The 57,671-nt window shown below is 40.7% G+C and carries 38 protein-coding genes and 1 pseudogene (2 of these 39 cut by a window edge); 17 read left to right on the top strand and 22 right to left on the bottom strand.

Going from position 1 to position 57,671, the window contains the following annotated elements; genetic code table 11:
• Positions 1 to 1,143, top strand: partial view of a PhoX family protein gene (locus tag AACV33_RS18855; RefSeq protein WP_065609864.1) — the 3' portion only. Its footprint begins 720 nt before the window's first position; only the last 1,143 of its 1,863 coding nucleotides appear in the window; its start codon lies beyond the left edge, outside the window; its stop codon occupies positions 1,141 to 1,143.
• 79 nt (positions 1,144 to 1,222) lie between these two features.
• Here the strand turns inward: AACV33_RS18855 and AACV33_RS18850 are convergent, their stop codons facing one another.
• On the bottom strand, positions 1,223 to 2,089 hold the full coding sequence (locus AACV33_RS18850) for a LysR family transcriptional regulator (protein ID WP_182699531.1): 867 nt from the start codon (positions 2,087 to 2,089) through the stop codon (positions 1,223 to 1,225).
• A 115-nt stretch (positions 2,090 to 2,204) separates the two neighbouring features.
• On the opposite strand from AACV33_RS18850, the gene AACV33_RS18845 reads away from it, so the two are divergent.
• From AACV33_RS18845 to AACV33_RS18830, 4 genes are all read left to right on the top strand, one after another.
• Positions 2,205 to 2,579 carry a YybH family protein gene (locus tag AACV33_RS18845; RefSeq protein WP_182699530.1) on the top strand — a complete coding sequence of 125 codons (375 nt, stop codon included), beginning with the start codon at positions 2,205 to 2,207 and terminating at the stop codon, positions 2,577 to 2,579.
• 81 nt (positions 2,580 to 2,660) lie between these two features.
• Positions 2,661 to 3,536, top strand: coding sequence for a DMT family transporter (locus AACV33_RS18840; protein ID WP_065609860.1), 876 nt, complete (start codon positions 2,661 to 2,663; stop codon positions 3,534 to 3,536).
• 533 nt (positions 3,537 to 4,069) lie between these two features.
• Positions 4,070 to 5,557, top strand: coding sequence for a SulP family inorganic anion transporter (locus tag AACV33_RS18835; RefSeq protein ID WP_182699529.1), 1,488 nt, complete (start codon positions 4,070 to 4,072; stop codon positions 5,555 to 5,557).
• 11 nt (positions 5,558 to 5,568) lie between these two features.
• Positions 5,569 to 6,414 carry a universal stress protein gene (locus tag AACV33_RS18830; protein WP_182699528.1) on the top strand — a complete coding sequence of 282 codons (846 nt, stop codon included), beginning with the start codon at positions 5,569 to 5,571 and terminating at the stop codon, positions 6,412 to 6,414.
• Between the two features lie 121 nt (positions 6,415 to 6,535).
• Here AACV33_RS18830 and AACV33_RS18825 read toward each other — a convergent pair whose 3' ends face one another.
• The 3 genes from AACV33_RS18825 to AACV33_RS18815 all read right to left on the bottom strand — a co-directional run bounded on the left by AACV33_RS18825 (position 6,536) and on the right by AACV33_RS18815 (position 9,262).
• Positions 6,536 to 7,312, bottom strand: a complete 777-nt coding sequence (locus AACV33_RS18825) for a glycine betaine ABC transporter substrate-binding protein (protein WP_182699527.1) — start codon at positions 7,310 to 7,312, stop codon at positions 6,536 to 6,538.
• 120 nt (positions 7,313 to 7,432) lie between these two features.
• A complete protein-coding gene (locus AACV33_RS18820) occupies positions 7,433 to 7,606 on the bottom strand; it encodes a hypothetical protein (protein ID WP_182699526.1) in 174 nt (57 codons plus the stop codon).
• Between the two features lie 309 nt (positions 7,607 to 7,915).
• The gene (locus tag AACV33_RS18815; RefSeq protein WP_065609853.1) at positions 7,916 to 9,262 is read right to left on the bottom strand and encodes a magnesium transporter; all 1,347 of its coding nucleotides are present in this window, start codon (positions 9,260 to 9,262) and stop codon (positions 7,916 to 7,918) included.
• Between the two features lie 292 nt (positions 9,263 to 9,554).
• On the opposite strand from AACV33_RS18815, the gene rsgA reads away from it, so the two are divergent.
• Entirely contained in the window at positions 9,555 to 10,598 is a 1,044-nt protein-coding gene (gene rsgA / locus AACV33_RS18810; RefSeq protein WP_182699525.1) for a ribosome small subunit-dependent GTPase A, read from the top strand.
• Between the two features lie 70 nt (positions 10,599 to 10,668).
• Here the strand turns inward: rsgA and hdfR are convergent, their stop codons facing one another.
• Positions 10,669 to 11,532, bottom strand: a complete 864-nt coding sequence (gene hdfR, locus AACV33_RS18805; RefSeq protein ID WP_023602828.1) for an HTH-type transcriptional regulator HdfR — start codon at positions 11,530 to 11,532, stop codon at positions 10,669 to 10,671.
• A gap of 132 nt (positions 11,533 to 11,664) precedes the next feature.
• Between hdfR and AACV33_RS18800 the strand changes: the two genes are divergently transcribed.
• Together AACV33_RS18800 and AACV33_RS18795 are read left to right on the top strand one after the other, a co-directional pair.
• On the top strand, positions 11,665 to 11,988 hold the full coding sequence (locus tag AACV33_RS18800; protein WP_017021615.1) for a DUF413 domain-containing protein: 324 nt from the start codon (positions 11,665 to 11,667) through the stop codon (positions 11,986 to 11,988).
• Between the two features lie 222 nt (positions 11,989 to 12,210).
• A complete protein-coding gene (locus AACV33_RS18795; RefSeq protein WP_370527107.1) occupies positions 12,211 to 14,229 on the top strand; it encodes a flavohemoglobin expression-modulating QEGLA motif protein in 2,019 nt (672 codons plus the stop codon).
• Between the two features lie 106 nt (positions 14,230 to 14,335).
• On the opposite strand, the gene AACV33_RS18790 is transcribed toward AACV33_RS18795, so the two are convergent.
• The 10 genes from AACV33_RS18790 to AACV33_RS18745 form a co-directional block, all read right to left on the bottom strand.
• Positions 14,336 to 15,163: an ABC transporter ATP-binding protein gene (locus AACV33_RS18790; protein WP_182699524.1), complete on the bottom strand. Its 828-nt coding sequence runs from the start codon at positions 15,161 to 15,163 to the stop codon at positions 14,336 to 14,338.
• A gap of 10 nt (positions 15,164 to 15,173) precedes the next feature.
• Positions 15,174 to 16,199, bottom strand: coding sequence for a FecCD family ABC transporter permease (locus AACV33_RS18785; RefSeq protein WP_182699523.1), 1,026 nt, complete (start codon positions 16,197 to 16,199; stop codon positions 15,174 to 15,176).
• Complete coding sequence (locus AACV33_RS18780) at positions 16,189 to 17,289, bottom strand: FecCD family ABC transporter permease (protein WP_182699522.1); 1,101 nt, start codon at positions 17,287 to 17,289, stop codon at positions 16,189 to 16,191. The genes AACV33_RS18785 and AACV33_RS18780 overlap by 11 nt, the downstream gene beginning before the upstream one ends.
• A complete protein-coding gene (locus AACV33_RS18775) occupies positions 17,286 to 18,275 on the bottom strand; it encodes an iron-siderophore ABC transporter substrate-binding protein (protein ID WP_182699521.1) in 990 nt (329 codons plus the stop codon). Before AACV33_RS18775 ends, AACV33_RS18780 begins: the two co-directional genes overlap by 4 nt.
• Positions 18,276 to 18,354: 79 nt before the next feature.
• Positions 18,355 to 20,520, bottom strand: a complete 2,166-nt coding sequence (bitA, locus tag AACV33_RS18770; protein WP_182699520.1) for a TonB-dependent siderophore bisucaberin receptor BitA — start codon at positions 20,518 to 20,520, stop codon at positions 18,355 to 18,357.
• A 23-nt stretch (positions 20,521 to 20,543) separates the two neighbouring features.
• Entirely contained in the window at positions 20,544 to 23,003 is a 2,460-nt protein-coding gene (locus AACV33_RS18765) for a GNAT family N-acetyltransferase (protein WP_012549027.1), read from the bottom strand.
• Positions 23,004 to 23,016: 13 nt separating this feature from the next.
• Positions 23,017 to 24,342, bottom strand: a complete 1,326-nt coding sequence (locus AACV33_RS18760) for a SidA/IucD/PvdA family monooxygenase (protein WP_182699519.1) — start codon at positions 24,340 to 24,342, stop codon at positions 23,017 to 23,019.
• Positions 24,343 to 24,358: 16 nt separating this feature from the next.
• Positions 24,359 to 25,906: a pyridoxal phosphate-dependent decarboxylase family protein gene (locus AACV33_RS18755; RefSeq protein ID WP_182699518.1), complete on the bottom strand. Its 1,548-nt coding sequence runs from the start codon at positions 25,904 to 25,906 to the stop codon at positions 24,359 to 24,361.
• Positions 25,907 to 26,487: 581 nt separating this feature from the next.
• Positions 26,488 to 27,078, bottom strand: a complete 591-nt coding sequence (locus AACV33_RS18750; protein WP_182699517.1) for a chromosome partitioning protein ParA — start codon at positions 27,076 to 27,078, stop codon at positions 26,488 to 26,490.
• Positions 27,079 to 27,428: 350 nt separating this feature from the next.
• On the bottom strand, positions 27,429 to 27,899 hold the full coding sequence (locus tag AACV33_RS18745; protein ID WP_255458480.1) for a DUF3087 family protein: 471 nt from the start codon (positions 27,897 to 27,899) through the stop codon (positions 27,429 to 27,431).
• 365 nt (positions 27,900 to 28,264) lie between these two features.
• Between AACV33_RS18745 and AACV33_RS18740 the strand changes: the two genes are divergently transcribed.
• A complete protein-coding gene (locus tag AACV33_RS18740) occupies positions 28,265 to 30,286 on the top strand; it encodes an FUSC family protein (RefSeq protein WP_182699516.1) in 2,022 nt (673 codons plus the stop codon).
• Positions 30,287 to 30,441: 155 nt separating this feature from the next.
• Here AACV33_RS18740 and AACV33_RS18735 read toward each other — a convergent pair.
• The 3 genes and pseudogenes from AACV33_RS18735 to AACV33_RS18725 all read right to left on the bottom strand — a co-directional run.
• Positions 30,442 to 32,538, bottom strand: a pseudogene (locus AACV33_RS18735) (type I secretion system permease/ATPase); the annotation flags it as partial.
• Between the two features lie 47 nt (positions 32,539 to 32,585).
• On the bottom strand, positions 32,586 to 33,947 hold the full coding sequence (locus AACV33_RS18730) for an HlyD family type I secretion periplasmic adaptor subunit (RefSeq protein WP_023602842.1): 1,362 nt from the start codon (positions 33,945 to 33,947) through the stop codon (positions 32,586 to 32,588).
• Positions 33,944 to 36,049, bottom strand: coding sequence for a peptidase domain-containing ABC transporter (locus tag AACV33_RS18725; protein ID WP_065609813.1), 2,106 nt, complete (start codon positions 36,047 to 36,049; stop codon positions 33,944 to 33,946). The genes AACV33_RS18730 and AACV33_RS18725 overlap by 4 nt, the downstream gene beginning before the upstream one ends.
• A 597-nt stretch (positions 36,050 to 36,646) precedes the next feature.
• Here AACV33_RS18725 and rtxH point away from each other — a divergent pair.
• Genes rtxH through rtxA form a run of 3 tightly spaced genes read left to right on the top strand, consistent with a single transcriptional unit; the run spans position 36,647 to position 50,667 of the window.
• Positions 36,647 to 36,994, top strand: a complete 348-nt coding sequence (gene rtxH / locus AACV33_RS18720; RefSeq protein ID WP_182699515.1) for a protein RtxH — start codon at positions 36,647 to 36,649, stop codon at positions 36,992 to 36,994.
• Positions 36,995 to 37,018: 24 nt separating this feature from the next.
• A complete protein-coding gene (gene rtxC / locus AACV33_RS18715) occupies positions 37,019 to 37,480 on the top strand; it encodes an RTX toxin-activating lysine-acyltransferase RtxC (RefSeq protein WP_023602845.1) in 462 nt (153 codons plus the stop codon).
• A gap of 20 nt (positions 37,481 to 37,500) precedes the next feature.
• Positions 37,501 to 50,667, top strand: a complete 13,167-nt coding sequence (rtxA, locus tag AACV33_RS18710) for an MARTX multifunctional-autoprocessing repeats-in-toxin holotoxin RtxA (RefSeq protein ID WP_182699514.1) — start codon at positions 37,501 to 37,503, stop codon at positions 50,665 to 50,667.
• Positions 50,668 to 50,877: 210 nt separating this feature from the next.
• On the opposite strand, the gene AACV33_RS18705 is transcribed toward rtxA, so the two are convergent.
• Complete coding sequence (locus AACV33_RS18705) at positions 50,878 to 51,798, bottom strand: permease (protein ID WP_182699513.1); 921 nt, start codon at positions 51,796 to 51,798, stop codon at positions 50,878 to 50,880.
• Between the two features lie 107 nt (positions 51,799 to 51,905).
• On the opposite strand from AACV33_RS18705, the gene AACV33_RS18700 reads away from it, so the two are divergent.
• The 3 genes from AACV33_RS18700 (at position 51,906) to AACV33_RS18690 (ending at position 53,818) form a co-directional block, all read left to right on the top strand.
• Positions 51,906 to 52,214, top strand: coding sequence for an ArsR/SmtB family transcription factor (locus AACV33_RS18700; protein WP_017021630.1), 309 nt, complete (start codon positions 51,906 to 51,908; stop codon positions 52,212 to 52,214).
• Position 52,215: 1 nt separating this feature from the next.
• Positions 52,216 to 52,689, top strand: coding sequence for a methylated-DNA--[protein]-cysteine S-methyltransferase (locus tag AACV33_RS18695; protein WP_017021631.1), 474 nt, complete (start codon positions 52,216 to 52,218; stop codon positions 52,687 to 52,689).
• A gap of 85 nt (positions 52,690 to 52,774) precedes the next feature.
• Positions 52,775 to 53,818, top strand: a complete 1,044-nt coding sequence (locus AACV33_RS18690) for an ion channel (RefSeq protein ID WP_182699512.1) — start codon at positions 52,775 to 52,777, stop codon at positions 53,816 to 53,818.
• A 3-nt stretch (positions 53,819 to 53,821) separates the two neighbouring features.
• Here AACV33_RS18690 and AACV33_RS18685 read toward each other — a convergent pair whose 3' ends face one another.
• The 3 genes from AACV33_RS18685 to AACV33_RS18675 all read right to left on the bottom strand — a co-directional run bounded on the left by AACV33_RS18685 (position 53,822) and on the right by AACV33_RS18675 (position 56,321).
• Complete coding sequence (locus AACV33_RS18685) at positions 53,822 to 55,162, bottom strand: heavy metal sensor histidine kinase (protein WP_182699511.1); 1,341 nt, start codon at positions 55,160 to 55,162, stop codon at positions 53,822 to 53,824.
• Between the two features lie 4 nt (positions 55,163 to 55,166).
• Positions 55,167 to 55,850: a heavy metal response regulator transcription factor gene (locus tag AACV33_RS18680; protein WP_012551588.1), complete on the bottom strand. Its 684-nt coding sequence runs from the start codon at positions 55,848 to 55,850 to the stop codon at positions 55,167 to 55,169.
• 111 nt (positions 55,851 to 55,961) lie between these two features.
• Positions 55,962 to 56,321, bottom strand: coding sequence for a DUF3316 domain-containing protein (locus tag AACV33_RS18675; protein ID WP_182699510.1), 360 nt, complete (start codon positions 56,319 to 56,321; stop codon positions 55,962 to 55,964).
• Between the two features lie 236 nt (positions 56,322 to 56,557).
• Here AACV33_RS18675 and AACV33_RS18670 point away from each other — a divergent pair, with 236 nt between their 5' ends.
• Positions 56,558 to 57,223: a response regulator gene (locus AACV33_RS18670; RefSeq protein WP_182699509.1), complete on the top strand. Its 666-nt coding sequence runs from the start codon at positions 56,558 to 56,560 to the stop codon at positions 57,221 to 57,223.
• Positions 57,224 to 57,232: 9 nt separating this feature from the next.
• On the top strand, positions 57,233 to 57,671 hold the start of the coding sequence (locus tag AACV33_RS18665; RefSeq protein ID WP_182699508.1) for a histidine kinase sensor domain-containing protein. The gene runs 947 nt beyond the window's last position; only the first 439 of its 1,386 coding nucleotides appear in the window; it begins with the start codon at positions 57,233 to 57,235; its stop codon lies beyond the right edge, outside the window.

Here is a 57,671-nt window from a genome sequence, read left to right as displayed (position 1 = left end):
TTTTTTGGTTCAGAAACGAAAGCCGCATTAACCGCTGATGATAAGCGCTATGGCATTGAAGCTGAGCAAAGTAAATATCAATGGCATAACTTTGATGATCGTTTTGATGTCGCTAAAAATCCGAATGAACCAAATCGTTTTGGCTGGGTGGTTGAAATTGATCCCAATGATCCAACATCAACGCCATTAAAACGCACCGCACTGGGTCGATTTAAACACGAAAATGCCGCCTTAGTTGTGAACGATGATGGTCATGTGGTTGTGTATCTTGGTGATGATGAGCGTGGTGAGCATCTTTATAAGTTTGTATCAAAAAACAAATATCAAGAAGGCAATAAATCAGCTAACCGAGACTTGCTAGAAGAAGGGACACTTTACGTTGCTAAGTTTGTAATGAAAGATGACAAGCTAGAAGGTGATGGTCAATGGCTAGAGCTGACTTATGGCAAAAATGGATTAACCAAAGAGAATGGATTTAATAGCCAAGCGGAAGTGATGATTTTTGCTCGACGTGCCGCCACACAAGTGGGTGCGACAACGATGGACAGGCCTGAATGGGTTGCAGTGCATCCTGATAAAAAACACGTATTTTGCACATTAACGAACAATAAAAACCGTGGCGTAAAAGAAGGCCAAGAGGTTGATGGTGTTAATCCACGAGCTGAAAACCATTACGGACAAATTGTGCGTTGGGCACCCACCAATGCCAACCATGTTAGCGATACATTCCAGTGGGATTTATATGTAATCGCAGGTAATCCAACGGTTCATAAAGGCAACTTGTACGCAGGCAGTGACAATATAAATAAAGACAATATGTTTAATAGCCCTGATGGTATTGGCTTTGATAAGGCGGGTCGTTTATGGATCCAAACCGATGGTAATTATTCAAACAAAGGCGATTTTGCAGGGCAAGGTAATAATCAAATGTTGTGTGGTGATCCTAAAACGGGTGAAATTCGCCGCTTCTTAACGGGTCCAATTGGATGTGAAATTACGGGATTAACGTTCTCTGATGATCAAAAAACCATGTTTGTTGGCGTGCAACATCCGTCTGGGCATTTCCCTCAAGGTGGGGACAATAAACCACGTTCAACCATTGTAATGATCACTAAAGATAACGGCGGTGTGATAGGAAGCTAACTTTTCTATTATAAAATCGTTTATCCTCAAGATAACTAATAAAACGTCAATTCGCCCCGATGAATTGGCGTTTTTCTTTTTAATTTAATGCACTTTCAATCGCTTCGATTGCCATTGTTACACTTATCGGTGTTTGACCATGGAATGGATGTAATGCATACACATTAGAAGGCGCGATCTCGTTATTGGGCAGTGCTTTCCTTACTGTTGTTTGATGTTGTAAATAAATAAGCTCAGGCAGCAAACCAACCCCTAATCCATTCTCAATTAATGCTAAGCTATTTTGAACCGTGTTCACTTGGTGCGTGGCGGTAAAATTTAAGCGGTGTGCGATTTTTGTTTTTGTATTAATTAAGGAATGTGAGATCTGTTTTGATTGCCAATGGTTTGCAATATAAGGAACGGATTCTATATTTTCTAAGTTGCTAGGAGAGTAATCTCTCGCAACACACAATACATCTTGTACCGTTGCAATGCGTTTTTGTTTTAAATTACTGAGTTTGGATTCTCCAACTCGGATCGCTAAATCAATTTCTTCTTGCATTAAATCGAGCTGCCCGTCATGCGCAATTAAATTTAACGCCACGCCTTTGTGTGTTTTAAAAGTGGAGCTTAATGCCGGAATAACAATACTATTCATTAATGCGTGTGGTGCTGTGACCGTCAGTTTCCCTTGAGGGAATTGTTGCTGGTGTAAGATATCACTCCATGCTTTTTCGGCTAACTGATGCATCTTGCAACATTGCAGATAAAAGCGCTCACCAGAAGTCGTTAATACTTGTTTACGAGTAGTACGTTTTAATAATGGAACGGAGAGATCATTCTCTAGTTGTTTTAAGTGCTGGCTAATGACGGATTTTGATAGTTCAAGTTTATCTGCCGCTTTAGTAATGGAACCGGTTTCAACGATGGTCATAAAGAGTGTCATTTGTTTTAGTTTGTTCATACTCTTACCAACCCTATTGTTTGAATTTATTAAACAGTGATTTCTAATTAGTTTGTTTTTCAGTGTTAATAATGCACGTATAGTCCATCTCATACAAACATTAGGAGAAACAACCATGACTCAAGAACAAATTTTAGCAGCATGTAAAGCAGGCATTTCAGCGTGGCAGCAAGCGTTTAACTCTCAAGATGCCGCCGGTTGTGCAGCGCAATACGCGGAAGGTACCGTTATGGAGGCTCGTCCATTTGGAACGTTTACTGGCCGTGAAGAGATCCAAGCGTTTTGGAAAAACATCATGGATCAAGGCTTTGCTGATGTTGATTATACAGAGGTTAAATGGGAACCTATCGGTGAAGATGGTTATCTATTAACGGCTAATTGGACGATGAACAAAGCATTTGGTGTTGTACACAGCGAGCATTGGACAGTTCAAGAAGATGGTAAAGCTCGCTTAATTTCTGATGATTTTGAAGTACAAGGTGAGCGCTAAAAAGCACTTTTTAAATAATGTGGTTGAGTAATTTATCATTATCAACCACACTCGAAAAACACCTCATTATCGGAGTTATGGATGATTAATATATTAAGCCTATTTACCTTGGCAGCTCTATGGGGTGGTTCGTTTTTATTTGTCAGAATTGCAGCCAACCCTCTTGGTCCTGCTGTCTTGATTGAAACTCGTGTTGCTTTTGCGGCATTAACCTTATTAGTCGTTTCATTCTTTCTTAAAAAATCACTGCAGTTCACTTCTAATTTAAAGCATTTTTTTATTTTAGGGTTATTTAATTCAGCCTTACCTTTTTTATTGTTTGCGTATTCCGCTCAGGTGTTAAATGTCTCAACATTAGCGATATTAAACTCTAGTGCCCCAATCTGGGGAGCCATTATTGGCGCAGTTTGGACTCGAACTTGGCTAACCAAAGAAGTCGTATTTGGTTTGGTTCTAGGTATGATTGGAGTGAGTGTTCTTGTTGGTTGGGAAGCGATTAATGTCGGTGATGAAGCGATTATTCCAATGATTGCGGCTTTGGTGGGGGCGTTTAGTTACGGTATTGCAACTAATTACGCAAAGAATGCCCCAAGTGTTGAACCCTTTAATAATGCGCACGGCAGTATGTGGGCTTCTGTAATCTTGGTGCTACCGTTGGTTCCTTTTATTCCAGTAAGAGAAACAATTAGCTCAGATATTATGTTGTCAGTATTTGCGCTTGGTGCGGTCTGCACCGGCCTTGCGTATTTATTGTATTTCCGATTAATTAATGAGTTAGGTGCCTCTTCTGCGCTTTCAGTGACTTTCCTTATTCCTGCGTTTGGTATTTTGTGGGGCTATTTATTCTTAGGAGAAACCGTCGGAATAAATGCCATTATAGGTACTATTTTAGTTGTGACTGGAACCATGTTTGTAACGGGTTTTTATAGGAAGTTGCTGCCTAGAAAATTGATGTAATAATGGCTTCCATTAATATCGTACTTTTCATAGATATATTAATGGAACCTAAAGAACCGATAATGGAACCTAAAGAACCGATAATGGAAATTGAATTGATACCTTCGTAAATATAGACTGGTGACCTGTTTGATTTAGAGGATATTGATCACTGTGTTAATTACGCCGCCTTAAACGCTCCATCCCCCCTATAGCTCTCATTGCTAACCTAAGCACTGTACTCACCTGAGTATTCGGCTTAACTCTTTGCGCTTGTTAATTCTTTGCCGTACTTTCGGCCACTTTTCCGCGCTAAAACTCATACCATTGCCATTAATTAAATGGTCTATTTATTACGCAGGAAAAGCACTTAAGAGCAAGGCTGATATTCTGATAAGTAGTTATTCTACTTAAATAATTTTTAGCGACGCTATTATGTGATTTGACCAGTAATAAGGACTAGGAATTACTGGAATTGGTATTATCAAAGAAGCACTTATTTACACCCCAGATCTCTTTCTGGTGCGTATTGCCGTGCATAAATTGAGAATTCAATGTTAAAAAATTTCAAAATTGATTGGATGTCTAATGTCCGTGGTGACTTACTTGCGGGTATTGTTGTTGCTCTTGCTTTAATTCCTGAAGCTATCGCCTTTTCTATTATCGCAGGTGTCGACCCTAAAATTGGGTTGTACGCTTCTTTCAGCATTTCGGTTGTTATTGCTTTCACGGGAGGTCGTTCTGGGATGATCTCTGCAGCTACCGGTGCAATGGCACTGTTGATGGTAACACTGGTTAAAGAACACGGATTAGAATACCTACTTGCCGTTACTGTACTTACTGGAATATTGCAGATTTTAGCGGGTTATTTAAAGCTCGGTAGCTTGATGCGTTTTGTTTCTCGCTCAGTGGTTACAGGTTTTGTGAATGCGTTAGCCATATTGATTTTTATGGCGCAACTTCCTGAATTAACAAATGTAACTTGGCATGTTTACGCCATGACTGCCGCCGGTTTAGGGATTATCTACCTGTTCCCATACCTACCGGTGATCGGTAAATTAATTCCTTCTCCCTTGGTGTGTATCGTTGTATTAACCGCCATTTCGATGTCATTTAATATTGATATTCGTACCGTGGGAGACATGGGGAATCTACCAGATACCTTGCCAATTTTCTTATGGCCTGATGTGCCTTTAAACCTAGACACGCTATTGATTATCTTGCCGTATTCTATTGGTTTAGCTGTGGTGGGTTTATTAGAATCTATGATGACAGCAACGATTGTCGATGACTTAACCGATACCAACAGCGATAAAAACCGCGAGTGTAAAGGCCAAGGGCTTGCCAATATTTTTACGGGTTTTCTTGGTGGTATGGCGGGTTGTGCGATGATCGGACAATCAATGATTAACATAAAGTCGGGCGGCCGTGGACGTTTATCTACACTTTCAGCAGGTGTGTTTTTATTGATTATGGTGGTATTTCTTGGCCCGTGGTTGAAGCAAATACCAATGGCGGCCTTAGTTGCCGTGATGATAATGGTCGCTATCGGTACTTTCTCATGGAGTTCAATTACTGATTTAAGAAAGCACCCAATATCAACGAATATTGTTATGTTAGCCACGGTGATTATTGTGGTAATGACGCATAATTTAGCGCTTGGTGTTCTGGTTGGCGTGTTGCTTGCCTCATTATTCTTTGCCAATAAAATTAGCCGTATGATGGTGATAAAGAATAATACGGATAAGAATGAACCTCGTAAATATACCGTAATAGGGCAAGTGTTCTTTGCTTCATCAGATAAGTTTATAACGTCGTTTGATTTTAAAGAAGTGATAGAAAGCGTAACGATTGATTTATCGGCAGCGCATTTCTGGGATGTTACTTCTGTCTCCGCTTTAGATAAAGTGGTGGTCAAATTTCGTCGAGAAGGCACTCACGTTGATCTGATTGGGATGAATGAAGCGACCCTGACTATCGTGGATAAATTTGGTGTGCATGACAAACCAGAAGAAGTCGAAAAACTATTGGCCGGACATTAGGGATAAAACGAATGAAAAATATAATAGCGTGTATTGATGGTTCTACATTTACGTTTGCCACGTGTGAAGCGAGTGCGTGGGTGGCAAAAAAGGTCGATGCACCACTTGTTCTATTGCACGCACTTGATAAAACCATGAGACCTGTCGTGAGTGAGTTGTCAGGTCAAATAGGATTAGGAAGCCAAGAAGAGTTGCTTAGTGAACTGGCCGATCTTGATGAAGCACGCAGTAAAATAGCACTTAAACACGGTAATAAATTACTGGAAGAAGCAAAGACGTGGGCATCTAAAGAGGGCGTGAGTGATGTCCGTAAATTGCAACGACATGGAAACCTACTTGATAGCCTCATTGATTTAGAAAATGAAATTAGGGTGTTAGTGATAGGTAAATCAGGTGAAGAGAGCAGCATTAACAAAACAATAGGCTCACAACTTGAAAGTGTTATTCGATCTATTAGCGCGCATATTTTGGTTGTTAGTGAGCCGTTTGCTGTGCCTAATTCTTATCTGATTGCTTTTGATGGTAGCCCAACCAGTCATAAACTGATTGAAAAAGCGATGAAGACGCCGTTGTTAGTTGGTTTAGAATGTCACTTAGTGATGGTTGATGATTCTGGCAATAAGAGTGCGGAGTTTGAACAAGCAGCAACGCAGTTGCGAGACGCAGGCCTTAGCGTTAATGAAAGCATATTGGCGGGATCGGTTGATGAAGCGTTACTTACGTATCAACAACAACATCAGATCGGTTTGTTTGTTATGGGGGCGTATGGGCATTCTAAATTGAGACAGTTTTTTGTTGGTAGCAATACAACGGAAGTGTTGGCGAAAAGTAAGGTTCCGATCTTAGTCATTCGTTAGTCAATCAATGATACGTAAAGCCTAGGAATTTTTTCTTCCTATTAGAAAAACGCCTAAAGTAAATTTCTTTAGGCGTTTTTTATGGTTGAGAGATTAAGTAATCGCATTGGTTTTTGCGTCATTACTGATTATTAAGCCATTGCTTAGTTACTTCATCGATATCTTTTCCTTCTCGGGAAACTTGATAGTCGAGAGCCGCGATAATCTCATTGGAGAATGTAAGTGAATCTAATCTTCGAATTTGTTCTTGAGTGAAATAAGTTGCGCGATCTTGTCGGAGTAATAACACGGCGCGATCGACGATACCTAATAAACCTTTTGGCTCGGAAATTTCACGAATAGTGTATTTATGGTGTAAAAATTGTGGCTTCCATAATGGAACGATAACCCATTCTTTATTCTCAACGGCTTGTTCGAATGCGGCAAAGCAATCTTCTTCACTTCCTGTATGGAAGATGTAACCTGCATGGCTTAAGTCGTATGCATCCATCATTTTGATAGAAAATCGAGTAATACCAGCACCTGGGTTAATGCCTTGAATTTTTTTATTCATGCATGAAAGCACTTCAGGTTTTAATAAATCATTTATTTCAGATACGGATTCTTCAGGGATGTAATCTGGTACGCCCCAGAGTGCGTATGGCTTATAATGCAGCCCTAATTCAAGTAACTCTACCGTCTCTTCTACATCAGATTTATATATACCGTGACTAGAGGGAAGCCAAGCAGAAGCCAGCATATCAATGTCGCCTAATTTTAATTTCTCAAAGTTGTCTTGATGTGGGGAGTAAATTCGATCTACTTCGAATCCCATCTCTACTAAAACATGAGTAATTATTGATGCCGTGAGTTGGTGAAAAGAAAGGTTAGTGGCCCCGAGGGTTATCTTATGTTTCATAACAGATTATCCGATAGGTGATAAGAATGAACTTCGCTCATGATTTGTTTCTCTTTGTTATTTCGTAAGGTGTTTTTAAACGTATACCATTTATTCATACAGAAATGAGACGGTATTTATTTAAAATAAAATTTGGTAGAAAGCACAAGCAGAAATGATCAATGAACTTTCTAATATCAATAATGTTTTACAATCAAAAATCTCAATGTCGTTAGCTGAAAAATCAAAAGGTATATTATCAATAACACTTTGATTTAAAATTGGTTTTGTGTGTGTTTCATTTGATGTGTTCATGATTATATCCTTTGATATAAGTTCGGTTTTTAGTCTTCACTGTTGTCGTTATTGCCTAATGATAACTATTATATCTATTCGTTTAATTTTGATAATTGAGTAATATTCGAAATGATTATTCGTAAAATCTGAATAATAAAAGTGCAATGACAGATAATTGGTTAGAGATAAATACGGTGAGCGAGCGGGCTAAATTTTGAGGGAAGTGATTTGATACTGAGTATTTGAATAGAAGATGAGATTAGCGGTTGTGATGGTTAGGTGGAATGAAAAAACACTGGGCGCTTGTGCAACCCAGTGCTTGAGAAATTACATCATGACAAGGCTTGCGGTGCCTAAGAAAGCAAAGAAGCCTACAACATCAGTAACCGTGGTTAATATGACGGAACCGGCCAATGCAGGATCTAATTTAAACTTATCTAATGTGATAGGAATAAGGACGCCAAATAGCGCCGCTGTAATGATGTTGATAATGATGGCAAGGGAGATGGTGGCTCCCAAAGCGAACGATTGAAACCATGCGCCAGCCAGACCACCGATAATCAACGACCATAACAACCCGTTAATTGATCCAATTCCCAACTCATTTTTTAATAAGGTAAAGCGGTTACCGGGGGTGATTTGATTGAGCGCCATGGCACGAACCATCAAGGTTAATGTTTGACTACCAGCAATACCACCCATTGAAGCCACAATCGGCATCAATACCGCAAGTGCAACCACTTGAGTGATCACATCTTCAAATAATCCAATCGTAATTGAGGCGAGGATGGCGGTTAATAAATTAATACCTAGCCACAGCCCACGTTTTTTAGAACTTCGAAAGATAGGGGAGAATAGATCATCGCCTTCATCCATACCCGTACCGGCCATTAAGCGGGTTTCATAAATTTCACGTTGAGTGTTAATCGCAAACTGCCAATCGAGTTGGCCAATTAACGTATTCTCATCGTCAATGATCGCCACACTGGGGACGACAGAGTGTTCAATGGCTTCGATACTCTCACTTAATGGCTGATGCACATTAAGCGCTAGGCAATCTTCAATTTTAAGGGTATTTATTTTTATTGAATCGTCAGCAATTAAAATATCGGTGTATTGCACAATACCGTGAAACTTATGAGCACGGTTAATTAAGTACATGTATTGATGAGATTCAAATAAATTGGTTTTTAACAGCTTTTTAGCTCGCCCAACACTGACATTAAAAGGCAATGTCGCAATTTTTCTATCAGCCCAATGCCCAACTTCATCGTCTTCGTACTGTTTTGCGTCGTCATATAGATCCAACTCATCACGGTTGATAAGCTGCAAAGCAAGGCTGAAAATATCTTCAGGTAGAGACTCTGCCCATTCAATTAACGATAAGTTATCCAGTTTAGCGAGCGTGAAATTTAGCTCAGCTTCTGATAGTGCTTCAAGAATAGCAACACGCGCGTCAGCACGCATTTCGGTTAATACATCAATGTGCATTTCTAATGGCAGACGACGCCACAATTGCACACGTTGGTCAACGGGGAAGGCTTCTAAAATACGGGCAAAAGAACCGTTGTCTAAGCCATGTTCAACGTACTCACCGAGTAATTCGACTTGCTGCTGTGGGTCTGCATTAAATAGGGGATCAATCTGGGATGATAAGTCTTGGAATTCGTTCAATCTCTTACTCCATAAGAAAGCAGCGTCTTTAAACTATAGGGAAATAAAAATAATTATAATGGTTATATAGCTGATATAAAACAAGCGAATAACCTTGATCCTAGTATTTATTTACAAAGGCATAATAAATCGGTGAAAGGCAGTAAATTATCATCTTAAAGATGTAATTAAATTTCAAAATTGTCGGTTTTCTTCAATCTTTTTTATTGCAAAGTGATTATTATCTTTGCCGAGAGTTACGGACTTTCATATACCTTAAGATTATGGGCAAGATGCCCAAAGGAAGATCAACATGAATTTACTACCTTCATTGCCTCAACTTGGATGGCGTCCATTTTTCCAGCAGCAGCTAACGTTAGAGGAACTGACCGAACTGCGAATAGGTAGAGTGATAGAACAACATCGAAGTGGTGTGGTGGTATTGAGCGAACAAGGCCAATTTAATTTACTACAAACACCGAACAGTGATCGTGTGTGTGTTGGTGATTGGGTTTTGTTTGATGAGCAACTAAAGTTAGAAAGAGGGTTGGAACGCCAATCATTATTTCAACGTAAAGCACCGGGCTCTAAGGTGGATAATCAACTTATTGCCTCTAATGTTGATAGTTTATTTATTGTTTGTTCATTAAATAATGATTTCAATTTAAGCCGTATCGAGCGTTATTTAGCAATGGCTAAAGAAGCTGATGTAGAACCTGTGATTATACTGACTAAAGCAGATTTGTGTGATGACAGCGAGGAAAAACGCTACCAAGTACAAACGTTAAATCGATTCATGATGGTTCATGCGATTAATGCACTAGACAGTGAGCATATCAAAGAACTGACGGGATATTGTGCACAAGGAAAAACTATCGCGCTATTGGGCTCATCAGGTGTTGGGAAATCAACACTGGTTAATGCCTTAATGGGAGAAGACGCACAAGCAACTGGTGGTATTCGAGAAGATGATAGCAAAGGTCGACATACAACGACCTCACGCGCATTGAAGTGGATGCCACAAGGCGGGTTGCTAATGGATACTCCTGGAATGCGAGAGCTGCAATTAAGCGATTGTGAGAAAGGCGTGAGCGATACTTTCCATGAAATTACGTATTTCATTGACCAATGCCGTTTTGGGAACTGTACGCATAATAATGAGCCGGGTTGTGCAATCCAAAAAGCCTTGAATGAGGGGGAGCTAGAGTTTCGTCGTTTTGTCAGCTATCAAAAATTAATGCGTGAGCAAGCGTTGAACAGTGAAACGTTAGCGGAAAAACGCTTAAAAGACAGAGCGCTTGGTAGAATGATTCACTCTGTTCAAACAGAGTCTCGCCAACGTAAGAAAGGATACTAAAAGACCAATCAAATAGTATCAAACGAAAAGAAAGCAGTGCGATGTCACTGCTTTCATTTTATCTATTTTGTTATTGAACACTTTCCGCGACATTATTCGGCTTTATATTTAAGATTCGTTCGATCAATTCTGATTTCTCGCTTTTCTCTTTCCATACTAAGTACAGATGCTGCTCCATGATGGGGGCGTTATCAACGACGTAAAGATCGCCATCTTCAATGCTCTGGTTCACAACTGGCGCAGGCAAATAACCAACCCCAGAGTTTGCTATCAAATAATCTAACGCCATTCGAGAAGAGTGCGTATGCAAAATTGGCGTGCGTTGTAGCTCGGGTATCTTACTGTGCTGAATCGCAAACTTAGCGCCCCAATCGAGATACACCAAAGGAAGCGTTTGACTGCTTTTTAATTGACAATCTGGATCATGAGAAACGAGTTGTAATTGGTAATCACGGATCTTTAATACGCCTAAACCATCAATCTTCGGAGGTTCACTGGTAATAAATAGATCGACATTCTTATCAAGTAAAGATTTTGATAAATCTTGGCGACGAATCGATTCTAAGCGCAAAGCAAGGCCGGGAATAGACGCATAAATGCCATTGATCCAATCGGAAATACCATCAAATTCCCAAAACAGTGGGCTCGCTCCAATGGCGATTTGAGAATTGTAATCCTCAGTTAATGCGACATCTTGTTTTGCCCTGCCCCACGTTTGCAAAATGGCTTCAGCATAGGGTAATAATCGCTCTCCGGCTGCCGTTAACTGAACGTTATGGCGCTGACGAGTAAACAGAGGATTACCTAGCTGAGATTCTAATTGTCGAACCCTAAAACTGACCGCGGATTGAGTGAGAAATAAGTGCTCAGCAGCACGGCCAAAGTGACGCGTTTTTGTCACTTCTAAGAAGGTTTTAAGTAAATCAGTGTCCAAAGAATTCATCCCATAATTAAAGGTTAGCCTGACCATAAAAAAGTTTTATCGAAAGGACGAAATTTTTTCGTTTTACATAATCCATCAGCTGAACTAAATATACGCTTATCTCCTATAATTAAAGAATAAGCGATGAGAACAAGTTCAAAATTCTATGATGATGCCCGCTTTAAAAGAGGGTTCAGCCGCAGTGGTTTCACTATTAAAGAAGCGGCAATTCTTGAAAGTTACGGCCGTACGATGAAAGCCTTATCTGAAGGCTCTATGGTACCTATTAGTGATCGAGAGAGCATTTTTCTTCAAGAAGTAGCATCAGAACAGAAGTCTACCTCTGAATTTACTCTATGTTGGCTTAAATATCTAAAATTAAGTAACACAAAACCAAAATTGTACACATTATGTGGTACACAGCGTTCAGATAATACAGATGGTCACTCCGATGGTGATGACGATTAGTCTGTGATCTCTGATCGCAAACCAAACATAAACTCTAATGGCTTCTCCTCATCGAGAGGCCATTTTTATAAGGCGGCTTAAAGGTCGCTTTATAAATACGCAATCCTATGGCTAACTAAAAGCGGTAGGTAAATATATTGAATAAAGCAATACAGTCAGTTAATCGCTAAAATCGGATCAGACTGCAACGTAAATCATTAATTTGGGGAACATGTTGTGAGTATGAAAGAAGAAGTAAACAACAATAAAATGGATGTAGAAAAAGGATTAATGATGCAGATTCTTTCTGAGAGTGAAATAGTAAATAAAATTCAAAACCTAATTCCTTTTGAAGCGACATTATCGGATGGTGGCCTTACCCTTCGAATCAGCGAATATCAGCCTTACCTTGCGACTGCGGTGCATAACGGTCATGAAATGCGTGCGTCATTGAGTGAGCTATGTACGTTGTCAGACAGCGAGCGCTATGTGCAAGAATCGCCGTATTCTGGTGATTTTATTTCGTCATTACCAATCGTATTATTGGCACTAGATTCTCGCTATGAATACGATATAGATAAAACGGAAGCGACGTGCATTGATAACGTATGGACATCGCCATTAGCAGAAAAAGAAAGTGAACTGAGTAAGTCAAAACACGCGACGTATTACCGAATTTTACATTGCTTACTCACCACGTTAGAAAATGAGTTTGGCATTTGTTCTGTGTATGATCTTCGTTCGTACAATTATCAAAGCACAGATGAAGCGATCCCTACGTTTAATGTGGGAACAAAACAAATTAATGCGCGTCGCTGGCGTAAAAAAATTAACGATTTATTGGATCGTTTGAATCATGTTGAATTACCAAATATTGATGTTGATGCACAAGAAAATAGCGTATGCACCGGTCTTGGCTATCAAGCGACGTTTGTTAAAGAACACTTCTCAAAAACCGTTATCTTCCCATTAGGCGTGAAGAAAATCTATATGGATGAAAGCCGAGGAGAAAGTTTTCCTTTGGTGATTGAGAAACTGAAAGAAGAGCTAAAAACAGTGATCAGTGGTCACGTTGCCGCCATGCTTTCTCGTCGTTCAGGTGCAAAAAAGAAAGTAACGCCAGGGCAAATATTAGCGTCTACTTTATCAGCAGAAGCGTACAAGGTAGACCGCGCGTTATTTAAGATTGCCAAAGGCATCAATACGCTGAGTTACATTAACCCAAGTAATTTACGTCAAGAAAAACGCCGTTTCTTAACGAAGCCGTTTACGTATGAACCGAATTTTACATATAAACAATTAGACATCGATCCGTACTTGTTCAGAGAGCAATTGTATCGTCTACCCGTTGATGACATTCGTGATGCTGATTTGCAGAAATTGTACCGTAAAGTGATCGATCAGCTTGCGGTGAGAATCGATTTGTTGACCAGTATTGGTACGGACGATTTCTTGTATAATTCGCTTCGCTATTACGGTCAGCCAGATGATCAAGACATTGCTAACGCCAACTTTATTCTTCACGCAAAAGAGTATGACGAGCCAGAAGCGCAGACGGTAACACCGAAAGAGGCGATGGTAGCGTTTCATGAAGCGGCTGACGAGTATGGCTTTAAGTGTAAAGTGATCGGCTCAACACAATTAATTGCAAGAGCAATGGTGAGCGGAAAAACACTGAAAGTGAATACGGGAGTGATGTTTGGCAAGAAAGATTTGGATGCCTTAATTCATCACGAATTGGGTGTGCACATGGTGACGAGCATTAATGCCGAGCAACAACCATTGAAGATCTTAACATTAGGTCTACCAGGCAATACCCACACTCAAGAAGGGCTTGCTATTTTATGTGAGCACTTATCGGGTAGCTTCAATTTAGGACGCTTAAAAACGCTGGCATTGCGCGTTATTGCGGTTCATAAAATGGTGAAAGGGGATTCGTTCTCTGAAACATTCCATTGCTTGAAACACGATTATGACCAAAGTGATGACAGTGCGTTTACGATAACGGCTCGGGCTTATCGTGGTGGCGGTTTTACCAAAGATTACTTGTATCTAAAAGGTCTACGTGATGCATTGCACATGTACGAGAAAGAAGATTTAACGTCTTTATTCTTAGGCAAAACTGGGTTTGAATTTAAACCTATTTTGGATGAATTGATTGCTCGTAATATATTACCTGCTCCTAAGTTTATTCCTAAAGCGCTTTCAATTTCACGCGAAAAAGATCCCGTGTTGGACTGGTTGATGAAATCGATTCGATAGTGAAATAACGAACGATACAGCCTGCCTTTATTCTTTAATGAAAGGCAGGCTTTTTTTTGTCTATTTTTTCTTAAATGATGAATGCTAAATTCAACCAGCAGGCTTATTAAGAAAAGGAATAGAGTGGTTCGATAGAAGGATCTTTTTTGGGGATAATCATGGGGGTTTGAGATTCTGGGTCGGTGATAATGGTGGTGTTTACCCCATAGACCGTGTGAATAATGTCGGGGTTCGCGAGGTCTTCAGGTTTTCCTTCCGCCACTATTTTCCCCTCGTGCATCATGATGATATTGTCGGCGTATCTAAAGGCCTGATTAATATCATGCAGCACCATTACCAATGTTTTTCCTTGATCTCGTAGAGACAGACAAAAGTTCATCACCAAAAGTTGCGCACGTATATCAAGAAAAGAGGTCGGTTCATCAAGCATTAAGATATTACTCTTTTGAGCGAGTACCATTGCTAACCAAACTTGCTGTTGTTGTCCGCCAGATAAGCTGGCAACAGGACGGTGTATTAACTCGGTTAACCCTGTGGCGAACAACGCTTCTTGAACGGCGGTTTCATCATCTAGCGACCATTGCTGCCACATTTTTTGGTGTGGGTAACGCCCGCGGCTGACGAGTTCGATAACCTCTATCCCCTCAGGTAATTCGGGCTTTTGAACTAATAGAGCAAGTTCACGCGCGAGTGTCTTACTGTTCATTTTTAAAATGTTCTCTTTACCTAAAAGAATGCACCCTTCATCGGGGTGTTTTATGCGACTTAACATTTTGAGTAAGCTCGATTTCCCACAGCCGTTTGGACCAAGAATCACTGTCAGTTTTTTAGCTGGAATAGCCAGTTGCATACGGTTGATTATTTGCCCTTCACTGTAGCTTAATGAAACGTGATGAGCTGATAATGTTTTGGTTATTTCGTTATTGTTTTGCATTTATTCATCCTTATTTATTGGTGACTTGTCGGCTTAATAAAGCCACGAGATAGAGTCCACCAATCAATGCGGTGAGTACGCCTACTGGCATTCGAAATAAACCGGGTAGGGTGAGGGTTATTGTGTCAGAAACAAGAAGGAGTAGGCTGCCATAAATGGCGGATCTTAAGAGCGCTAATCGGCTGTGACCAAAACGTGCAAGATGCGGAGCGACTAAAGCAACAAAGGCAACAGGCCCAACAGTCAGTACGGCACCAAGCGCAAGTCCAGAAGCAAGAAGCAGCGCTTGCCATTGTGTTGTATCGACGCGGCTTCCTAGCGCGATTGCACTGTCATAACCTTGGGTAAGAAGAGACAGGCGACGAGCGAGCAGAAGAAGCAGTGGAACAAAAATAATAAGAGTCATGAAGATGACGGAAACGTCTTGCCAATTTCGGTTGGCTAAACTGCCACTAAGGTAACCAAAAAGCTGCTGAGCTTGTTCTCGTTGAACCAGAGTTAAAATGAGTTGAACGGTCGCGACAGCAAAGGCATTGATGGCGATCCCAAGCAGAACCAGTTGTCGTGATAATTGCCACGATTTCCCTAATGCGAGCAGCATGATCGTTAAAACAGAGACGGCACCGAGTAACGCACCAATAGCTATTGGTTGATTTGGCAAAAACCATAACCACAATACTGCGCCAGCACTTGCTCCGGCGTTTATACCAATAATGTCAGGGCTGCCTAATGGATTTTTAGTTAACGTTTGAAATACTGCCCCAGAAATACCGAGCGCGGCACCGGCTCCGATGGCACACAAAGCCCTTGGTAATCTGGATTGCCAAAACAGCCAATCTTGGTATGGGGTCGCTTCACTTTTAAATAGCGTTATAAAATCATCAGGTGTCATGCCATGCTTGCCTAACATTAAACTAAAAGTTAGGAATAGAGCGATTGATATCATCGCCATGATTGCGGCGTTGAGTGTCCTTTTGCTTGGGGCCAGTATTACGATTGACCCTAACTGCCATGTTGAGACTAAATTAGTTTTCATTTGAGTTTCTCTTCAGACGTCGTTTACAAGGTGTTATTGATGACGACTTTTTCATTTGGTCTCTTCTCACAGCGAGGTAGAGAAAAGGAGCGCCGAGCATAGCGACAACGATACCAGTAATAAGCTCTGTCGGAGGCATGAGTGTTCGAGCGATCACATCAGCAATGACAACAAGGTTACCGCCAATGAGTGCCGATATGGGCAGTTGCCAGCGAAAATCCAGTGGGGCAATAAATCGAGAAAGGTGGGCGGACGCTAAACCAACAAAAGTCAGTGACCCGACGGTGGCGGTTGAGGCTGCACACAAAATCGTAGCGCCAAGCCAACCTAGTTGCGGTTGCCATCGTAAATTCGCCCCCAAGGATATCGCAATGTTTCTATCGATAGAGAGTAAATTTAAAGCAGGAGCTAATAGAAGAAGAATGACAGTAGCGATAATAAAGTAAGGCCATATCGTATTAATATCAGACAGTTGGAGTCCTGATAATGACCCCGACATCCAATACTTTAGGTCACTAAAAAGCGATGGGTTTACGATGACTCTTGCTTGCACATAAGCACCTAATACGGCACTAATGGCGGCACCAGATAGGATAAGTCTTGTTGGGGATTGATTGTGGCCTCGTGACAATAAGTAGACCATCACGCTCGTGAGTAACGCACCAGGAATAGCTAACCAAAAAAGAGGCCAGTTGGCACTGAATGATAATAAGCTGAGTGTTATTATTGAGGCATTCGCTCCCGCATTTACACCGAGTAAACCCGGATCAGCTAAAGGGTTTCGAGTTAAGGCTTGCATGACGCAGCCTGCCATTGCTAATGACATTCCAGCCAATAAACCAATCAGAACTCGTGGGAGTCGAGCTTGTATAATAAGAGTATCGTGATTGAGATTATTTTCACTGAATAAGCGCAGTAGATAAAAGGGAGATAGGGTTGTTGTTCCTAAAAGAAGCCCAGAAATAATTGCAGAAAAACTTAATATAATTAGCAATATTAATGTGGTAGTGACCTTTTTATTTCTGCTGATTAAAGAAGGGAGAATAGCCAAGTCAGGTGTACTAGTTAATTGGTTATCTGCGTTATTCATTTACCCATAACCTCTTTGATTTTTGGAATAAACGCGGGCATTATCCATTCCAAACTGAGCAAACTGCCATAGGACGTCGCCATTACAATTGAGGGATCGGTTATCGCAAGATATCGTCCTTGCTTAACGGCGTTGATGTGTGAGAAAAGCGGGATTTTTTCAACGGCTTGTTTGCTTTTTTCAGACTCATACCAACTAATAATGAGATCGGCATCATTAAATATATCGGAGTGCTCTAAACCAATGTTGGCCGTGAAATGTCCACGAGTTGGTTTTATGTCTTTGACTTCAGGAAGTTGTATAAAGCCGAGAGCGAGTAGAGAGTCGATACGTGGATCGCCAGGTACATACAACGCAAGATTACCGAATCGACTTCCTGCATTAATATACGCCAGTTTTTTACCTTTAAATTGAGGGTTTTCATCGGCAAGTGAAGCAAGGTATTGGTGTAATTTAACAAGCAGGGCGTCTCCTTCTTCTGTTTTTCCTAAAGCCGTTGAAATGAGGGTAACTTGCTTATCGATAGGGGTAAGCCAAGGTTGATCTGGATAAGCAACAACAGGAACAAAATTGTTTAATTGGTTAAACGTTTCGAGTGTGATCCCAGATTGTGGCGCTAAAATTAGGTCAGGTTTTAATGATAAAATATGCTCGATATCGAGTTCAGGGTAGCTATTGAGTACTGAGGGTAAGGCTTTTTCTTGTTCTAGGACGGCTTGTTTAAACCAAGGTAGATAACCTTTGCTGTCACCACCCCAATAATGAGCTTCAATGGCGATAGGCACAATGCCTAAGAGTAAGCACCAATCTTCGGTTGTTGCACCTAGAGTGATGACGCGTTGCGGACGAGTAGGAATAACCGCGGTTCCATGCGCGGTTTTAATGGTGACAGGGAATGGGGAACTGCTTATTTGGTTTAAGGGGATGGCAGCACTGTGGCTACTCAGCAATATAAACAGCAGAGAGATTGCTTTTGGCCATTTCAATATAGTTATAAAATGTCGCCCTACCTTACGGTAGGGGCCTCCAAGTAAATTTGAGATAAATTAATGAACAGCGTTGGTCTTAAAATTGGTAGTCAACATTCACGCTTATATTACGAGGCTCACCTGCGTGATATTGGTTATAGATCCCCATCTGGCTGTAATATTCTTTATCAAAAAGGTTTTTCACATTCGCATTGACGTTAAGTTTTTTGTTTACCTCATATCGCACCATTACATCGTATATCGCGTAACTGTCTTGTTTTACTTTGGTATCTCCAACATTAGGTATACCGCTTACTTCTTTATAAATACTGCTGTACCAACGCGCTCCTCCACCAATTTGAAGACCTTCTAAAAGGTCATCTAATTCATAAGTGGTGAATAATTTGAGTTGTTTGTTAGGGATATCTGTTTTTAATCTATTTCCTTGCGGGTCTTCTATTTTGAAATGGGTGTAGCCAATCGTTAAGTTCCAATCATCAGTGATAGCGCCATTGGTTTCAAACTCGAACCCTTTGGTTTCTGTACCATCAACACCACGATAAATAGGCATTCCTGTGTTTGGATCGACGTCGTCAGTTTTTATTCCTAAATTATCCTGTAACGTGTTGAAGCCATTAAGAGAAAGGTTTAACTGATCATCCAAGAGGCTTGCTTTAATTCCTGTTTCATAGTTCTTTCCTTTAATAGGATCGAGATACGTATTATTTTTACCTTTTACGTTTTGCGGTGTGAAAATATCAGAATAACTGGCGTATACCGCAACAATGGGGGTTATTGCATAAGTCGTCCCAACGTATGAGGTAAATTCATTACTGATTTTATTTTTATGAAGGGTTCCAAAGTCATTCATATCGGTTTCCCAGTCACTCAATCGTCCACCAAGAACGAAAGACCACTGGTCAGTTACATTGATATGTGAGGCGACATAGATCCCTTGTTGTTTGGCTTCTCCTGTTGATTCCCAGCTTTTTTTTCTGCTCCATTCCGGTTCTGGATAAGACCAATTTGGGTCAGTAAAATCACCGACCTCTGATTGTGCGTTTAGCCCTTTATAGTAAGTATTCTCGAACGTCATTTTTTGATTGTTGAAACCGGCGATCATTTGATGATCTTGTCCAAACAGAGAAAAATGACCTTTGAGAGTTAGATTAAGATTATTAATTTTTCGATTTCCCTCAATATAATTAATGGTGCCAGGAACCATGCCTTCATTTGTCTTTGGGTCAGGAAAACCTGTCGGCCACAAGTAATTGAAATCTAAGCTGTTATCACCATAGGTATACGTTCCTTTTATTACCCAATCTGGGCTAAAGCTATGCTCTAGGCTGACAAATGAATTTAACGCTGTGGTTTCAGCGGATGCCCAGTCAGGCGCTGTGGTTGCTGATGTGCTGTAATTCGTTCTCGTACCATCGCTATGAAAGAGGGGAAGTCCTCCCGCCATGGTGCCTTTTGGCTCGTTATATTGATAATCGGTACCGACCGTTAGTAAAGTGTCAGTGGTTAAATCGGCTTCAATAACGCCATATAATGTACTTCTTTTCTGTTCGTATCTGTCTAAGTAGGACTCACGTTCTTGATGGACAGCAACAAGACGAGCTCTAATACTTTCATCAGTATTTACGCTGCCAGAGATATCAACGACCCCTCGTTTTAAATTCCAAGATCCCGTGCCTACGCTAACGTTGGCATTAAAGTCGTGAGTAGGACGTTTTCTAATAAGGTTGATAGAGGCTGAAGGCTCGCCTGCACCAATCATTAATCCGTTCGCACCGCGAACCACTTCAACGCGATCATAAATCGCCGTATCCATTAGGTTATCACCGTAATTGAAACGGGTGTCATAGGTGATAGGAACGCCATCATAAAGAATGGTGCTTACTTCCATACCACGAGCAGAGACGGTGTATCTGTCGTTGTCCATAGGTCGAGCGTAAACACTCGATACGCTGTTCATTACATCAACAACACTGTTTAGTTGCTGATCTTTCATGGCTTGTTCGTTCACGGCAGTTACAGATTGTGGTGTTTCTAAATAGGATAAATCCATCCCTGTTGAGGTTGAGGTTTCACCTGTTTTATAGCTGGCAATCTCTTGTTTATGCGCGGTAATGGTCATTACTTCCATTGCCTCGTTATCATTGTCCTCTGCCATTACTGGCAACGTTAAAACACAAGATAACCCATAGAAAAGTGAGTATGTCGGTATTTTTGGTGATGTCATGTTCGTATTCAATGTCATTGTTTGGCCTAAAAGTCAGTGAACTAAATAATGCGATGAGTCTTAGCAAATAGAGCGAGAGGGTTTGCAATATCCTCAGCAAAACGTAAGTTCTTTTCTCTATCTTCAAGGTCAATCATTTGCTGATTATTGTTTAGTTGAATTCGATTTAGGCAGGTACGGGCGAACGAGCTGCAATACAGATCGTAACGTTGATATTTCGCATCAAATTGTGGGTGTTCTTGTTGGTAGTCTTTGACTGAATCGGCAACTATCTCCCAAAAATCAGATTCGCTAACCTGAGTTTGTTGCTCAAGCAATGGAGCGATGAATCGGAAAATACAATCAAAAATATCGAGCAAAATGTAGTTAAGTTTCATTGGGTCTTCAAGATCAACTGCCAAGCAATTCATGTCATTTGGTAGAGTTTTTTCTCCATTTAAAATGGCCACTTCTTCCCCGATGTCTTTCATGATTATTTTGATTGGGCTGTTGTCTTCAAGTACTAAAATTAAGTTTTCACCGTGTGGCATAAAGACAAGATCATAAGCAAAAAAGCTGTGCAGAAGAGGTTGTAGATAAAGATCCATGTACTGCTTAAGCCAGTTATGATCAGACAACGGCGAATCGGCCATTAACGCTGATATCAGGCTTTTTCCTTGGTCATCAACATGCAGTAATGAAGCCATTGTCAGTAGTTTTTGCTGCTTGTTTACCAATACATTGCCATGTTGATCTGGTGCGTATGGGCTTTCACGCCATAAAGAAGAAAGCATTTTTTTATAAGGATTGTCAGTGCGAGTAGCTTGCTCATAGTAGCTGTGGTGATAGCCTATTGCCGCGACTTCTTTAAGAACAAAAAATTGCTTTTTAGCAAAGTAGGGATCGGTTTCAATGAGGTTTGCAATGAACGTATTGATAGCCGGTGTTCGGCTCATGTAATACGGAGATAACCCACGCATGAAGCCCATATTTAAAATCGATAAGGCGGTTTTCACATAGCACTTTTCTGGTGAAGAAAGGTTAAAAAAGGTTCGAATAGATTGCTGTGCTTGATACTTATCTTCCGTCGTGCCAAGAGGAACTACATACTGATTGGCGATATCAGCGGCGAAGATACGTGATATTTTTTCTCGCCATTGCCATGGGTGGATGGGCATTAAGTAATAATGTGATGGTTCAAGCCCTTGCATAGAGAGTTGTTGATTGAACTCATTCAGTTGTGATTGACCTAATTCATCAAAAATTAGGCGGTCGTAGCTTAATGATTCGATGACGGCAAAGCTTGTTTTTTCACGCAGCACTGCAATCCATTGTAAATTTAATGATTGTCCACTTTCTGGTGAAAATTCAACATGATCTAACATATCAAAGCCAATTCTGCCGTTATTCGCAATGAATACTGGATGACCTTCTGTCATGGCAGCTTCAATCTCTTGGTAGCTTGCATTCGCTAATTGAGCTGAGGTCTTATTTTGGTGCATGAGCTTATAGGCTTTGCTGTATAGCGTGCTAGTGATTTCCTCTAAATACGTAGGTAACAATGCATCACTGATCTCAAGAAGGTGACGACAAGAAAGAATAAAAGAGACGGCATCAAGAGGTTGGTTTTTATCATCTTTAGTGCAAGTGATTGATTGTGGTTCAACAAATAAATGATCGAGTTGATATTGGCGTGCACGAAAGAGGTATTCAGACGTTCCCGTATCCGAGTTGAAGGTGATACACCAAGAGGCGGCTTGTGCATTTGATGCATCATCTAATTTTATCGGTGTGATGATTTGCTCATGGCTCAACTCGGTGATCATTTTCGCGATTAAATGTTGATTCGCTTTATGCCAATACTCTGTCGTTAAATGAGAAGTGGCGAGTGATAATGATGGATTCTTACTGCTATTTTTCATTGAAGATACTTTCCCTTGTGACTGCAAAAATTGTGACTTAGTAGCAAACCCTAATTTTGCGGTTTTGCTGTTAAGCGGAACGATTTGACTGTACTCAATACCTATTAAGTGGTTTAAACGGTGTACTTTCTCATTTTGGATATCCGGTTCAACAACGAGCCTTGTAAAAGGCAGGTGTTCTAAAATTAATGACGAGATTGCGGTAATGACGTTTTGACTTAAACGATGCTCTGGAATATCAACGGGAGCGATAATCAAGTGCATGCCACAGTCACCTTCTTGAACTGGGTAATGCTCACCTATTTCGTCTTTCGCTGGATGATATAGCTCGGTATAAAACAGTATTTTTCCGCGTTTTAGTCCCACCAGTCCAAATTTATGGGCTGTGTTTTTTAGCTCAAGGTTGCGCTGATCTTCGGTAAGTTCATTCATTCCCCAATACGATGAATAACTCTGAGATAACCATTGATTAATAACGCTAAAATCGGTGTCTTCGTTGTAATTTCTGAACTCAAATTCAGAGATATTGATTAATTGGTCTTTTTTTGGCGCGTAACGATCCGTAAAGCTACATTGAGCTTTGGCTGTGAAATCTGTCATCGTTATCTCTTTATTAGAGTGAGTGTTCAGTGGTTGCGTTATATAAATGACTTTCGCAATTTGGAGGAGAGAATTGCTGAAAGGCGATGGATTTTTCTACTTTGTAGTGGGTTCTGCCAAGTACCTGATTCAAAATGGTCGCGTTTCTATAGCACACCATTCCAAGATCTGGGGAAGTCAGCCCATGAGTATGTAAGCCAACGTTTTGTACGAAGATTTTGTTGTTTCTATCAACGCTGTAGTTTCGCTGAACATCAAGTTCTCCATGTGAATCAAAGCGTAAATGCGCGCAAATGCCATCTAGAAATTGAGGTAATTGATATTCATAACCCGTTGCCATCACAATGTGTTGAGTCTGTAGTTCGAAATTATGTTGAGTTTCAGTGTGCAGACAATGAAGCGTTACCTGTGATTGTTCGCTTGATAAAGAGTGAACAGAAACGTTCGTCATCATTTCAACAGTAAAGTCATGTGATAACTGTTTAATGTATAAAAGATCATAAATATCATTAATCAAATCGGCGTTAATGCCTTTATATAGGTGCTTTTGTTTCTGGATTAATACTCGGCGTTGCTCTGGTTCAAGTTGATGGAAATAGTCGATGTATTCTGGTGACGTCATTTCCAATGTGAGTTTTGTATACTCCAATGGGAAGAATCGAGGAGAACGCGTTAGCCAACGAAGACGGTACTTTTCTACGTCGATGTCGGTTAATAAATCATAGAAAATCTCAGCCGCACTTTGACCACTACCAACAACAGTGATGCAGGTAGACGCTTTTAATTCTGCTTTATTCATTAGGTAGTGAGCAGAGTGGGTCACTTTCGGTTCCTGTTGACTACAAAAATCAGGCAGGTAAGGCTGTGTTCCAGTGCCGAGAACCAAATGATGGCAGTAATAAGTTTCTTCACGATCCAGTAACGTGTTTTGTGTTTTTACGCAATATATCGCCTCATTTTCATCATAATCAATATGGATGACGCAGCTGTTAAACTTTAGGTTTGATAGGCGGTTACAAGCCCATTGGCAATAATGGTTGTATTCTTCTCTGGCTAAAAAGAAGTTTTCTCTTATATAAAAAGGGTACAGACGATCATTTAATTTTGCGTAGTTAAGAAAACTGTATTCATTGGTTGGATCAGCCATTGTGACAAGGTCAGACATAAAAGGTGTCTGTAATCTTGTGCCCTCTAACATCATCCCTGGGTGCCAATCGAAGTGGCTACGAGCATCAAGAAAAATGCTTTTACAGTCAGGAACAGAGGAAGAAAGGGCGGCAAGGCTAAGATTAAATGGACCAATACCGACACCTAAAATATCGTATATATTTTTATTCACTGGATATCCTTTTTTATTAGGCGCTTTGTTTTACATTGGTAAGCAGTTGCTCGGTGATTGAATGACCACACGTATTAATGGCTTCAAATACGGCAACGATGCTGTCCACGGGGGTTTGAGGGTTTAACATCGTTATTTTGAGATATTGACGACCGTTAACCACGGTTGCTGCGATTAACGCTCTTCTTGATTTAGAAAGCGCCTCTCTAATTGCCCTGTTGCAGGTGTCCTGTTCTGTCGGGGTAAGGCGTTGGTCGACGAATCTAAATACCAATGTGGTCAGTTGTGGCTCTTGAACAAACTTAATATCGGTTAGGTGCTGACTGCGTTGATAGACTTCTTGAGTATTAAGGATTAAGTCATCAAATAACTTACCGATGGCTTCTGGCCCGCAAGCTCGTAAAGTAAGCCAAATCTTTAAAGCGTCGAATCGTCGTGATGTTTGAAGACTTTTGTTGGCAAGGTCAGGAATACCATTATCGGCTTGGTGTTTTGGGTTTAGGTAATCGGCATGATAGGTAAGATGAGAAAGAGATTGACCATTACTCACCATAAGGGCTGAGCAGCATAAAGGTTGGAAAAATGATTTATGAAAATCGATGCTAACAGAATCGGCTTGTTCAATACTTTTCAATAAGTGAGGAAATTTATTTGAAATCAGTAATACGCCACCGTATGCCGCGTCTACATGCAACCAACATTGATACTGCTGACAAAGAGAAGCTATCTCTTCGATAGGATCGATAGAGCCAAAATCGGTGGTGCCAGCGGTAGCAACCACGGCCATTGGAATTAATCCTTGCTCTACCAGTGATGCCAATGTTGATGAAAGCGCAGTCGGATCCATTTGTCGCTGAGCGTTAGCAGGAACACTAATTACCGCCTCTTGACCTAAGCCTAAAACGAATGCCGCTTTTTGAATACTATAATGGCTGTATTCAGAACAAAGAATACGGAATTTACTGGTATTGGTAGGTAATGATGCTTTCTTGGTGTTATCAAGTTTAGTGTTGCATTGCTCTCTGGCCAGTAACAGTGCCATTAGATTAGATTGTGTGCCTCCAGTGGTAAATACACCATCGGCAGACTTTAGATAACCTATACGGTATGCAAGCCAATCTATTACTTTCTGTTCAATGAATGTACCACCGGCACTTTGATCCCAGGTTTCAACCGCGGTATTAATCGCACAGCTAATTTGCTCAGCTAATAATGAGGTTAATAATACAGGGCAATTTAAATGCGCTAAGTAATCTTTATGATGGAAATAGACGGCATGTTTAAGGTAAAGCTCATCCAATTCATCTACAACATCATTAATATCAATTAAAGGAGAATCTAAATCTATATTTTTGAAGGCGTTCTTTAATTCTTCTGGTGAGATCCCAGAATTAGGGTGTGATGTTTCTTTTACTGTTTTAATAAGCGTGTTGAGTCCTAACTCTGTGATTTCTTTATAATGTTCTAAAGAGCTTGAATCAAAAAAATTCACATTACTTAAGAGACTACTTTGGTTAAAGAGAGTATCGTTATTGGCGTTTTTTTCAAAATATTTAGTATCCATATTTTTCTCTGTGCATTTATCAATGTTGAATGAAATCCCATGTAATTAACTGAGATGTATCATTTATCTTTATTTCTGAGAGTGTTTGGAATCTATCATGATAAAACTTAAATGAAAATGATTATCATTTCCATGGTTGTTTTGTGGTTTTTGTTAATTTTAACTTCTACCTAGTTAGAGTAAGGCTTGAGCGGGAATTGATGAGTGAAATTTAATTTGAAAATATTTTTTTGTATTAAAAAAATGAGGTGAATTTAAGAGTTAATACCTTTTTAAATTTACGATAATAATTACTAACCCTCTGTTAAAAGAGGGTGAATTACTTTTATTTTCAAATTAAACGGAAACAAATGGACTATTAATTTTATTTTTTAGTGACGATCAATATACTGTCCTTTATGTCAATAAGTTTAATATAAAAACATGTGATTATGATCTAGGTATAACGTAATTTTTAAAATAACAATGAATGTAATTAAATAAGAAGAAAAGTGAATAAATAGGAAAGTTAATTATTGTTGCATGAGTTGGCATTTACATTTAATGGAAGTAAGGCGCCTATCATGATCGATACGGTTAGTTTATTCACAGTATTGTGCCTCTGCCGAAAGGAGTGTACTTACTGAACCATTTTGCAAATGGTTATAAGCAAGGTAAGCCATGGTACGGGCTTTGGTATTGTAGGTGAGCGCTCTGATGGTTCTTCCTGTGTTGGTTGCGTCACGAACGGGAATACTAACAAAATCCTTACAAGCTATAACTTTGACGTATTTAGCCCCCATTGTCATTGCTTTATTGATGTTGGCGTCTGTTTTTTCGGTAAAGTCATAATAGAGGTTTTCTTGAGTATAACGGGCATTTTGTTTTAATGCGTTGCGGACAGGCTCTTCCACTTCTAATGCCTCTATAAACGCTTCTATATCATCTCTGATGCCATCATTATTAACATCAACCCCTGTCAATGAATCACTGCGATCTAACAAAGGCTCAAATTGTTCATAAAGCACACTAAATTGGTCATTAATGGTCTCTTGTGATTGCAGTAACCCAATGAGTTCTGGCGTTTTTTCTATTACAGACTGAACGTCATCATCCGTATTGTTATTCGCATTGATATCATCGTCATCACAACCTACAAGTAATAACGGAAGAATGAATAGGTACTTTTTCATGACTAGCTCTTATTTTATAAAAAAGGCATGCTCACATGGTATTTTTTGTTAATCAATGGCTTGTGATGCAAAATTTTAATTGTGAGATAACGATGACAAATTACGTGTAGAGTTGGTCACATTTATGGCAATTAAAATTTCACACACACGAATAGCATTGGATAGAGTTATCTAATTAAAAAGACTATTGTGGCTACAGGTCGTTTTAAATTAAGAAAGGGGCTTGAGCAATCATTCAATAATTTACAAATGATGTTACGGGAAAAGGGTGTAATGAACTGATGAGGCTATTGAATTGTAAAATAATAGCCTGCTTTTACTGTTATCGAGATAAAGACAGGCTTTTTTCTCTAAAATTTATCAATTAATGTGGTGGTAAAGTTGTCTGCATTAATCGTTAAGTTTATTGTTGAGGCTTGTTCATGCAGTTCGTTTAAGTTTTTTTGTACTGAAGTGATGGTCAGCGTATTGTTGTCTAAGTCGAACACTTGTTTTTGGGTGGTGTAATAAAACGCAAGAATGGTTAATGCATCAACATCGTTACGCTCTGCCGCTGCTTTAATTTTTGCGAATTTACGATAGATAAGATTGTGCAATTTTTTGATGTGCCAAACGTACATTATCTCGGTGAAGTACTGGTGTGTTTTCACCTTATTAATGAGTATGACACTTGTGATTACCGCGAGGACCACACCGATAAGATTAAGATGAAAGTTTCCCGTTGATGCTGAATCAATGTCTGGTGTCGCTCCAAATAAAGCAATAAGAAGTGCCCCAAACAATAAGGCTAACCCTGCAAGGCATCCTATAAATCCAACCATGACTAGGTTTTATTTCTTACGGTAACTCTCTTTATTTATAGTTAAGATTTTCATGGGATCAGACTGTATTTCCTATCATTTTAGAGAAAGGACAGTGTACTTTCTTTTTATTAAATGAACATGAACTCTCTATATAATGACTGTATTGGTCACACTTGTTTTATGATTGGGGTTCTCCTTTATGATGTGATGGCTTTCTAGTTACCCTTGATGACGGATATTGATAATGAATGAAAAGGCATTATACTTATTTTTCAATGAGATATTTTAATCGCCACTGTTACTAATGTTGCTTTAAATAAATACCTCTCATCGGTCTTTGTTCAAAGGGTAAGGAGTCTATTATTTCTTTTAAGAAACCCATCGTGCGACTGTGGTATTCACCGTCAATTAACCTTGGTTGTCGTATTACCACCATCATTATCTTCATATTTTTGATCGCTTTTTTATGTAATCAAATGAGTGTTGCGGTGACGCTTATTATGACATTTGCTGCGGCTTTTATTAGTGGATTAGATACCGCAGGCTCTAAGCGCTGGCAGCGTTTCTTTATTACCAGTGCGATGTGGTCTCTGGCTTTAGTGATCACGTATGGTTTACTTCAATTGCAGATCCCGTATTGGGTTGTCTTTTTTATCGCTGCAATTTTGTTTTCAATTCCTGCGATTAATGGGCCATTCTGGGCTCGGCTTGGGATGTCTTGCTTAGTTATTGCTGCCATGACGTTTTCGTTGTATCGCTCCGATGCGGCAGGGTATCACTATCCATTTTTGATTTTTGGTCCTCTTATTTTCTCACTCTGCAGTTGGTTATGGTTTGCGGTGTGGAAGAATTTTGCATTAAAAGTATGTGTCTCTGCTATCTATAATGATTTAGCTAATTACATTCAATTACGTGAAAATGTATTGTCTGGTAAGCAGTACGATGACGTCGAAATTCGAAATAATAAACACGCACTTGTTGGGCTACTGAGACAGGCTTTTCAATCTGAAGCGTTCATGTCAAAAAAGCATAATGAAGCCCTTATATTTACTGACCTGTATTTAGCTCAAGATTTGTTTGAAATTATATTGAGTAGCCACACAACTAACCCTGCTTTGTTAGAACAGTTTAAAACGGATCCTGAGAAATACGCCGCGTTAGTGAATTGGAGCCAAGAATGCCAAGCGTTATTGCAGACTAAATCGTTGCAAATATTATCAAACGCGAAAAGAGAAACGATGCCATCTTCTCTCTTAGAAAAAGCGGAACAGTTAGCGGGTTTAGTGAAACAAGAGGGCAGTTCACGAATTGAGCACTGGGCATATACTATCGTTCATATATCGCAGCGTATTGTGGATGATAAGCCCGTTTATGATCGTTCTTACCAAATCCAACCGTTTGAATTTACGTGGCGTTGGCCGACACTCACTCATCCTATTTGGCGTTATGTTTTTAGAGTAGGGGTGATTTTTAGTGTTGGTACGGGTATTGCAGAATATTATGATGTAACAAAACCTGAGTGGGTGGTGTTGACGATGATAATGGTGATGCAACCTAGTTTTCTTGCCACTAAAAGCCGTATTTGGCAGCGCTGTTTAGGGACGATCTTAGGGGGCGGATTGGCTATCTTAATTTTAAAATTAGGACTTCCTGTTTTTGTATTGGGTGGCATTGTTTTGTTTTTGCTTCCTTTTTCAATGTTGTACATTATGAAGAATTACTCACTGGCTATTGGTGGTATAACCATGTTGCTGATTATTACGTATCAACTTTTAGCTCACCAAGGGTTAGACATCGTTTTCCCTCGTTTGGAAGATACGGTGTTAGGTAGCTTAGTGGTATTGATAGGGTCTAGTATTCTTTGGCCACAATGGAGAGGAAAGGAAATCCGATTGCAGGCCATAAAAGGAATCGAAAGCGCCCAAGATTTTTTATTGTATGCGAATCACTTGTTGTTTAATGCCGATGAAAAATACGATGTTACGATGCTTGGTGCTAAACGAGCTGCCTTATTAACGGCAGAAAGTGATTTAGAGTTGGTGTTCTCTGAGATGCAAAAAGAACCTCAATATACGCATATCAATATTGAATATTATGAAGAGTTACTTGTGTTGTATCGTCAGCTCAGCCATTACCTTTGTCTCTTGGTTCCATTAGTTCGTCATGATGTTAAGTGTGAGGCTTTATCTCATTTACATCCTGTTATTGAACGAGCGACAGAAGAACTGCTAAGTGCCATTAAGACGGGTGAGTTTAGTGTTAATCCGATGATTAATCATGAGATGAAAATGGATACCGGATCTCTAAGTACGAAAGAACAATCTCTTTATGAGCTAGTGTGGTTATCTTTGATGATGATTGAAGGTATGAATGATATCGTGATCAGTAAAATCAATACGGATTAGTGTGTCGACTATTGCGATGATCTAGCACGGGATACATTGTGTAAATCGGTTTTATTAGAAATGAAGATAGTAGGCTTGTTGCAATCATTTGCAACAAGCCTAACCCAAGCGCTGTTGACGTTATTATTTGTGTTATCGGCTTTTTTGTTTTCTAATTAGGCGCCTATTTGTTGCTTCCATAGCTTGGCATAAAGCCCGTCTTTCTCTACCAGTTCATTGTGAGTTCCGCTTTCACATACTTGGCCTTTATCAAGGACAATAATGTTATCTGCATGACGAATGGTGTTGAGGCGGTGTGCAATACTAATTACGGTGCGATCTCGACAGATTTCTTCCATATTGCTCATGATGGCGGCTTCAGAGTGATAGTCGAGTGCAGAAGTAGCTTCATCAAGTAACAAAATTTTAGGGTTTACCAGTAAGGCTCTTGTTAATGCAATACGTTGACGTTGACCACCTGATAGAGAAGCGCCTTTCTCACCAACTGGCTGATTAAAACCGTGAGGAAGCTCTTTAATGAATTCTAGAGCGCCGGCAAGTTGTGCAGCGTAGCGAACCTCCTCATCAGAAGCTTGTGGTTTACTTAGCCGAATGTTGTCTGCCACGCTCCCAGAGAAGAGAATACTTTCTTGTAAAACCACGCTCATATTGCGGCGTAGAGAGATAGGGTCGGCTATAGCAAGGTCCATTCCATCGACTAATACTTGACCATGTTGAGGAACATACAAGCGTTGTAGTAGACGGGTGAGCGTACTTTTCCCTGAGCCGGATGGCCCTGTAATACCAATGAATTGACCTGGTTTAATCTTGAGTGATAGATTGGTTAATACTTCTGGAGTATCTTCATGGTAACGGAAGCGAATGTTGCTAAATTCTATGCCACCATCGAGTTCTGGGACGGAAGCCAATCCTTGTTTACTGTTTTCTTTTGGCTCGTCAAGGATATCACCCACTCGCCTTAGGGCGATGAGAGTATGTTGAAAATCTTGCCAAATTTGAGCTAGTCGAAGAACCGGCTGAGTTACATGACCAGCTAACATATTGAAAGCGACCAATTGCCCTGGTGTTAATTCTCCATTTAGTACTGCAGTGACTCCCCACCACAGCAGTAATGCCGCCGTGATTTTTTGGATAAGTGCGATGCCTTGCCCTGCGATTAATCCTGATTTTTGAGCCTCAAAACTACGGTTTAGTTGCTGGCTGAGTATACGTTGCCATTGATGTAAGAATCGATGTTCAGTTGCTGTGGTCTTAATTGTTTCAATGCCAGTCACCGCTTCGGTTAGAAAGGTTGTGGCGCTTGCATCTGATTCGTATTCTGATTCCACTTTCTTTCTTATCAAGGGCCCTGCGATAAGCCAAAGTAAGAAATAGATTACTAATGAGCCTATAACTAACCAAGTCAGAGTGCTGGCATAATGAAACATGACGGCGATAAAGACCGTCACAAAAATCAAATCGAGTAATAGCATTAACGTTGAACCAGTCAAGAACTGACGGATCTGTGCCATTTCACGAACTCGTGCAATTATTTGCCCTGTTTGTCGCTGTTTAAAGTAAGTGAGCGGTAGGCCGACTAAGTGACGATAAAGCCGCCCTGATAACTCGGCATTAACTTGACTAGCAAGATGGCCAAAAACGGTATTACGTAAGTAGCTGTATGCAGGCTCCGCGATGGCTAATGCGAGCATGGCGATTGCGAGTACATGCAAGCTGGATAGACTTCGGCCTACCAGTACTTTGTCGATGACATTCTCAAATAATATTGGACTTACTAATGCGAATATTTGAAGTGCAATGGCATAGAAGAACACATCACGCATCTGGCTCTTTTGTCGCCAGATAGATGGTGTAAACCAACTAAGGCCAAATTTGACTTCTTTGCTGCTTAGCCTTTCATCGGCTACTAGCATCACTTTATAAGTCGATAAGTGGTTATTCGAACTGAGTTCTTTAGGCTGTTCTGATTGAGTGGCTGGATCGTATAAAAAAGAAGAACCATCAGTTGTTTTGGTGAGTACTTTCCAACCACCGTCGATTTCAATGAGAACAGGCAAAGGAAGCGTGTTTAGGTCGTTTGCTTGTACCTTTGTTACCTGACTTTTTAAGCCAATGTATTCTGCTGCTTCCCTTATTTCCATATCACTTAAATTGGCATGATTCACACCTAATGCATGTTTAAGCTGTGTACCCGTCGATTTTTTGTGAAAATGGTTGCCAGCATAAACAACGGCTTCGATTCCGTAGTTATCTAGAGCGACAGAAGCGCCGTTTGTTGTTGATAAGGTTGTATCCATACTTATCTCTCTCTTAGCGATTCCGCTTGGTATTCACGTATCGGGCTAAGTAAATAGTCGATAATGCGGCGTTTGTCTGTTTTTATTTCGGCAACAACGGACATACCTGGTGTTAGTTCAACGTGCTGGCCATTAATTGCGATATTGTTATTTTTGAGTTTTACTTGGGCTGGGAAAACGAGCCCTAAGCGTTCATCTGTAGTTGAATCACGAGAAATACTTAACAGTTCGGCTTCGATAGTACCGTAGCGGGTATACGGAAACGCATCTACTTTGATCATCACTGACTGTCCAGGATAAACAAACCCTATGTCTTTATTAAGAATTTGTATTTCGGCTTGTTGTACGAGATTCTCTGGCACAATAATCATTAAGTTTTGCGCGGGTTGAAGTACTGCTCCTAATGTGTAAATACTGAGCTGTTGAACCGTACCATCAACAGGGGAACGGATGATCTCTAATTGTTCACGTTCACGAACCTTAGACAGTTCTTGATCTAATCCTACTAATTGCAACTTCGCTTGTTTTCGTTTTTCGAGCCATTCTCTTTGCTTTTGTGCTGTGAAATTGGTTCGTCTTTCTTCGAGGCTGTAATATTGTGATTTTAAAATTTTTAATTCAGCTCGTTGTTGAGAAACTTGACGTTCTGTTTCTAATAGTTCTTTTTCTTGTTCTAGATATTCGACGTGCCCAATGACTTTATTTTGACTTAGTGTTTTCCGTGCTGCGAGTCTCTTATTAATATTTTTTTTCAATTTAATTAAGGCGTTGATATCACTTTGGCGAGCATCCTGTGATGTTGTGTTTACCTGCATTTCAGCATTGATGCTGGAAAGATTTGACTCATATTCGCGCTTCTCACTGAAATGGTTTTCTTTGATCAACGTTTGTTGTTCCTGTGGTAATGCTGCAAACATGAGGTCTTGAGATAGGGGCTGGCCGTTGTTTAACGTTCGATATCGGATGAGCTCATTAGTTTGAAATTCTGATTGAGTGATCAAACGCATAATATCTTGATTAATGCCTAAGGTATCAAGCGTAAGAAGTGGTTCGTCTTTTTTAACACGTTGACCGTCTTTAACGTGGATGATAAAAACTCGGCTTTGTTCATAAGACTGAATAACTTGTGATCGGCCATGGACAACGAAACGACCTGTCGCTGTAGCTTGGACATCCAGTTTTCCCCAATAAGCCCAAAGTAATACAACAATGACGCCGACGCTGAGAGTGATGGCTGTTATACGAGCAAACGGTGATGGGGGACGATGTGATAAAGCGAGATGCGCAGGCAAAAATTCGTAATGGTTTTCTGTTGTTTTGTTTGTTTTAAACCTGTTCAATAATCGTGTAACTATGCTGTTCATGAGGTGTATTCCTCTTTTTTGAGTTCTTGTTGAAGCTGCCATAATTGTTTGTATTGTTTACCCAGCTTTAATAACTGTTGGTGGGAACCTTGCTCGACGATATTTCCTTGGTGAAGAACGATAATTCGATCGCAATCACGTACAGTGGACAATCGATGGGCGATAGTGATAACCGTACGGCCTTTAGAAATTTTCGCCATATTGGACTGAATCAATGCTTGTGACTCATCATCAAGTGCACTAGTGGCTTCGTCTAAAATAATAATTTTTGGGTCTAAAAGAAGCGTTCGTGCAATCGCAAGTCGCTGCTTTTGTCCGCCTGAAAGAGATTGACCACCTTCTGCCAATATCGTGTCGTAGCCTATTGGTAGTTTCATAATAAACTCGTGGGCTCCTGAGAGTTTTGCGGCTTCAATCACCTCTTCCAAACTAGCTTCAGGTTTTGATTGAGCAAGGTTCTCGCAAACACTTTTGTTAAATAAGTAGTTTTCTTGTAGCACGATGCCGATTTGTTGTCGTAGCTGTTGAATGCTGATTTGGTTCAGTGGGGTGTTATCTACGGTTATCACCCCTTTTTCTGGGCTGTATAGCCGCAACAGTAATCGGGCTAAGGTGCTTTTTCCGGATCCTGATGTTCCCACAACTCCCAGAGTTTCACCTGCTTGGATATCTAGCGATAAGTCATTGAGCGTAGGAGGATCATCCGGTTGGTAGCGAAATAAAATGTTTTTGAAAGAGATAGCCCCTTGGATTGTCACCATATCTTCACCTGTATGTTGCTCTACAGGCAGATTGAGCATATCTCCTAATTTTTCTAGTGCTACACGGGTTTGAATGAACTGACCCCACAGTTCAACCATGCGTGATAAAGGTTGAGCGATGTGGTTCGTCATCATATTAAATGCGATTAATTGGCCGATGGTCATCTCTAATGACAGCACTTCTGTGGAACCTAACCATAGAATACAGACACTCGTCACTTTCTGTATGAGCTGAACGACATGACTTGAACGGTTGTTGAGTTGTTGAACCGCGTATCCAGTAGAAACCATATTTTTTGTCTGGTCATCCCAGCGACGAATGAATGTGGGCTCTACGGCTAAGCTTTTAAGAGTTTCACTGCCAGCAACGGTCTCAGTTAGAAATGAGGTATTTGCAGCAGCGTGTGTAAATTGCTCTTCTATCGCTGCTTGCATTCGGGGAGTTATCCACCAAGCGAGTAATACATAAAGGGGGATAGTTGCGATAAATAGCAAAGTTAAGGGCGCCGAAAGTAAACTCATTACGTAGATAAATACAAATATAAACAAAAATTCAACCGTTAAAGTAAACATTGAGCCAGTTAAAAATTCTCGGACGGTATCTAATTCGCGAACCCGAGTGACAATGGCTCCCACTTGACGTGTTTTGAAAAACATTAGTGGAAGACCAAGTAAGTGTTTTACCAGCTTTAGTCCAAGCTGAATATCAATACGATTGGCGGTATGCGTATATTGATATTCACGTAAACCGCGTAGTATCACCTCTACAATGCTCGTTATAACAAGTCCAAAAACGAGGACATCAAGAGTTGACCAAGCCTGATGTACAAGCACTTTATCCATTACAACTTGAAAAAAAAGAGGAGAAATTAAGGCGAGAATCTGCAACACAAACGAAAATAATAAAATTTCCCATAGTACTTTCTTGTGTTGTAAAAACTCAGGAATAAACCAAGTTATATCAAAACGAGATTGAGATTGTTTTATTTCAATCCACTTTTTATTCCAGATTGAATCTAGCTGGTTGTAGGTGATGATTTCCGGAGCTTCTTTATTCGGTCTTTGTATTAAACATTTATCTTTATTTGCTTTTGCTAGAATGAATGGAGCCCCTTGAATATCAAATAAAATTGATGGTGTTTTTACTTTATCTATTCTTTTTAATTTTGATTGTTTTATGGATATTTTAACCTTATTTTCTTTTTGTATTATGCCTAGCTCATCTTTGAAGGTATTTGCTTTATATAAATTAGAGCTATCTTTCTTTTCTTTTCTATTTCCACTAATAATACTTAAACAAAGCTGTATGCATATCAGCGTTAAGCTTTCATTTTTTGTCATGGTTATATTTCTTAGCTAATATTTTACAGTATTTTTTAAAGTTCAGAATGCTATCACTGCTTGTTATAACGTTCAACTACGAATTAACATTAATTTTTATTGTAAATATATTAATACTGATTTTTGTTTGTTTGTTTTGATTGATGGTTTTTATGATAGTTAGCTGTAATTAATGCCAAGTAAGACTGATTAATACTAGATAAGTATAATTAAGTCTCTTTATGTCTAATTGCTGATATTTAATCATTATTAAGTCTAATTAATTCAGTAGTTTAATTGTTGTGTAATTGATGGGGTAATGGTTATTAATAAATTAAATGTTTACGTTATTTTTATATGAAACTAATGTTGATAGTTTTATTTTTAGAATGTAGACTCCTAAAAATAAGACAGTAAATGGAAATGTTATAAAAATAAAATAGAACAATAAATAAAACTGTAAATAGAACAGTGAATAAAAATAGCAAACAGAACATACGTGCAATAAAAAATATAATTAAAGTATTGGCTCTAATATTGAGCCCTTTGTTGTTGGGGTTGTTTCTCTTGCTGGAAATAGTGCCGACGCTCTCTAATATAAAACAAGTCGAGGAATTTATGACAGAGAAATTTGTTCAAACAGTATCTAGTGTTAATTATAATAAAGGTGTTTTTTCTCTTTATTTCGTAGGTCAAGATCAAACAAAAATGTCTAACGGTGTGATGGCTGAAAATGATAATGATCTTGAGCTTAAACAAGTGGTTCATATGCCCGCTTCTGGCTTTATGTATATGGTATCAATGGTTAAGAATATGCTAGAAGATCCGCGTATGTCGGCAGAATTTGACAAGCTAGTTACTGCGGGTTTATTACCTGCGGGTGGAGCGGATGCTAATCAAGTAGAAGAACTAAAAACAGAAGAAAAATCTGCGCCAAAAAAGCGTGCTTCCCAAGCTAAAAAATAGCGGTATATCGGTGATATAAGGCATATGTCTATTACGCATCAACCAGCAAATCTTACCTTAGCGCAATTTCAAAAAATGATAGGTGGGGTGATGTTACTAAGTCAGTATTCTCCACTTCATCGTAGATACGTTGTTGCTGAATGGCAGCAGCGTATTATGCCTGCGCTTGAGCTAAACCAGTTTTGCTATTACGAAGATGAACAAGGTCGCCCAATTGCATTTTGTAATTGGGCGTTTTTGTCTGAGCAGAGCCGAGATGAATTGCTATCAGGGGATCGAGAAATTTCTTTATCCGACTGGCGATCCGGTCAGCATATTTATATTCCAGAGATGATTGCTCCATTCGGGCATGGGCGGGAGGTCGTAAATGACCTTCGACGCCGTGTATTCCTTCCGTGGCAGGGGCAGAAAGTCTGTACTGTCCGCGGCAAGGTTGATGCTCAAAATGATCGCTGTATCAGAAAAGTACAGTGGTTTTCTATTTAACCTAAATTAAGAGCTTTTTTATGGGAAAACCATTTTGGAGAAGTGTTGAATACTTCTTTACAGGGAACTATTCCGCCGATGATGGTAACAACAACATTGTTGCTATCGGTTTTGGCGGCGAAATACATGCTCGTGGAGGTGATGACCATGTCACTGTCGGTTCAATTGGTGCGACGGTTTATACGGGTCAAGGCAATGATACGGTAGTGGGTGGTGCGGCATATCTAAGAGTAGAAGACTCTGTTGGCAACCTAAATGTAAAAGGTGCTGCCGGGTATGTTGGTATCAATAAACGTGGAGATGGAAACGTTTCATTCGCTGGTGCTGCTGGCGGAGTTGTTATTGACCACCTAGGTAATCGCGGTGACGTAAATTATGGCGGTGCTGCTGCATATAACGGGATAACCCGCAAAGGCCTAAGTGGAAATGTGATATTTAGTGGCGCTGGCGGCTACAACAGTCTTTGGCATGAAACAAACCAAGGTAACTTATCTTTTACTGGTTCAGGGGCCGGCAACAAACTTGATCGAACTTGGTTCAATCAATACCAGGGCTCTCGCGGTAATGTGACATTTGATGGTGTTGGTGCAGCTAACAGTATTAGCTCGCGAGTGGAAACTGGCAATATTACCTTTCGAGGAGCTGGTGCCGATAACCATCTCGTTCGCAAAGGTAAAGTCGGTGATATCACTTTACTGGGAGCGGGTGCATCAAACCGCATTGAACGTACGCGACAATCGGATGATGTTTATGTTGAAACACGTGGCAACATTCGTTTTGAAGGTGTTGGTGGATACAACAGTATTTACTCTGATGTGGCACACGGTGATATTCATTTCTCTGGAACGGGTGCTTATAACGAAATCACTCGAAAAGGATCAGGTAATCACTTCAATGCACAAGGTGTTGAATATGCTAATGCTGATGAGGTCCTACTCACCACTGCGATGATGCATGGAACATCAATTGATAATGGCAATAAGTTCCATTCTGTTGAAGCGATAAAATCACAACAAGAACCGAATACCTATTTGTTTGCCATCGTTGATGGCGCCTATACCAAAATCAACAAAATTCGTCTCTATAACGACGCTGAAACTGGGGAACTCAAATATTTCTCTGAAGCGTGGTTTAAGAAAGGCAATCATTTAGAAAGCTTAGCCAGTTCAGACGTGTCTTATTCGGGTGGTTTTAAGTCTAATGCGATCAATGGAGGTTACACTCTTTCCGATCTTAAGCTTGAGCATCAACAAGCAGTAACGATTCATGCGGTTGAAAAAAACCTTACCGAATATGAGTGGGTCACTTATGCCAATGGTGCATTGATTGATGTCGAAGATGTCACTTTGTCAGATGCAAAAATGGGTGGTCACGCCATTTCTACAGATGGCACAACTGTTGATGTGAACGGTGTAAAGTCAAATAGAAAATCAAACACGTATGTGTATGCAAAAGTACTTGGTCCTTATACAAAAGTTGTCGAGGTTGAACTTGCGAATGATTCGGAAACGGGTGCATTAAAATACCAAGCTCGTTCTTGGTATAAAAAAGGCAATCACATCGATAATTTGGCTAATGAGGATATTTCGTCAAGAAATGGCTATCACTCAATGGGCATCGGTGGCTACTCTCTGAGTGATCTGCAGTACAGTGTGAATGCGATGAGAAGTACCAGCGAGATTGTTGCAGATATCGATGAGTATAGTGAACAAGCATTGATCACATCAGCGACCGATAGTGGTGAAAGTTCAGGGGATGTGCGCTTTACTGGTATGGGCGGTGGTAATGTTATCAAATCCAATGTTACACGCGGTAATGTTTACTTTAATGGCGGAGGCATTGCGAACGTTATCCTTCACAGCTCTAAGTTTGGTGATACCGAATTTATTGGTGGTGGTGCTGCTAACGTTATTGTTAAAAGTGGCGATGAAGGCGATCTAACGTTCCGTGGTGCTGGTTTAGCTAACGTGCTTGTTCATCAAAGTAAGCAAGGGGAAATGGATGTTTCCGCTAGTGGTGCAGCTAATGTGTTAATTCGTATCGGTGATGGAAAATACCTCGCGCACATGCTTGCTTATGGCAATATCTCTGTACACAAAGGTAACGGTGATAGTCGTGTAGCTATGCTTGGCGGCTACAATACGCATACTCAAATAGGATCGGGCAACGGTTTATGGTTAGCGGTTGGCGGCTTTAATGTCATGACTCAGGTTGGTAAGGGGGACATTGCTTCAGTGCTTGTTGGTGGCGCGAATGTCATGACTAAAGTGGGTGACGGTGACCTAACGGCGGGTATGCTTGGTGGTGCAAATATCATTACCCATATTAGCGGGAATAATGAGGCAACAAATACGATAGCAGTCGCACTTGGTGGTGCAAATATCTTGACCAAAAAAGGCAGAGGTAACGCACTTGCGGTCATGGGAGGAAGTGCTAACGTACTGACGCATATCGGCGATGGCTCGACAACTGGTGTTATGGTTGGTGGGGCGAACATTCTAACCAAGGTGGGCGATGGTGATACAACTGGCATTATGTTGGGTATTGGCAATGTACTGACTCATGTTGGTGATGGCCAAACACTTGGCGTAATGGGTGCTGTGGGTAACATCTTTACCAAGGTCGGCGACGGCACCTCAATAGCCGCTATGATCGGAGCAGGTAATATCTTCACTCACGTTGGTGAAGGGAATGCATGGGCACTAATGGGTGGTCTAGGCAATGTATTTACCAAAGTCGGTCATGGTGATGCTTTGGCGCTTATGGTCGCAGAAGCGAATGTCTTTACGCATATTGGTGACGGCACAACCGTTGCATTAATGGTAGCGAAAGGTAATATCGCGACCAAAGTGGGGAATGGCACCTCGATAGCCGCGATGGTAGGTAACGCAAATATATTCACTCAGGTGGGCAATGGCAGCACATTTTCCGCAATGCTTGGTCAAGCTAATATCATGACGAAAGTGGGTGATGGCCTCACTGCTGCGTTAATGATCGGTAAAGCGAATATCTATACTCACGTAGGTGACGGCACAAGCTTAGGCTTATTTGCTGGCGAGCTAAACGTAATGACCAAAGTTGGCAATGGAACAACGCTGGCCGCAATGTTTGGTAAAGCAAACATTATGACTCACGTAGGAGACGGCCTTACTGGCGTGTTAGCCCTTGGTGAAGCGAATATCATAACTAAAGTCGGTGATGACTTTATGGGTGTTGTCGCAGCTGCGAAAGCAAACGTAGTGACCCATGTTGGTGATGCAACAACCGCAGCTGTGTTGGCGGGTAAAGGTAATATCTTAACCAAAGTTGGTGAAGGAACCACGGTTGGTTTACTGATATCAAAAGTGGGTAATGTCATGACCCATGTTGGTGATGGTACGACTATCGGTTTGGCCAAAGGTAAAGCCAACATCATCACGAAAGTGGGTGATGGATTAGGCGTTAATGCGGCCTGGGGGCAAGCGAATATCTTCACTCATGTCGGTGACGGTGATCGATACAATTTCGCGAAAGGTGAAGCGAACCTAATTACCAAAGTTGGTGATGGCCAAGAAGCCTCTGTGGTTCAAGGTAAGGCGAATGTCATTACTCACGTCGGTAATGGTGATGATTACACTGGAGCTTGGGGCAAAGCGAATATCATTACGAAAGTGGGTAATGGCCGTAATGTTGTTTTAGCGAAAGGTGAAGCGAACGTCGTTACTCAAGTGGGGGACGGAGATAGCTTCAACGCACTTTGGAGCAAGGGCAATATTGTCACTAAAGTCGGTGATGGTATGCAGGTCACGGCGGCGAAAGGTAAAGCCAACATTACGACAACCGTGGGTAATGGCCTGAGTGTAACAGCGGCCTATGGTGATGCGAATATCAACACCAAAATTGGTGACGGTATTTCAGTTAACGTTGCATGGGGCAAATATAACGTCAACACCAAAGTGGGTGACGGTCTAAATGTTGCGGTGATGAAAGGCAAAGCAAACGTGAATATTCACGTAGGTGATGGCTTAGGGATTAACGCTTCTTATGCCAGAAATAACGTTGCTATCAAAGTGGGTAACGGTGATTTTTATAGTCTAGCCGTCGCGTCAAGTAACACTAGTAGCAATAAGCTTTCAGCACTGTTTGATAATATTAAACAAACGCTTCTTGGAGTGGGTGGCAGCCAAGCGATTAATTACCTAGTTCAAGGTGATGAAGCTTCGTCATCAGGAATTCAGAAAGGGCGAGGTGCTATTTCAACGCCTGAAATCACGAAACTTGATGGTTTCGCTCTGGATGAAATCGAAGAAGTAGGTTCCGATCTAGGAGACGGGCTAAGTGGAAGCGTGACTAACGTTGAAACGCCTGATCTCAGCAGCATGGAAAATGAACTCAACATCGAAGAGTCTTTAGATCAAGCACAAGCACCTAACCTGATCGTTAATGGCGATTTTGAACAAGGTGGCGACGGTTGGGAATCTACTCATGGCGTAGAAGCATCATATTCAAGTAGCGCTTATGGCGTAAGTGGCGAAGGCCATGGCTCACGTGTAACAGAGCTAGATACTTATACTAATACAAGTCTTTCTCAAGATTTAACGGATTTAGCGGAAGGTGAAGTCATTGCGGTTAGTTTTGATTTTGCAAAACGTGCTGGTCTTTCAAATAGCGAAGGCATAGAGGTTCTCTGGAACGGTGATGTTGTATTTTCAACCTCTGGTGATGAAGCTGCTTGGCAACAAAAAACACTGAAGTTGACTGCAAATTCTGGCAGTAACCGAATAGAATTCAAAGGCACAGGCCATAATGATGGGTTGGGCTATGTTTTAGATAATGTGGTGGCGAAATCTGAAACGTCACACCAAGCTAATGCTGTTGCCGATAATGCGGAACAAAATCAAGCTGCAAAGAATGCAATGTCTGACAAAGAACGAGCGGAAGCCGATCGCCAGCGTTTAGAGCAAGAAAAGCAGAAACAACTTGAAGCGGTATCGGGTTCTCAGGCTCAATTAGAATCAACCGATCAAGAAGCACTAGAGAGTAATGGTCAAGCGCAGCGCGATGCTGTGAAAGAAGAGTCTGAAGCGGTAACTAAAGACCTAACGGCAATGGCTCAAGGCCTTGATGTACTGGGCAATAAAGCTGAATACACGGGTGAATCTGGTGAGCATTGGCGTGATCGTTTTGCTGACGGTCTTCTAAAGGATGTTCAAACCCAATTAGACAATGCTAAAGAAGTGTCTGGCGAACAGATCACTGCTGCGAAAAAGACCCACGAAGATAATCAAAAGAATGTTAAAGATTCGGTGGCTAAATCAGAAGCAGGTGTTGCGAAAGGCGAAGATAATCGCTCTAGTGCAGAGCAAAATATTGCGGACGCTAAAGCCGATGCTGATGCGCGTAAAGCTGGCGCTACCACTAAAACCAATGAAGCTAAACAAGCTGAATTGAATGCAAGTGATGCCGCTAGAGACGCTGAAGATCGTGGTAATAGTGATGCAAGAAATGCTGAAAACAAAGCGATTCAAGCACAAGCAAACGCGAAAGGTTCTAAGCAAAACGAAAATGACCGCCCTGATCGTCAAGGTGCCTCAGGCAGTGGCTTATCCAATGAAAATCACTCTATTCAAAGTGAAGAGACAACAAGTAGCCATGTCGATACGATAAATCCACAGGATGCGGACGGTCGATTTAGTGAAGGATTAACCGATCAAGAGCAAGAAGCGCTAGACGGTGCGGTTCAAGCCGTAAATCGACTACAAATCAACGCCGGTATTCGTTCTAAAAATACCGGAAGCTCAATCACTTCTCTGTTCACTGAGGGCAATGTCGATAGCATCATTGTTGCAGATCGAACATCACAGGATGTAAACCGAAAAGATATTCGTATTTCAGGTGTTGGGCTAGAGGGGCTAGGTGAAGTTTCACATGGTACTTTCAAAAAACAGAGCGCTATTGATGGGATGTTACGTGAGGCCTTACCGTTCTACGCACTTCGTACTGAACGAAACTTATTGGTACAAGAAGGCGATGAAGGTTTTGAAGTGCGTGATTGGACGGATATGGATGAGAATAGTAATAGTAAGACTATTATTGTTGCTGACCCGGAAAGTGTAGATCAGCTAAAAACCATTGAACGATTCATTTTAGCGAATTTTGATAATTTTGAACAAATGCCAGATGAACTCTTTTTAGTCGATGACAAGGTGATCTCACACCAAGAAGGGTACACTCGAGTTCTTGCTCAAAAAGAAGATGGTGAGTGGAAGTACAGTGCAAAAACGGAACTTATGTCTGTGTCTGTTCTTCTGGATAAAGCCAGTGTTAGCGGTAAGATCCGTGGCGAAAGTTACCAAAAGGTGATTGATGCTCTGGCTGAGTATCACGCGAGCACTTTAGATCATGCTGATTATGAACTTGAGTCAGTAGAAAAACTGGTGAACTTGCAAAAACAGGCTGAAGGTTACGTATTAGGCCATCCAGATTCAGGTCGAGTTGAGGCTATTAACTCGTTGCTTAGTCAAGTAAATGCACGTGTAGATGAAGTCTCTGTTCTTGCTATTTCTGAGCACATAGTTAAAGCCCAAGACAGTTTTAGTCATCTGTATGACCAGCTTGAAAATGCCAACTTGACATTAAGTAAACATCTGTATGTTGATAGTAATGGTGATCTGGTTACTAAAGGTAAAGAAAATCTAACGAACGTAAATAAGCTTGAAAGTGGCAGCTTGGCAATAGAGAAAGTGAAAGCAACTGTAAGTAAAGAGTATGGTCAAGCGGTTGCGGATGCAGTATTTACTGATTTTTCGCCTAATGAATTGGCTAAAAATGGTAAAGGCATTGATATCGCGGGATTAAACAATGTTCACCAAGCGATTGAGCAACATCTTTCCTCCGTTAGCGGCACTATGTTCATTTGGAAGCCCAGTAAACACAGCTCTCTTGGTCATGCTGCGTTGCAAATTGGCCAAGGAAGAACACAACTTGAAGGTCAATCTGCTGTTGATTCTAACGAGAAAAATTACGTTAGTTGGTGGCCTTTGGGAAGTAAGTCATCCAACATCAGCCGTCTCTTCGATATAGCAACAAATGCCCAACCGGATCTGAAACTTCGTTGGAGCGATTTGAGCCAACCAGCTCATCAAAATGGCACGCTTAAACATGATATGGCATCAGAAGAAAACGACGGGTTCGGCTTGGAAGATGGGGCTCTGAAACTGAAACGTTTTATCGAGAAACTCAAGGCCGCCAAAGGTATTGATGCGTCCTTTAAAAATGTGTCTGAAGCGTACGCAATGTCAGCATTGATGAATCCGGACATGTTGGAATCTGCAGGTATTCCTCCACATGTGTCTCAGGTTTTTGTTGAACAGTGGAATGACACCAGTTACGAAATGACGGACGTTGCGAACCGTTTTTCTGAAGAATTGAAGAAACAAGCACAAGCAACTAGCGACCCCGCGATGATGGAAAAACGTATCGAGAATGTGATTCGCCAATTTGCTGAAAGATCACTGGAGCAGATTGAAACGTTCCAAATGAGCGAAGCGGATCAAGGTCGCGTATTCCGTATTAACCTAGAAGGTCTGGACTCTTCAGCTATGCAAGCAGAATGGCATCGCTTAAGTAACGATCCTGATGCACGTTACCAGTTGCTAACAAAAAATTGCTCGAGTACTGTGGCGAAAGTGCTTAAAGCCGGTGGTGCAGATAAGTTAATTGGTCATACATGGCGACCTAAGTTTGGTGTTTGGACTCCAACAGAATTATTTAACTTTGGTCAAGCACTGCAAGAAGCGCAGCTTGAAATTACGATTAAAAAGCAGAATCGTAAAGAAACGGAAGAGCTTGATTTTCTATCTGGAAAAGATAAGCAGAGTGAAACAGTTGCAATCGAAAATGATAGTACGCCACCTATAGACAAAGAGTCTCTAAGTCCGTTAACTCGTTTCCTAAACAATGAGTTGTTCGGAACTAAAGATGCTCGTCGTAAGGTTGGTGATATCACCCAAACATTGCTAGGGCTTGCTGTCGAAAAAGGCGAGTCTCAAAAAGTGACTCTGAAAGGTGAAGCCGGTCGTTTGTCTGGATACTTCCATAAGGGAGCGAAAGCACCTGAAGGCGAAGAGAGTACAGGAAACGGCAAAGTAGTGCTGTTCCTACACGGTTCTGGTTCATCCTCAGAAGAGCAAGCGAGCGCGATTCGCAGTCATTATCACAAGCAAAATATTGACATGTTAGCTGTTAACATGCGCGGTTATGGCGAAAGCGACGGCGGACCGAGTGAAATAGGCCTCTATCAAGATGCCCGCACTATGTTCAAGTATCTCGTGAATGATAAGGGTATAGACCCAAGTAACATCATTATTCACGGGTACTCTATGGGCGGTCCGATTGCCGCCGATCTCGCGCGTTTTGCTGCACAAAATGGTCAAGCTGTCTCTGGCTTATTATTGGATAGACCTATGCCAAGCATGACCAAAGCGATCACTGCACATGAAGTGGTGAATCCGGCAGGAATTGTTGGAGCTTTGTCTAAGGCGGTTAATGGCCAGTTCTCCGTAGAGAAAAACTTGAAAGGTTTACCGAAAGATACGCCGATCATGCTCTTAACGGATAATGAAGGTTTAGGCGGTGAAGGTGAGAAGCTTCGTGCCAAGTTAGCGGTATCTGGCTTTAACGTAACCGGTGAGCAAACCTTTTATGGACACGAGGCGAGTAATCGCTTAATGAGCCAATACGCTGAGCAAATCGTATCTGGTTTGTTTGACGCAGACCGGGTATCAGCTGATGCAAGCGAAGTACTAAAAGGCATCAAAAGCGACCTTTCTCGCTACGGTGAAGCACTAAAACCAGACACAACTGTGCCAGGTAAATCAAAGGATATTCGCACGACCAAAGATTTCTTGAATGGTTACAAAACTGACCATGCGAAAGATATTGTAGAAGGTTTCAGACCTGATATGAATATCAAGCAGTTAGTGGATTTATTGGTCAAAGGCGACTGGAGTGCAGAACAGAAAGGTGCGCTTGCTTGGGAAGTCGAAAGCCGAGGTTTGAAGGCAACGTTCCAAGCTAAATCGGAGAAGCATAATCGCTTATTCCGTGACGTGGCGTCTTCAGGAATCACTGACGCTAAAGCCAGTGAACAACTTGCTCCTCAATTGTTGTTATTGAATTTATCAAACGATGGTTTTGGTGGCCGTTGTGATCCACTATCTAAGCTGATACTTGTCGCTAAACAGCTAGAAAGCGATGGTCAGGTTGGCGTGGCGAGAAAGCTGTTAGAAAAGATGTATTCAACAGCTGCAGTCTTAAGTAACCCTACGCTCTATTCGGAAACGGAGAGGGTAAATGCCAGTAAACTAATGAGTAGCCTTGCAGCGATCCATGCTAAAAACCCAATGCATGATACTTCTATGAAAGTATGGCAAGAGAAGCTTGAGGGTAAGAAAGCTCTAACGGTTACGGGTGTAATTGAAAAGGTCACAGACGTTTCAGTTGACAACAAACCTGTCTTATTAGAACTAGATGCACCTGGACACGCAATGGCAGCTTGGGCAAAAGGTGATGGAGAAAATCGTGTTTACGGTTTCTATGATCCGAATGCAGGTGTTGTAGAGTTTTCATCAAAAGACAAGTTTAGTACTTATTTAACTCGCTTCTTTGGTAAGTCTGATTTGGATATGGCTCAACGTTACAGACTACCAAAAAATGATGTTGGAGAAGCTATTTTCAACCGTGTTGTGGTGATGGACGGCAATACGTTAGCAACTTACAAGCCTACATTAGGTGACAAGACGACATTGCAGGGAATTTTTGATTTACCTGTTTTTGATACCGCGCCAATTAAGACGTCATCGGGTGAAACACCGAAAGATAAAGACGTTAATCGTTGGGAACGTATTGCAGTATCTCCTCAATCTGATGGGGGTGATACCCGCTTTGATGGCCAAATAATTGTTCAAATGGAGAATGATTCTTCGGTTGCTAAAGCAGCGGAAAATTTAGCAGGAAAACACCCTGATAGCAGCGTGGTTGTACAACTCGATTCAGACGGTAATTATCGTGTGGTTTACGGTGACCCGTCTACGTTATCTGGAAAATTACGTTGGCAATTGGTTGGACATGGTCGAGAGGGTTCTGAAAATAATAATACGCATTTAAGTGGCTACAGCGCCGATGAGTTAGCCGTGAAACTGGCCAAATTCAACCAAGAGTTTAGCGAAGCGGAAAATGTGAATACCAAACCTGAGCATATTAGTGTCGTGGGTTGTTCGTTAATCAGTGATGATAAACAGAAAGGCTTTGGAAGACTGTTTATTGAATCGATGGATGCGAACGGTATCCGCAGTGATGTTTCTGTACGCAGCTCAGATATTGCTGTTGACGTCACTGGTCGTAAACATACCCGTGATGAAAATGGTGATTGGGTACAGAAGGCTGAAAGTAATAAAGTCACACTTAGCTGGAATGAACAAGGTGAAGTGACGACAAAAGATGAGCGTATCAGGAATGGTATTGCAGAAGGAGACATCGATCTTTCTCGCGTAGGTATCAGCGACGTTGATGATACCGCTCGCGGTGCAATTGCTGAAAACAGTGATGTGTTTAATGCCCCAGAAAAACGTAAGAATGAGACTGAATCCTCTTCATCTGATAGCAGCAATAATAAGCTCAGCTACTCTGGCAATATTCAAGTTAATGTTGGTGATGGTGAGTTTACTGCGATTAACTGGGGTACTTCGAACGTTGGCATTAAAGTCGGTACAGGGGGCTTTAAGTCTCTAGCTTTTGGTGACAACAACGTGATGGTTCATGTTGGTGACGGGGAAAGTAAACACAGCTTTGATATTGGCGGGTATCAAGCTCTAGAAGGCGCACAGATGTTCATTGGTAATCGCAACGTGAGCTTCAATTTAGGGCAAAGCAACGATCTTATTGTGATGATGGATAAATCAATTCCTACGCCTCCTCTAGTTAATCCGTTTGATGGTGCCTCTCGAATCTCCGGTGTGTTAAAAAGCATAGCGAGTTCAGGTGAAGGTCAAGATTGGTTAGCCGCTCAAGAGCAGCAGTGGACATTATCGGGGGCTAAAAAGTTCGTTAAAGATATGTCTGGCTTAGATCAGAGTAGCACTGTTGATTACACAAGCTTGGTTGACTTGGATTCTCAAAATGAACGCAGTAGCCGCGGCTTGAAAAATGACGCTGAAGCGACGTTAAACAAGCAATACAACCAGTGGTTAGGCGGAAGTGATAACTCTGACTCAAGTAAAATGAGTCGTGCAGATAAGTTCCGTCAAGCGAATGAGAAGCTAGCGTTTAACTTTGCTGTTGGTGGCCAAGGTGCTGATATTCAAGTGACGACGGGTAACTGGAACTTTATGTTCGGTGATAATATCCAGTCGATTCTTGATACCAATTTGGGTTCGTTGTTTGGTCTTATGACTCAACAATTTTCCACAACGGGGCAAGCGAAAACAACGTTTACTTACAGCCCCGAAGATCTTCCTCGTCAGTTAAAAAACAAGCTTCTAGGCCAACTAGCCGGTGTAGGTGCAGATACGACGCTAGGTGATATCTTCGGTGTGGATTACACAGCTGCAGGGCATATTGTGTCTCGTACTGGCGAATTAGTAGATGGCGTCGCAATCCTAAAAGAAATGCTGGAAGTTGTTGGTGAATTTAGTGGCGATCAATTACAAGCCTTCGTTGACCCAGCTAAGTTGCTAGACAACCTAGAGTCGGGGGTTAATATGGGGGCTGATGGCATTAAGACGTTCGCAGAAACCCACGGCTTGAAAGAAAAAGCGACAGAAGAGGAAGAAGACCAGTCATCCGTTTCTGTTAACGGCACCAATGTCGGTGGAACTCAGGATAACGGTGATGGAATAACGTCAGATAGCCCTGCTACGCAAGATCGTGCGTTTGGATTTAACTCTTTAAATCTACCTAACTTGTTTGCGACTATTTTTAGCCAAAATAAGCAAACAGAGATGAAATCGTTGGTGGGTAACTTAAAAGAAAACCTGACGGCTGATCTACTGAATATGAAGGAGAAAACATTTGATTTTCTTCGTAATAGTGGTCATTTACAAGGCGATGGGGATATCAATGTATCCTTAGGAAATTACAATTTCAATTGGGGTGGTGATGGTAAAGATCTCGGCGCGTATTTAGGAGATAACAATAACTTCTGGGGTGGCCGAGGTGATGATGTCTACTATGCGACAGGAACATCTAATATATTCACCGGCGGTGAAGGCAATGATATGGGTGTGCTAATGGGACGTGAAAATATGATGTTCGGTGGCGAAGGCAATGATACTGCCGTCGTTGCTGGGCGAATCAATCACGTGTTCTTGGGCGCGGGTGATGATGAATCATTTGTCTTTGGAGAAGGTGGTGAGATTGATACTGGAACTGGCCGCGATTACGTAGTCACATCAGGTAATTATAACCGTGTTGATAGCGGGGACGATCAAGATTACTCAGTCACGATTGGTAATAACAATCAAGTTGAGTTAGGTGCTGGTAATGACTTTGCCAACGTCTTCGGCAATGACAACCGTATTAATGCAAGCATGGGTGACGATGTTATTAAACTAGTGGGTTATCACGCAGTGTTGAACGGTGGTGAAGGGGGCGATCATCTGATGGCTGCCGCGCTTTCTAAATTCAGCCAGTTTAATGGGGGTGAAGGACGAGACTTGATGGTATTAGGTGGATTCCAAAATACCTTCAAAGGTGGCACGGACGTAGATAGCTTTATTGTGAGTGGTGACGTCATTGACAATCTCGTTGAAGATATTCGCAGTGAAGACAATATTGTTTTTAATGGTATTGATTGGCAGAAATTGTGGCTTGAACGTAGTGGCTATGATCTAAAACTGTCTATCTTGCGTGACCCTGTGAGCGATACTGACCAAGCGAAGTTTGAACACATCGGTTCTGTAACCTTCAGTGATTACTTCAATGATAATCGTGCAGAAGTCGTTATCGCGATGGGCGAGCAAGATATTGAAGGTGAACGAGAATATACCTCGTTGTCTGGTAATGCGGTTGATGCACTGGTGCAAGCCATGAGTGGTTTTGAGCCTCAGGCTGGTGACAATGGTTTTATCGACAATCTCAATAGTAAATCTCGTGTAGCGATAACAACAGCATGGTCTGATGTATCTCAAGGGAAAAGAGCTTTTGCTTAACTAATTATCTAAAATTTCAACAATAATGTAAGCCGTCTTCTTTTTGAAGACGGCTTTTTTCATTTAAAGGGTTAGATATTGTTATTAGTAAAATCAATGCGGATTAGTGTGTCGGCTATTGCGATGATCTAGCACGGGATACATTGTGTAAATCGGTTTTATTAGAAATGAAAATAGCGGCTAGGGCGAACCTTAGCCGCTATTTTTTGTTTAGAATATGAATTGGTATAAGTAACCAGCACTTACCGCCATACCTAAAATGACAACTAAGAATGCGATAATCATTTGGTTTTTGAAGATAGATTTAAGTAAAATCACTTCGGTTAAACTTGCGCCAGCACTACCAATGATTAATGCCATTACTGCGCCTAAACTCATGCCTTTTGCAGCAAGTGCAGCACTTAGTGGAATTACCGCTTCAGCACGAATATAAAGTGGAATACCAATGACTGCCGCGACTGGGATTGCAAATGGGTTATTTTCACTTGCGATACGAGCAACGAATTCCGTTGGCATAAAGCCGTAGATCATAGAGCCAAGTGCGATACCACCAATCAAGTAAGGTAATACTTTTTTAAAATCAGTCCATGTGCTGTGCCAAATTTTGACCCATTTGCTTTGCGGTGCTTTTTTCGCGCCGCCACAGGTTGAACCGCAACTTTTTGGCTCTGGTGCTATATACGCAGTTTCTTTTACGTATTTTTCAAAGCCCAGTTTTTCTAATGCGTAGCCCGCAATGATTGAAACGCCCATCGCAATCGCAAAGTAGAACACGGTAACTTTAAGTCCGAATGTCACCGCAAACAGGCCAATAATAATTGGGTTTAGTAGCGGACTTGCAAACAAAAAGACCATCATTGTACCGAAACCGGCTTTCGCTCGTAATAGGCCTTTCAAGAAAGGAATGGTTGAGCATGAGCAGAATGGAGTAATCGCTCCTAATAAGCCTGCAACAATGTAACCTCGGCCATTTTTACCACTCAGAATACGTTGGATCTTTGCAGGTGGAATGTATTCCTGTAAGACGCCAACAAGGTAGCTAATTAATAGGAACAGTACGGTTAATTCTGCCGCTAAGAAAGCGAACATATTTAGGGTGTCCATCACCATGTCTTGTGTAATTGTAAACATATTTAAAATCTCTGTATTTCTGGAATAGTCGAAATATACTCTTGAGTATTAGCATGATCAAGTTATTTCTAGTATTATCGAAATATAAATTTAAAGAGGATCAAACTATGGACATCGAGATTGTCGCTAAAGCATTGAAAGAGCTAGGTCATCCTACACGTTTGGCTATTTATAAAAGTGTGGTGAGAGCAGGATACCAAGGTATTGCCGTTGGTGGGCTTCAAGATAAACTGGCTATTCCGGGCTCTACGTTATCTCATCATGTGTCAGGTTTAGCGTCTGCGGGGCTAATTTCACAACGCCGTGAAGGTCGTACCCTTTTTTGTGTGGCTGAATATGAGAAACTGACGTCAGTGATTGGTTTCTTACAAGATGAATGTTGTTTTGATGAAGCGTGTGAAGAAGAGGAACAATAAAATGAATGTATATACGCAATTTGATAGTCCAATAGGCCTGATCACGGTCAATGGTAATGATGATGGTCTACTGGGTGTGTGGTATGAAAGTCACGCAAGAACACTTAGTGACTTTGGAGTGCAAGACGATGAGCATCCAATTTTGCAACTTACTGTTAGCCAATTAAAAGAATACTTTAATGGCGAACGTCGTGAGTTCTCGATCCCATTAGCGGCAAATGGCACAGAATTTCAAAACAAGGTATGGCAGGCATTAACGACCATTCCTTATGGTGAAACCTGGTGTTATAAAGATCTCGCTATTGCAGTAGGGAACCCTAAAGCCTCTCAAGCGGTAGGCGGCGCTAATGGTAAAAATCCGATTTCAATTATCGTGCCTTGCCATCGTGTTATTGGTAAAAATGGCAGTTTAACGGGCTATGCGGGTGGCCTAGATATTAAAGACGCGCTATTGAAACTGGAAGGTGTACGTTAATTTTTTAGTCAGTTACACTGTCTTGTCTTTTTAAGTCAGTATTGGCTTAAAATTTTCATGGAAACGAAATAAAAGGGAGATGGATATGCACGCGATATTAAAAGTCATTAATAACTTGATTAATAAGCATTTTATGGCGATTAATATGTACACACTGATGTTTCTTCTTATCAGTTACGCACTATTAAGTTGGTTAGGGTTATCGTATGCAAATGAACCCCAGTTAACCGACAATTTATCCAGTTTTTTTTACTACATTGTCACGACAAGCAGTACCGTCGGTTATGGAGATTTAAGTCCAACAACGGATTATGGTCGTTTATTTTCAGCACTGTTTATTATTCCATGCGGTGTTGGTTTATTTGCGTTGTCAGTGGGACGTGCCGCGGTATTTTTTACCGATTTTTGGCGTACAAACAGAAGAGGGAGACGAAACTTGAACTTAGAAAATCACATTATCGTTATTGGAATAAACAGTGGGCGAACGCATCACCTTGTTCAAATGTTAAGAAGAGAAGAGCAAGGCCGACGAGAAGTGGTGGTTGTCTCTTGTGAGTATGAAGAGTCTCCTTTTGATTCTGATATCCATTTTGTGCGCGTTAACTCGTTTACTGATGCGGTTGAAATGGAGCGTTCTAATTTATCAAAAGCCAGTGCGGTGATTGTCGATACGGATTTAGACGATGTGACATTAACGGTGAGCTTATTTGTTGCAGAGCAAAACAGCGAAGCACACTTAGTCGCGCATTTTGAAGACCCAATCAAACGAGATTTACTGCATAAATATTGCCCAAATTCAGAGTGTATTTCGTCACTATCGACAGAGTTAGTGGCGAAGTCTGTAATGGATAAAGGCTCAAGCTTTATTCATTCTGAGTTAGTGAGTGCGCATGAAGGTCAGACTCAATACTCAATTGAGATACCGAGCGAAATCACGCCATTTACGATTGAATCGGTGTATACGCCATTTAAGAAGCAGTATGAAGCCATCATTATTGCCATACAAACAAATAATGAAGGGTGCAAAATTAACCCAAGTTTGGAAACTATATTATCACCAGGCGATGTGATTTATTACATTGCTGATGAGCGTATTACGGATCTTAATTGGGATAAAATCACGAATTAATCATTATTTTTGGAAAGAAACGGTAAAGGTTGTTTGTGTATCGGCTGACTGCACCGTTATCTTTCCATTATGTGCATTTACAATCGAACGAACGATAGTTAATCCAAGCCCTGCGCCTGTGCTGCTTGAATGTCTTCGTGATTTATCGGCTCTGTAAAAGCGCTCAAAAATAAAAGGCAGATCCTTTTCTTGGATAGTGTCACCTGTGTTTGAAATTGATAATTGCACTTTATTTGGGCTGTCTTTGATATCAATTAAAATAGAACTGTTTGGTGCTGAATGACGAATTGCGTTTGATAAGAGATTATTAGCAATTCGTTGTATCATCGATTTATCCCCCCATAACACGCCCTTACCAGAAAGCCGAATAGTAACGTCGGACTCTTCAGAAATGATGCTGTAATATTCTACAATAGGTTCAAATAATGAGACTAAATCTAAGTGAACATTACTCTTTAATAGCAAATCATTTTCTGATTTAGCAAGATAAAGAGTATCGTTAATGGTTTTATTGATCCGTTCTAATTCTTCTAAATTAGACGATAAAATATCTTGATATTCTTGTGTGGCTCTTGGGTGCGATAGCGTGACTTGAGTTTGTGTGACAATGTTCGATAATGGGGTTTTTAACTCATGGGCAATATCAGAAGAAAAGTCACTTAAGCGCTGAAACCCCAATTCTAATCGTTCAAGCATTTGGTTTTGCACCCTCGCAAACTCAATGAGCTCAGTGGGTAAACTCTCATCAGATAATCGGATATGCAATTTATTTGGTTGAACTTCTTTGATTCGATTTTGCAGTGACCTAAGCGGTTTAAATCCCATACTCACGATCAAAAAACTGTAAATAAAAGACAATAAACTCGCGATGCTAATAGACCACATTAAAATAACTTTGAGTTTTTTATTAAATTGAATGTGATGATCTATATTAATGCCAATGAGAAGGCCAGTGTACTCATCATGTGCGTTTAGAGGATAATATAAGGTTCTAAATGTGTGGTTATTATACGTCCACTCGTTAAGGTCTTTTGATGGAGAAAATGCGTCATCATTTGCGATTACGTTGGTGTTTTGGGTTTGCTCTCCGTTATTTTTGGTTATCCATACATTAATGCCTCTGCTTTTTAATGATGCAAATATCTCGGTACTGGTAATCCCCTTGTTCTGCAGTAAGACGGAAATGGAAGTGCGGTTGGAGGTTAGTTGATTACGATCTTCTTCATAGAAATGGGATTGAACGAGATACTGAATGGCGATGCCAAGGCCAATAAACACAAACACCGAGGTGGAGAAAAACATGAGGGTGAGCTTTAATTTCATTGAAAGATAATGAGTTTTCATTGCATCACACCTCGTCCATTTTATAACCCATTCCTCGCACCGTGTGAATCAATGGCGTGTCGTAAGGTTTATCGATTTTTGCTCTGAGTCGCTTAACGGCAACGTCAATGACATTGGTGTCACTGTCGAAATTCATATCCCAAATGAGAGAAGCGATAGTGGTTCTTGATAGCACTTCTCCTTGCTTTCGCATGAACAATTCGAGTAATGAAAATTCTTTTGCTGTTAACGTAATATTATCGTGATTTCTTGTCGCAGTGTGTTTTAAAAGGTCGAGTTGTAAATCACACAAGACTAACTCGTTTACTTTTTGGGTGTGCGAGTTTGCAGTTTGAGATCTCAGTGCATTTTCAATACGAGCTTTTAATTCAGCAAAGGCAAAAGGCTTGATTAGGTAATCATTTGCGCCGAGTTCAAACCCTTTTACTCTGTCATCTACTTGATCTTTTGCCGTCAACATAATAATAGGCGTGCTATTTTCGCAGTTTCTGAGTGTTTGCAAAATTTGCCACCCATTCAATTTTGGCAACATGACATCTAAGATAATTAAATCGTATTGATATGTCGTTGCGTTATACAAACCATCAACGCCATCACGCGACAGATCAACAGTGTAACCGGACTCTGTTAATCCCTTTTTTAGATAATCTCCAGCTTTCGTTTCATCTTCTATTATAAGTAGTTTCATCACGTTACTTCTTTAAATATGGAGAACAATCAGTGGGTATCAATACAATATAGTTGTATATCTCTTATATGATATCTTTATTAATAAACAATAGGTCAAAAAAATTAACCATTAGTTAGAGATCGGTTCTAAGTAATGATAGTTCGTGTGTATTAATCCAGTGTATTGTATTTGTCCTTGCATATTCATGGTTTCTTTAACTGTAATATAGCTCTGGTTATCTAATTTGACGTTTTGTGAATCGACTTTTAATGTTTTCTGTAGTTCAGAAGGTGAACTGTTATCGAGTTTATTTAACTGAGTCAAGGCTTGGTTGTAGGCAGCTTGTTTAGTGGTTACTTGATTAGTATGAAGAATAGTGTGGCTTGCTTTATTAAGGTAGTGACCGCTAACAACTGCAGGGTTAGCCATCGCATTTGAGCTTGCAAGAATAATAACGGCGGATAGAGCAAGAGTTTTTAATGATTTCATGATGATTCCTTAATGAGTGGTTTTGTTTAAGTAGGTTCATAATAGCGGAGTGAAAGTGACATAACGGGGTCTGGTATATGACATTTTTGTCATGTTAGTTTTTGGGGAGTAGGCCGTGTTTTTATGACTGATATCATTAAGAAGATAGAAACTGTCGCCATTTGAAATTCTTTATTGCACTGAGGTAATGCTGAGATTAGAATGCGAACGATTTTCATTTTAATTGGTGAGTGAACGTGTCCCGTATTTTAGTGGTTGATGATGACATTGCGTTGTGCAATTTATTACAAGAAGTATTGCAAGAGGAAGGCTACGATGTTGATTGCGTACATTGTGGTGAAAGTGCATTAGAGTATATTCAAAACCATTCTGTTGATCTTGTGTTGCTTGATGTGATGCTGCCTAAGCTTGATGGCTTTCAAGTGGCACGACGTATCTGTCAACGCTTTGCAACGCCGATTCTTATGCTAACGGCCTTAGGTGATGAAGCCTCTATGTTGGATGGCTTACAAGCCGGTGCGGATCATTTTATTGCTAAACCATTTAATGTGCCTGAATTATTAGCGCGTATTACGGCTATCTTGCGCCGAGTTGGGTTAGAGCGTCAGCGTCAAAGTTATGTGGGGGCAATTAAAGATCTCTCTGAGCAGTTCTCGCGTTTGCCATTAACTGAAACAGAATCAGAGTTACTGCAATATTTGATTAAAAATACCGATGTTGTCGTGTCGAAGGCTGATTTACAAACGAATATCTTAAAGAAAGAGCTGTGTCCGTTTGATCGCAATTTGGATATGCACATCAGCAATATTCGTCGTAAATTATTGAAATCTGGCTTATCTAAACAACACATTAAAACAGTTCGTGGCCGTGGTTATAGCTTTATAAAAATGGTTAATGGGTAGGGGATAATAATGACTTTGCGTTGGTTTCAATCTTGTCCTTCTTTTATTCGTAAGCACCGCAATGGGCTCGCGTTTCGTTTATTCAGCTCATTCGCCATCATTCTTGTTGTGATACTTTCACTGCAAAGTTTGGCTGAAATTGCCTTAATGAAATCGATGTTACGAATTCCATCTTCTATTCAAGACAAAATGTTGGATTTAGCCTATCAAGCCAATGTTCTCATTGATGAAGGGGACATGGATGAACTGGCTGATTGGGCAAACGCACAAGAATATTATCTATTTGTATTAGATAAAAATAACCGACCAATTACACACAGAGACATGCATCCTCATTTTGAGTTCAAGTTGAAATATTTACGTCCACTCAATACGCAGCTTGATAATAAAGTGAATCAACCGATCATTGGAATACCATTGAACGATGGGTTGACGATTGTGATGCAAA

It is taken from the genome of Aliivibrio sp. SR45-2 (genome assembly GCF_963890165.1).
GTDB lineage: Bacteria > Pseudomonadota > Gammaproteobacteria > Enterobacterales > Vibrionaceae > Aliivibrio > Aliivibrio salmonicida.
Note: the sequence above shows the minus strand (reverse complement) of the source record. Positions and strands in the feature narration are given on the sequence as shown.

Bases quoted from the DNA above. Each gene is read 5' to 3' on its own strand.
- AACV33_RS18850 (WP_182699531.1), bottom strand. From the start codon at position 2,089: ATGAACAAACTAAAACAAATGACACTCTTTATGACCATCGTTGAAACC.
- AACV33_RS18845 (WP_182699530.1), top strand. From the start codon at position 2,205: ATGACTCAAGAACAAATTTTAGCAGCATGTAAAGCAGGCATTTCAGCG.
- AACV33_RS18840 (WP_065609860.1), top strand. From the start codon at position 2,661: ATGATTAATATATTAAGCCTATTTACCTTGGCAGCTCTATGGGGTGGT.
- AACV33_RS18835 (WP_182699529.1), top strand. From the start codon at position 4,070: ATGTTAAAAAATTTCAAAATTGATTGGATGTCTAATGTCCGTGGTGAC.
- AACV33_RS18830 (WP_182699528.1), top strand. From the start codon at position 5,569: ATGAAAAATATAATAGCGTGTATTGATGGTTCTACATTTACGTTTGCC.
- AACV33_RS18825 (WP_182699527.1), bottom strand. From the start codon at position 7,312: ATGAAACATAAGATAACCCTCGGGGCCACTAACCTTTCTTTTCACCAA.
- AACV33_RS18820 (WP_182699526.1), bottom strand. From the start codon at position 7,606: ATGAACACATCAAATGAAACACACACAAAACCAATTTTAAATCAAAGT.
- rsgA (WP_182699525.1), top strand. From the start codon at position 9,555: ATGAATTTACTACCTTCATTGCCTCAACTTGGATGGCGTCCATTTTTC.
- AACV33_RS18800 (WP_017021615.1), top strand. From the start codon at position 11,665: ATGAGAACAAGTTCAAAATTCTATGATGATGCCCGCTTTAAAAGAGGG.
- AACV33_RS18795 (WP_370527107.1), top strand. From the start codon at position 12,211: ATGAAAGAAGAAGTAAACAACAATAAAATGGATGTAGAAAAAGGATTA.
- AACV33_RS18790 (WP_182699524.1), bottom strand. From the start codon at position 15,163: ATGCAAAACAATAACGAAATAACCAAAACATTATCAGCTCATCACGTT.
- AACV33_RS18785 (WP_182699523.1), bottom strand. From the start codon at position 16,199: ATGAAAACTAATTTAGTCTCAACATGGCAGTTAGGGTCAATCGTAATA.
- AACV33_RS18780 (WP_182699522.1), bottom strand. From the start codon at position 17,289: ATGAATAACGCAGATAACCAATTAACTAGTACACCTGACTTGGCTATT.
- bitA (WP_182699520.1), bottom strand. From the start codon at position 20,520: ATGACATTGAATACGAACATGACATCACCAAAAATACCGACATACTCA.
- AACV33_RS18765 (WP_012549027.1), bottom strand. From the start codon at position 23,003: ATGACAGATTTCACAGCCAAAGCTCAATGTAGCTTTACGGATCGTTAC.
- AACV33_RS18755 (WP_182699518.1), bottom strand. From the start codon at position 25,906: ATGGATACTAAATATTTTGAAAAAAACGCCAATAACGATACTCTCTTT.
- AACV33_RS18750 (WP_182699517.1), bottom strand. From the start codon at position 27,078: ATGAAAAAGTACCTATTCATTCTTCCGTTATTACTTGTAGGTTGTGAT.
- AACV33_RS18745 (WP_255458480.1), bottom strand. From the start codon at position 27,899: ATGGTTGGATTTATAGGATGCCTTGCAGGGTTAGCCTTATTGTTTGGG.
- AACV33_RS18730 (WP_023602842.1), bottom strand. From the start codon at position 33,947: ATGAACAGCATAGTTACACGATTATTGAACAGGTTTAAAACAAACAAA.
- AACV33_RS18725 (WP_065609813.1), bottom strand. From the start codon at position 36,049: ATGACAAAAAATGAAAGCTTAACGCTGATATGCATACAGCTTTGTTTA.
- rtxH (WP_182699515.1), top strand. From the start codon at position 36,647: ATGACAGAGAAATTTGTTCAAACAGTATCTAGTGTTAATTATAATAAA.
- rtxC (WP_023602845.1), top strand. From the start codon at position 37,019: ATGTCTATTACGCATCAACCAGCAAATCTTACCTTAGCGCAATTTCAA.
- rtxA (WP_182699514.1), top strand. From the start codon at position 37,501: ATGGGAAAACCATTTTGGAGAAGTGTTGAATACTTCTTTACAGGGAAC.
- AACV33_RS18705 (WP_182699513.1), bottom strand. From the start codon at position 51,798: ATGTTTACAATTACACAAGACATGGTGATGGACACCCTAAATATGTTC.
- AACV33_RS18700 (WP_017021630.1), top strand. From the start codon at position 51,906: ATGGACATCGAGATTGTCGCTAAAGCATTGAAAGAGCTAGGTCATCCT.
- AACV33_RS18695 (WP_017021631.1), top strand. From the start codon at position 52,216: ATGAATGTATATACGCAATTTGATAGTCCAATAGGCCTGATCACGGTC.
- AACV33_RS18690 (WP_182699512.1), top strand. From the start codon at position 52,775: ATGCACGCGATATTAAAAGTCATTAATAACTTGATTAATAAGCATTTT.
- AACV33_RS18685 (WP_182699511.1), bottom strand. From the start codon at position 55,162: ATGAAAACTCATTATCTTTCAATGAAATTAAAGCTCACCCTCATGTTT.
- AACV33_RS18680 (WP_012551588.1), bottom strand. From the start codon at position 55,850: ATGAAACTACTTATAATAGAAGATGAAACGAAAGCTGGAGATTATCTA.
- AACV33_RS18675 (WP_182699510.1), bottom strand. From the start codon at position 56,321: ATGAAATCATTAAAAACTCTTGCTCTATCCGCCGTTATTATTCTTGCA.